Genomic DNA, 53,015 nt, shown 5'->3' on the forward strand with positions numbered 1-53,015 from the left:
CCGGAGGGCGCCACCCGCACCGCACCACTAAGAGGATCACCATGAAGACCGCATCAGGACTCACCGTCGCAGCCGGGCTCGTCGCTGTGACACTGCTGCTTGCTCTGCTGGGCGGCTTCGTCGCCCTGGTGGCGATGACACCGGGTGGCGTCTCGCAGGAACAGACCGCCTCGACAGTCGGCAGCGGGGCGACTAGCTGTCTCGACCCCGAGCTCGTCGGCTCCGAACAGATCCCCTCCGAGTACCAGGACAACCTGGCCAGTGCCGCGGAGTCTTCCGGAGTCGACGTCAACATCCTCGCCGCTCAGATCGAAGCGGAATCAAACTGGAACCCCGACGCGAAATCCCACGTCGGAGCCCAAGGGCTGACGCAGTTCATGCCCAGCACCTGGGACGAGTGGGGCGAAGGCGACCCCTATAACCCTGACGACGCCATCGCCGCCCAGGGGCGCTACATGGGCCACCTGCGCAGCCAGATCGCCGACATCGCCTCCGGTCACGACGAAGAGATCCGCCTGATGCTGGCCGCATACAATGCCGGACCCGGCGCAGTCCAGGACGCCGACGGCATCCCGCCGTACCAGGAAACCCAGAACTACGTCCGAGACATCACCCGGCTGGCCGAGAAATACGCCACAGCAAGCTCCGGCGACTCGGAAGACCAGATCCAACGAGCGGCGTACGTCGAGCCTGCTGCTCAGACCACCGATGCGTCCCCGAGCAACTGCGGCGATGTGCAGACCGTGATGGCCGGCCTGACTGACGGAGAATGGGCACATCCATTGCCTGGTGGTGAGCGCACTTCCGGCTTCGGCTCACGGCCTTGCCCGTCCGGGACCGACTGTAACGACTTCGTCACCAATCATCAGGGAGTGGATTTCTCCGCCGGAGGCGGGGCCTCAGTCGTCGCGCCGACGAAGATGAAGGTCACCGCCACCGGATCGAACCAGTACCAGGGCACCTACGTCGTCGCCCAGCAGGTCAAAGACGACGCTGACACCGACTCACTGCCGATCTTCGAGTTCCACCACTGCCAGGCAGGCAGCGCGGCAGAGGACGGCGATACCCTCGACACCGGAGACCAGGTCTGCCTCGAAGGCAGCACCGGTAACTCCTCCGGTGCTCATCTGCATTTCCAGATCAACGCCCCCGGCGCGGATCCCAGCAAGCCGACCTACACCCACGCCGTCGATCCTGAACCGATCCTGAAGAAGATGGGAGCCCTCTGATGCCCGCGACGAATCCCGAGCTGCGCCGCTTCCGGGTCATCTTCATCATCGTCGGTGTGTTGGCGCTGCTGATCCTCATCGGCGGCATCTTCGCCGCCTGCCAGACCTCCAGCGGGCCAGAGCCCACGTCAGCCGGAGCACCCGAGTCCACGGCCACGCCGTCACCTGATGAGTCCACGTCGAGCCCTTCCCCGTCGGAATCGGCCACCGATCCTGAGACCTCGGCGTCGCCGTCTGACGATGAGACCGGCGGCCCCTTCGAATCGGTCGCCTACAACGTCGACCCCAGCGACGACAGCCGCCCATTGGGCGCGACGAAGCCCAAGGATCATTGCTGGACCGATGAACAGGCCCTCGCCGAAGAAGCCGCCCGTGTCATGACCACCTGGAACGCGGCCGACGACTGGAATACCGCAGATGCCGAGGTCCGCGCGAAGTACCTGATGCACCCCGACCGGGCGGAGAACGTCGGCGTGCCGCAGCGTCCGGCCGGCACAGCATGGAACCAGCCCGCCGAGCACGAAGCGATCACCCTGACGGAGACCGAGCCCTCCACCCACCACGACGCTAGCTCCATCGAGATGGAGGTCACCTGGCGCTGGGTCAGCCAAGACGGTTGGAAGGGAAGCGCAGGCTCACGCTTCTGGGCGATCACCACAGCCGAAGACCCCGACGACGCCGACTGCCTCGTCGTCAACGACTACACCTGGTCCGGCACCTAGAAGACCATCCTCCCGCCCCTCGATCGTGTGGCCCCGCAGAGCACCCTGCGGGGCCACACCTGTATCTAAGCCATGTGCTGCCGCGAACCGGAGTGCTCCCCACAGTGCCCCAGTCCTGGAAATGCTGCCGCGGGGTCCTCGTTCCTCGGACCCCTTGCCATCGAATTCACGGGCGAACCTGGACTGCCAGGACCGGACCATGCTCATCTCTGTATGAGCCGTCGCCCCGGTGCCAGCAACCGGGCCCGGTCCCCACATTCAGCACCACGACGAGGGATCCAGTCAGCTGCTCTCTGCGCGCCAGTGACCAAAGGCGTGAGGTTCGCTCGTCCACGTGCCCGGTTTGTTCACTCGGCGAGCCACGCGTCGAGCCGGTCGTGGAAGTCGGCGTGCACGACCAAGTGCCGCTCTTCGATGAGAAGCCGGCATCTCAGGCATCGGAAGGCCCGCCAGGGCTTCCACCGGGAGTAGCCGGCCTCATCCATTGCCGGGGCTGGGACCTCCACCGAGGGCCCCCACGCGGCGCGCAGCGCAGCGTCCTGGGCGTTGTAGTCGCTCAGGCTTCGTCGTCGGTGCTGGGTTATCGGGCGGTCTCGATCCATTCACCGGTGCGAGTCCAGAACCCGTGCACCGAGGTCGGCTCCTCCAGGTCGGGATCGACAGTGGTGTGCCACCGCAGGTGGGTCAGCGTGTCCGCGCTGGCGACGAGCGCACCGCAGTAGCGGCAGGGCTGCGACCGGTCATCGGTCATGGCCACAGCGTAGCCGCGTGGCCCGACACCGCCGGCGTCCGGCCGGCCACCATGGTGCTGGCCGCGGCTGAGGCACCGGGGGTGCTGTGGTCACCTTGGAATCGACCGGCCACCTGAGCACCATCGAGCTGCCCGGCCATGCTGTCCGATCCCGGCGTGCGCGGCCGCCGGCCGCGCCTCTACCCGGCCACCTTGCCGGTGGCCAGCTGCTCCACCCGCCGGCCACGCGGAGCCGGCCCTGTGGCCGGCCCTCCCGGACTGACCGGCCAACTGGCCGCCCACTCATGTGTCCGCTGCCGTGGCCGGGTGGCCGGCCACAGCCCCTTGCGTGGCCGGACACCGGGACCCGCCGTCCGGCCGGTCACCTGCCGTGTCCACCTGTGGGTGTGGGTGTCCGGACACCCACACCCACCTGACCGGCCACGCTCACCAAGAAAGCTGCCGCGGATGCTCCTCCGTCGCATCCTTGCCCTCGAAACTCCAGGGCCACTCGCCTGCGCCCTCACCCAGCACCTGACCCAGGTGCCCACGCGCACCGGCCCAGCCCCAGTCACGACACCGCCGGCACCCAGCCACCCGCATCAGCAGGACTGCCCGAAGACCCAGCGGTCCACCGCAGTCTCCGCCGCCATCTGCCCACCCTCGCCACACCTGCCACATCGCCGCGCCGCGCCACCAGCTCGCTCCAGACACCCAGATGCCGCCCAGCGCGCACACCAGCGCCGCAGCATCAGCACCGCCCAGAACCACCCGAATCGCACGCCAGTAGGAGAGGCCCACAGGCCCCACCTACCGACGAGCAAACCAGAGAATCTACGTTCACACCTCTGGCACCAAGGTGCACCCTGGGGACATCTGTCCCCGGTACCTGACACATGCCTCACCCGAGTCACGGCGAACCAGGAACATGACCGCCCCGCATAATCACCGGATGCAGCGGCAGTGTCCGAACTGCTTGCAGGGCCTCGACGCAGATGCGCCGGCCCAGCAGATCTACTGCGCGCCGCGGTGCCGGGAAGCGGCGAAGAAGCGTCGGCTCCGTGGGAATTCCGCCCCCGACGCGCGCGACGCGCTCGACACCAGCACCCGCCAGATCCAGCAGCTCACCACCCAGGTCGGGCAGATGCGGCAACGACTGTCGGAGCGCGACGAGACGATCCGTCAGCTGCGCAGCGACCTGCGCAGCGAGCGTCGGCGCATCGATCGCATCGCCCAGCGCGAGGGCGAGCGGACACGCACCGTCCAGCAACAGTTGACCGCGGCCAAAGCCGAGCTGGCCGCGGCCACCGCCGACGCTGACCGGTCAGCCGCGCCGGCCACCGGCCGACCCTCTGGTCGGACACGTGGCCGCGGCAGTGACCGGACAGAGGAGCTGGCCGAGGAACTGGCCGCGGTCAAGGACAGGCTGGCCGCCGGCCAGGCGGCCTACCGGCAACTGGCCGCCGAGCGCGCCGACCTGGCCGAGATGCTCATCGAGGCCGACCGCCGGCACACAGTCATGGCCACCGTCATCACCCACTGGGACCAACTGGCCGGCCGGCTGCAGCAGGCGGTGTCCGGCCAGCCGGACACCAGGATCAGCCGGGACGACGCTGCGATCCTGTCCTACTGGTCTCGCGCCCGAGACCGACTGCTCGACCACGCCAGCCGGCCACACCGGACACGGCCACGACCGGACACCACTGGCCAGGCCGCTGGTCAGCAGTCGGCCGACTCCGCGCCGGATAGAGCCCCGGCCACCGGCCACTGACCGGCCACACCCGTGACCGGCCACATGGCCGCCCAGCCGACCAGCATCATCAACAGACGAGGAGCACCGTGACCGTCTCGATCTCGAAGATGTCCATCGACTACTACCTGAACTCCGCCGCCGTCGGCGACGGCGACGGAGCCGGCCGGGACATGACCAGCTACTACACCGAGACCCAGACGCCGCCTGGTCGGTGGATCGGCCGCGGGCTGGCCGGACTGAACCTGGCCGCCGGCCAGACAGTCAGCCGCGAGGCGGCCAAGTCGCTCTACGAGGACATGGCCGACCCGACCACCGGCCGGCCACTGGGCCGAGTGATGACCAGCTCGAAGCGCGAAGCCCCCGAAGGAGCGAAGACCCCCACCGGTGCGGCCGCGAAGTCGACCCGCGAACAGGTCGCCGGCTTCGACCTGACCTTCTCCGCGCCGAAGTCGGTCTCGGTCGCCTGGGCCGTCGCCGGCCCCGAGCTGCAGAAGCGCATCCAACACGCCCACCACAAAGCCATGGAGCAGACCCTGGAATGGGCCGAGCAGAACGTACTCCAGACCCGGGCCGGCCACGGCGGCGTCGCCCACGTGCCCATCGAGGGCATGATCGCCTCAGTCTTCGACCACTGGGACTCCCGCGCCGGCGACCCTCAGCTGCATTCCCACTGCGTCGTCTCCAACCGAGCCCAGCGCAGCAGCGACGGCCAGTGGGTCAGCATCGACTCCTACACGCTGCACCGCCACGTCGTCGCGATCTCCGAGCAGTACAACAACCTCCTCTTCGACGCCCTTCACCAGGACATCGGTGCCCTTCCAGAAACTCGCAATCTCGGGGACGATCCAGCCGTCGAGGCGGTCAAGGACGCGCTGCGGAAAAAGCCCGATGGCACTCCAAACGACCAGGAGGCTGACCCTCCCCAGAGAGTGGAGCTGGCCGGCATCCCCGACGAGCTGATCACCGAGTTCTCCGAGCGCAGTCTGGCCATCGAAGAACGCACAGACGAGCTCATCGCCGAGCATCAGCAGAGGACCGGTCGCTCCCCCTCAGCAGCTCAGGTCCTGAAGCTGCGTCAACGCGCCACCTTGGAGACCCGGACGCCGAAGGACGACTGCGACACCACGCTGGACCAGAAGATGATCGGCTGGCGGCGTCGCACTGAGCTGTCCGGATACGACCCAGACCGATTGATCACCGAGGCCACCGGACATCCCGATCAATCCATCACCCCGGACATGCTGACCGACGAGGTCTACGACAAGCTCGCCCGTTGGGCGCTGGATGACACCGCCCAGCGTCGCGCGACCTTCACCCGTGCGAACCTCATCGCCTCATCCGAGCGTGTGCTGCGGCTGGTCCGGTGCCGCGATCTCCAGCAACGGCACCGGCTGACCGAAACTCTGGTTGCCCGTGCCGAGAGCCAGGCCGTCTCGCTGACCTCGGCCCGCTCCGTCGTCCCCGAGACCCACGACCCGGCAGTCGCTCACCGTGGTCGTTCGGTCTTCGATCACCGCCACACCGCCGGCGTCTTCACCACCCGCCAACGTCTCGACGACGAGGAGTACCTGCTCTCCCGGCGAGCTGCCACAGACGCGCCCCGCCTGGATCCCGAGCCCCTCGCCGAACGGGTCGCCCACGTCGAGACCAAGGACGGCCACAGCCTCAGCAGCGACCAGGCCGAGGCCAGCCGTCAGGTGCTCTCCTCGGCCGCGGGGATCGAGGCGATCATCGGTCCCGCCGGCTCCGGGAAGACCACCACCATGGCTGCGGTTAGCCAGCTCTGGTCCGAGGACTATGGCGAGTCCTCCGTCATCGGACTGGCCCCCAGCGCGGTATCCGCGGAGGTACTGTCCCAAGACCTTGGAGCCATAGCGGAGAACACCGCCAAATGGATCTACGAATCGGTCGGTCGGGGTGCGGCCGAACGTGCCGATCGCATCAAGTTCTACGAGACCAAGATCGAGCAGATCGCTGTCTCCAACGATGCGCCGGCACTGGCCACTGCGCGCGCCGAAGGGCTTCGGGCCAAGCTCGCCCAGGAGTATGCCGCCCAAGCTCGATACGTGATGCGTCCCGGGCAGCTGGTCATCATGGACGAGGCCTCGATGGTCTCCACCGAGCAGATGGCTGAAATCGCCCAGCAGGCTGACGCCGCGGACGCGAAGCTGTTGCTGGTCGGTGACCCCGCGCAGCTCGACGCCGTCGACGCCGGAGGCTTCCTCGGCCTCATCGACCGCACTCAGAACCCCTCGTACCTGGATCAGCTCTGGCGCTTCAAGAACCCCTGGGAGCAGTCGGCTTCTCTTCGACTGCGCTCCGGAGACCCTGAGGTGCTGGAGACCTATGACGAGGCCGGCAGGCTGCACGGCACCCCTGATGAGGACCCATCCGAGTCCGCCTACCAGGCCTGGATGGCCGACCGGAAGGCCGGGTACAAGTCGATCCTCATCGCCTCCGACAACCAGACCGTCATCGACCTCGACCGTCGAGCCCAAGCAGACCTGGTCGCCGCCGGCGACGTCGATATCACCCAGACCGTGACCTTGAAAGACGACTCCTTCGCCGGCATCGGTGACACCATCCTCGCCCGCCGCAACGACCGGCGGGCGGTGGACTCGACCGATACCTTCATCGCCAACGGCAGCCGGCTGACGATCACCGGCATCCACGACGACGGATCCGCCACGGCGACGAACCACGCCACCGGCGGCACCATCACCATCCACGAGGACTACCTGGCCAAATCCGTCGAGCTCGGATACGCCACCACTGCCCACAGGTCGCAGGGCGTCACTGTCGACACAGCCCATTGCATCGCCACCTCCGGCCTCAGCCGCGAGCTCTTCTACGTCTCGATGACCCGTGGAAAATACGCCAACCACGCCTACGTCGACCTGCGTGAGGACGACGCCGCCGACAGCCCAGACCCCTGGAAGATGATGTACCAGACAGCCGGCCCTCAGACTCCCTCCGAAGCTCTGCAGACCGTGCTGAAGCGCTCCACCGCAGAACGCACCGCCCACGAGATCCAGGACGCCGAATACGGCTGGGCCCACGACCTGGGGCGGATGATGCACGAACACGACTACCTCGCCTTCGCCGCCCGCACCGCCCGGACCCAAACCTGGGCGATCAGCCACTACGGCGAGCAGGGCCTTCAGACCCTGCAGCAGGACCCGGAGTGGCCACGGCTGGTCTCAGCCGACCCGGCCAACACCCACCCAGCTCCACCACCGCAGACCCCAGCCGAACTCGCCACCGGCGACGATGCCGACCCCTCCGAGGTCGCCGACGAGCCCGCCGGCGACCAGCCCGAGGGATTGAGCGTCGAGAGCATCGTCACCGACTGCGCACCAGTGCAGCCTGCTCGCACCGGGCCGGCCGACATCTTGGAGTCGATCGACACCACCGGCACCGATCAGTCCCGTGCGCTGACCCAGCTTCAGAGCGACATCACCGATGAACTCGACCAGCGCCGGCAGCAGGTCGAATCGGATCTGCCGAACTGGTGGACCGAGCTGGCCGCACACAGCACCCAGGACCGTCAGCGCGAGACGCTGGAAGCAGTGCTGATGTGGCGCGCGGTCTCGGATCAGACTGATGCCGACACCCCACTGGGCACCGAGCCCTCGGGCAACGACTACCTCGCGCCCTACTACCGCACTGCGGCCAAAGCCATCACCGACGCCCGAGTGCCGGTCTCCGATGACCCCTGGGATAGTCATCGCTCAGTCGCCGCCACAACGGTCCAGTCCACCGCCGAGACGGCTGAAGAACAGGCCCATTTCGACACGATCATCGAGGACTACAGCACCGACCTGACACCGCCGGACCTGTTGGAGGACCCACACCACCAGATCGCCGACAAGGCCCCCACAGACAACGCCGCATCAGACCCGAAACGGATCGATCACCACGCAGCTGGCTGGGACTCCGCCCCCACCGCCACACCAGAAACCGAGACACCACCTCCAGCTCCCAATTGGAATGATGCCGAGCTGGCTGCCCTCACCGCCGAGAACCAGCCGAACGCCGGAGCCGGTACACCGGACAGGTCCTGACCCAATCCGTCACCCAGCAAAGTCGCCAGGGCCGGGTCAAGTCCGGCGGACTGCCGATGAGCATCATCCTCACCGCTCGCCAGGCCCGCCACGGACTCGACTGGAATAGGTCATTGCGGACAAGGCCTACTCGCATCCCCCGGAGGGCGATGCGGGCCCGCCGGATCCGGTTCACCAGCCCCAGGGCAGCCACCAAGATACTTACAGGCGATTCACCCTAGATCACGCGGAGGAATCACCATCTTCGCGGACGATTTCCCGGATCTTGCCATATCCAGATGTCAGGTATGTGATCACCGGCGCACCGATGGCCAGGAGCATGACGCTCTCTCCCAGGCTAGTAAGGGAACTGCCGATATCCAGCCCTATCCCGTTTCCTATGCCCTGACTGAGGAATGCCAGCAGCAATACCCCGAACACATAGACAGCAACCCGTTCAGCGTTAGTCGCTTCATTAAAGCGCTGGATGGTCCGCGCGTTGAAAAGCTGGTGCCGCCGCCAGAAGACATAGCCGCCTCTGAACAAGAAGACCAACGCATTTACCACCACAACCGCTAGCGCCACAGCGCTCAGGCCTTCAGCACCCGAACCTTCAGTATCCGAACCTTCAGCACCAGAACCTTCAGCACCAGAACCTTCAGCACCCGGGCATTCACATTCAGCATTCGAGGCCTCAGTGCTCGAGGCCTCGGAGTAGAACTCCATTGCCGCCACAATATTTATAAGAATGATTACTGCTACGCCAATAAAATACAGAGACTTGGTCCATTTTGGAGGCTTGTCGCTCATTAACTTCTCCAATTATTGTTTGGCGACGCTTCTTTACTGAGACCACCACGTGACGCCTTGACCGGGGTAGGGGTCAATGCCGGCACCCCCTAGAAGCTGACGGGGCGACCAAACCGCCAGTAGCCCCCTTTTAGGGCTTAGAGGCAAGTGAACCGGATATTGGTTTCCCGATTTGATCACCAAGCAACCGACGGCCCGTCGTCGAGGTCGAGTATTGGCAGGTCCCGCACGATTCTCCTCGTCTCCACCGACACCGTGGTGACCCGCTTGATCAGATCGACGATGTAGCGCGGGTCGCCGTGCTCCTGTGCCCGGTCGTTGGGGTCGTTGACGATGCCGGAGGCCTTGTCCGTCTTGACCTGATACCGGTCGATCACCCACTCCAGGGCGCTGCGAGAACCCAACACATACTCATGGGCCTCATCGGGGATGCCACTCAGGGTGACGTTGGTGTTGTAGACCAGCCGGGACTTGTCCGCGCTGCGGGCCTTGCCGCCCCACCGCATCTTCTGCACTCGGTAGAACTCAGGATCGGCCTCCTCACCGACGGCATGCTCTTCATGCAGGGGATACGGATCGGCGTTCTCGTAGTCGATATGCAAGTCGATCAGCTTCTGACCAGCCTCCGCGAAGGCGGCGAAGTCCTCGGCCGATGCTGGCAGCGGGATCCGTGGAAGCTGACGTGTCAGTTCCGCGCTGAACTGGCTTCGGTACTGGTCAGAATGGAGCAACGCATAGATGCTGGCGAAGATCTCGTCCTTGGTGACGTGATCGCCGAACGCACTCCGATAACGGGCCAGCGCATCGGCGCTGACGTTGTCGATGCGCCGGTACCCATCGACGACGTCGCCGTCGACACCGATGCCGAGTTGCCCCTCTGGCTCCGGCTGATACGTGAAGCGAGCGAAGAACTGACCGCCGCCGCTCCCCCAGAACGCCAAATCGGGGACCTGATCCATGGCCAGCAGGGTCGCTTCATGACCAGAACCAGGAGCCGTGAGGTAGAACCCGTAGTTAGGGAGCTCCGGCGTCGGGAACACCGATGGCAGTTGGCTTCGTTCGTGGTTGTACGCGGCGCCGAAGTAGACGTTCTGCTTGGCGAACGGCCGATAGACGCCCTCACGGTACCCGGACTCCTGGGGTGCGAGGTCTCGGTTGCGGGCAACGCAGTTGCGGAGAGAGCGAGCCCAGGAGATGCGCGTCGGGTCGGAGAATGCTGGCTGGTCCTTCAGCCACTCTGCGACGTCCTTCTCATTCCGTTTCGAACGTTCCGCGGCCTGGTATGCGCGTCGGGCCTCCGTATAGGTGGCGGTCATAGCTTCGACGTTCGCCTGCAACGCCTCACGGGAGTAGTTGTAGACCCACGCGTCACGGTTCGTCCCGAGGCCCAACGTGTAGGTATTGAAGATGGGAGGCATGCCGGTCGCCCCCTTCTTGTCGCCCAGCGGGGGCAGGGTGTCGAAGACGTCGCTGGACTGGTTGATCCATTCGCCCTTGCTGTTCGGCGCGATCATCTCCCACTCCACATCGCCGACCGCGCCGGCCTCGAGAGTGGCGAGCTTCTCCTCGCGAGTGAGGTAGTCGCCGATGTCGCGGTAGTACAGCTGGCAGTCACCGGTGTGGGCGGGGTCTTTGACCCCGATCATGATCGCGACCGTCGCCCGGCTCCCCTGCTCGAAGACGTTGTCCTTCTCCTTGCGGCGCAACTCGCCCGAAGTCCGTGCATTTCCGCGGAGGTTGTAGATGTAGAGGTGGTCGAAGTCCTCGACGAAGCTCTTGCGCAACCCGTCGGCGGAGTTCGAGTCGATGTAGCCACCGTTGGAGACATAGGCCAGCACACCCTTGTCGCCAATGCGGTCGGTGCCCCACCGGATTGCGCGGACGTAGGAGTCATAGAGCGTTCGCGCAGAAACTGCATGGGACGCCCTCGAGTAAGTATCCCGAATCCTTTTATCCAGGCTGGGATACTCAGCGTTGGCGTTGTTGTCATTCGCGCTCGTCTGCCCCGCTGAGTAGGGAGGGTTGCCGATGATCACTCGGATGTCGGTGTCGAGTTGGCGCTGGGCGCGAGCGTTGTTCGAGGTGAACATCTCCAGATCGATCTGGTCATCGACCTCGCTCATCTGGAAGGTATCCCCCAGTACGATGCCCTCGAACGGCACGTACTCGGCTTCGGGATCTTGCTCGGCCATCAGCCCGTGGTAAGTGGCCTCGATGTTGACCGCGGCCACGTAGTAGGCCAGCAGCATCAGCTCGGTGGCATGCAGCTCCCCGGCGTACTTGCGCGCCAAATCATGCGGACTGATCACCCCCGACTGCAGCAGCCGGACGATGAAGGTACCGGTGCCGGTGAACGGGTCGAGCACGTGCACGCCCTCGTCCGAGAGCCCGGCGCCGAAGTGCTCTCTGGAGAGCTCGTCGACCGAGCGGATGATGAAGTCGACGACCTCAACCGGGGTATAGACCACCCCGAGCGAGTCGGCCTGTTTGGGGAAGGCCTGTTTGAAGAAGTTCTCGTACAGCTCGGTGATGATCCGCTGCTTGCCCTCAGCGTTGTCGATGCCCTCCGCCCGGCGGGCCACTGAGGCGTAGAAGGATTCCAGCTCGGAGGTCTCGGCTTCGAGGTTGTTACCGGCCAGTGCGTCGATCATCTCGTCCATGACTTGCGAGACCGGGTTACGGGTGGCGAAGTCATAGCCGGCGAACAGCGCGTCGAAGACCGGCTTGGTGATCAGATGCTGCGAGAGCATCGAGATCGCATCGTCCTCGCTGACCCCTTCATTGAGGTTTCGCTGCAGCGCGGTGACGAAGGCCTCGAAGTGCTCGTTGACCTGCTGGATCGGAGTGTGCTGACCGGTGCCCTTGACCAGGGCGGTGATCCGCTCGGTGTGCCGGGCTGCGACATCGGCGATGGTCGCCGCCCAGTTCTCCCAGTACTCGCGGTCGCCGACCTTCTGCACGATCTTCGCGTAGATCGCGTCCTTCCACTCCTCCAGTCCGGGGAAGTCCGCCAGGATCGGTTGCACGCTGGTGGTCACCGAGCTGTCGTCGTCATCACCACCACCGGTGCCGACGCCGATGACGTCGATGGTCCCGCCGCGGTCCTGGTTCAAATCGATCTTGTTGACCGTGGCCTCGAACCGGTCGTCGTGGGAGCGCAGCGCGTTGAGCACGCTCCAGATGACCTTGTATTTCTTCGAATCCTTCAGCGCCGTCGCCGGGTCCTGGCCGACCGGCACCCCGACCGGCAAGATGATGTAGCCATAGTCCTTCCCCGGAGCCCGGCGCATCACCCGGCCGACGGACTGGACGACATCGACCTGGGAGTTGCGCGGGTTCAGGAACATCACCGCATCCAAGCTGGGGACATCCACACCCTCGGACAGGCACCGGGCGTTGGACAGGATCCGGCACTCATCCTCATCAGGCTCGGCCTCGAGCCAGTTGAGCTTGCCGGTCCGCTCAGCGACGTTCATCCCACCGTCGACATGCTCAGCACTGCAGACCAGCGAGTTCTCCGAGGTGGCGGCCAGTTCCGCGGTGATGGTCTCGAACATCGAGGACACCCGCTTGGACTCCTTGATGTTCGAAGCGAAGGCCACCGCCCGCTGCATCGCCCGCCGCGCCGGCGCCGGCCCAGCCCCGGTCTCGTCGGTCTGGTTCGGGAAGTGTTCGCCGCGGTGGGCCAGCCCGTTCCAGCAGCCCACCACCTTGGCGACATCATCGATCCCCAGCTCGCCGTGGGCATCGGTGAGCAGCCGCTGCAGCTGATCATTGACCGCACTCTCGTCGACCGCAAGCACCAGGACCTTGTAGTCGGTCAGCAGGTTCTTCTCGACGGCCTCGCCGAAGCCCAATCGGTAGAACTGCGGGCCGAAGAGCTCCTCGTCGTCCATCGAGGCGACCACCACCGAGTTCTCCTCAGCCTTGGCCTTGGTGTTCTCCTCGAAGACCCGCGGCGTCGCGGTCATGTACAGCCGCTTGGCCGCACGCAGGAAGCTGTTGTTGTGAACCTTGGTGAACGCCGACTCGTCCTGGCCGGCGATCGTCGCCCCCGTCGTCCGGTGAGCCTCATCGCAGATGACCAGATCGAACTCCGGGAAGCCCTGCCGCTGAGCCTCGGCGATCGCCTCGATCGACTGATACGTGGAGAACACCACCGTGCGACCGTTGAACCGCCGGGCCAGCCGACGCTGATCGATCAGCTTCTGCGCATCCGTGGTCGCCGGCACGACCAGCTCCGTGGTCGAGATGTCCTCATTGTTCGAGTTCTTCCCGACCTTGGCATCCGAGCAGACCGCCAGCGCACGGAACTCCTCAGAGGCGTCGGCCTTCCACTCGCGCAGCGTCTGATCCAACAGCGCGATCGAGGGCACCAGGAACAGCACATACCCGTCCGAGGGGATCTGCTCCTCGACGATCTGCAGCGCGGTATAGGTCTTGCCCGTCCCGCAGGCCATGATCATCTTGCCCCGATCCGAGGCCTCGAACCCGGCGGCGACATCGTTCATCGCCTGCCGCTGATACGGGAACGGCGTCTTCTTCGCACTCGAATGACGGACCAACCGGTCCGGAGTCTCGACGGCGAACTGCGACCAGTCGATGTCCGAACGATCCATCTGCGGCAGATCCAGCACCCGCACGTTGTTGCGCTCCAACGCGTCCTGGGCCGTCGGCCCCAGCTTCTGCGCAGTATGAGCCAGCAGACGGTCGGAGAACTCCGGCGGAGCAGCCTCGGAGATGAACGAATCGATCCCCTTCTTGCTGATCGTCGAGTCCGGATCGATGAACTTGCACTGGATCGCCGTCAGCTCCCCGGTGAAGCGAGACTTCGCCACCAGGTCGACCCCGTTGTCACGCCGATTACCCCGGTCCGGGTACTCCGACCACAGCCAGACCTCGGAGAACTCATCCGACCACACCGGATCGGTGGTCAGGTACGAACGGATCAGCCGCTCGAACTTGTCTCCACGGTCCCGGGTATCGGTCGAGTGGTAGTAGTACGTCTCGAGCACATCGCCGAGCGTCTTCTCCGCAGGTGAAGCCATACCCGCGATTATCGCTGACCATCACTCCGGGGCCGGCGTTGTGACGCGCGCCTGGGTGGTCTCTTCAACAACCCGACCGTGGTTGGGTGGCGGCGCCATTGGCCAGCAGTGTCCCAATAGAGTGAATGCTCATTTCCCCGCCAAGCGGGGGCTTGACCGTGCCCGCCGCATTGCGGCGCAGTTCTCCACAGGGCATGGAACGCCCCCTCGAAGTGATGGGGCGGGTCCGGGCCGGCTCTGAGGATCACGGACAGCTCATGGACCGGGTCACTGGGCAGAACGCGGGATCATACGGTGGGAGGAAGTCTCTCGTGCGTTCCAGCCAGGTGCAAGTTTCCGAATAGGAGGGGTTCAAGAAGCGGGCCAGGCACAGGACACTGACATTACTGGCCCCCGCTTTCTTGAGCGCTGCTGCGACGCTGCGAACCTGTGTCCCGCTGACCCATGTGTCTTCGACGATGAGGGCATGGCGACCGCTAACGTCGGCGTCGACAGCGTATCGGTCGGGACTTATCCCCTTGTCTCGTGAACTCGCGTGGTGCGGATCGCTAGTTCTGCGCACTCCTACGTGTTCGAGCGGTGGCGTGAAGTACTGGAGTATGTCCGTTTCCAGGGGGTGCGAGGATCGACCTTTGCCAGAGGGGACTGTGCAGACACTGGTGATTCCTTGCCCCAAGTGCTTGCCGAGACAAGCGGAGTGGTACTTCACGAAGAAATAGGCCAGGAGCTTCATCCGGTCGAGACTCCCCGCTGACTGTGGATGCCCTTCATTGCCCTTGTAGCTGTGGGCGATCTTTCCGGATTGTTCACCCGCGATGGCGAACATGAGGAAGATCTCACTGTCTGCCCGGAGCCACTGCGTGGCCTGGTTATATGCGTGGCCACATGCGTAGCACGTCGGGTATGTGGGCTTCTTCGGGGCGGTACACCGGTGGCATAGATCCTCCGCTACGGGGAGGGAAGGGCTGGTCTGCCCATGGGCCTCGTCCGCATCGCGCCCGGCGTTGTGCACTAGATGAGCGATCTGACGAAGGTAGTCCTGGTCCTCAGCCTCGATCGGCACCATCAGAAGGCGAGGATCTGAGTCGGTGCAGGTGGTGCGGACCTGTCGATGACCCCTCGTGCAAGCTGCACTGCGTGCTCTGGGGTATGGGCCACGTGTGCATCCACAGAGCTGTCGTCCGCCAGACGCGCGCCCCAGGTCGTCTTACGTGCAACCGGTTCTGCAAGGATCACAGGACGTCCGTGCTTTACCGCGTGCTGTGCCTGATGCTTCGTCCCGGACTGTTCTGAAGCTTCAACGATGATTGTCGCGCGACCGTACGCCGACATGACTGCGTTGCGCATCGGGAACGACGCGCGAGTCGGTGACGCACCGGGACCGAACTGTGAGAGGACCATGCCGTGGCCGTTCTCCATGGCTTCCTGGTACGGCCTCGACGTGGTCGGATAGTAGCGGTCGATCCCGGTACCGATGACACCGACCGTCCGTGCCCCGGTCTCCAGCGCGGCTTGGTGAGCTGCGCGGTCGACGCCTTCAGCCAATCCGGAGATGATCGTGATGCCCAGCTGAGCTAGTTGGCGAGAGATGAAGTCTGCGGCGGCGTGGCCCTGCTGAGTGGGCTTCCGCGATCCGACGACGCATACCCCGACGTCTCCTTGAAGACGCCGCAACGGGGTCTCGTCTCCGCGGATGAATACGAACGGAGGGAAGTCCCACACGTCGCGCAACTGGGCGGGGTACCCTTCGTCGAGGCACGTGTAGAAGTTCGCGCCACCGACGCGGTGGTGCCACTCGGCGATGACGTGCTGGCCGGTCTGGATGTGCTCTTCAGTGGCTCCGAGCTCGGTCGGATACTGGCCCATAGAGATCGCGTTGCGATACTTGGCCCATTCCATTTTCGGCCCACTGCTCAGCAGTCCGATGAGGGCCGCGCGCTCGACTGCGAGATCCAACACGTGGCGACACCTCCGATCTGTCTTGTCCCCTACCTTACTCGTGACCCCCGTCAGGAAACGAGTAAACGAGGGCGGGCGCTTCGAGGGGCTACCGAGCGAGTAGGTGACAGTGGTCTCGTCAAGCAGCGGGGGCCGCGGGCGGGTTCATATTGGCTTCGAACTCGACCCGGGTCAGGACAGGACCGGCCCCGACGTCGCCGGGCTTCCGGCAGGGGACTGAGCGGCCATCGCCAACGCGGCGTCTTCCTCCATCCGTGCGTGCGGCGGTTCCTCGTCCTCCGGGCCGGCCACCGGATCCGTGCCCGGCCCGTCGGTGTAGAGGTCCTGCACACGCAGTCCCTCCCGCAACGAGACCACCTGAGTCTCGCCGCGGTCGCAGGACCACATCTGTCCGTCGTCCGCCCGGATGACCGGAGCGTCCTCTCCCGGACCGGGCGACCACCTGGCCTCGACAGTGCCAGGGACCGCAAGGTCGGTTTCCGGCAGCACGACCACGCGCTGTCCGTCCATCTCGGAGGTCAGCTCGGCTGCGGGTTTCTGCTCGGCCTCGGGCCAGTAGAGCTGGGCGCGTTCCTGAGCGGTCAGTGCTCCGGTGGTGCGGGCGTAGACATGCACCGGTGAGCCGGCCTTCTTCCTGCCCTCCTCGGTAGCCCCGGAACCGGCGTTGACGCCCAGGGTGCGGTAGGTGATGTCGATGCGGGCGTCGTCGCCGTAGGAGAAGGGCGTGCGCTGCACGATCTGGGCCTTCTTACCCTGCTGACCGCGGGTGTCGATCGCGGAGACGTCGACGACATCCCCGCGGCGCAGCTCGTCGACGCGTACCGCGCCCGGCTCCTTGTCTCCATAGAGCCGCCGCGATTCCTCCACCGACAGCATCGCCGGGTTGATCGTCTGGTACTCGCCAGGGGTTGCCATGCCGCGCATCTCCCGCACTTGTCCGGTCTCGGGGTCGAGTGCCTGCGCGCGCAGGTTCCGCGGGTGCGAGATGACCACATCGCCGGCCGATCCGAAGTGCTCGATGTCCTCCTCCAGCACTTCACCGGGCAGGAAGTGGTACGGGCTGCGTTCCCGAGCTCGGCGTTCGGCCAGCTCGGCCGCGCGCTGACGCTCCTCGGCGATCATCTCGCCGATGTCGTGGACCACGATCCTCGAGGGGGTGAAGTCGTTCATCCGCTGCAGCTCCGTGCCGTCCTCGGCGATGAAGGCGCGGCTGCCGCCGCGCTGCTCGCCCAGCGTCGCGCGGACCACGCCCCCGGTGTCGCGAGCACGCAGACTCACCGGTGTGCCCTGGGGATACTTGGCCACCTTGTGGATCGACTCGACGCGCTCGGTGTCCTCATCGACCTCGGCCAACAGCTGCTCGTGCTCGTTGAGCTGCCCCCACTGGCGGGAGACCAGCTCGGCCCGCGTGTAGGGCGCCGGCCGGACCACCTCGTCGCTGTCGCGCAGCACATCATCGGTGGGCCGCTGGCCGAACTCGTCGCCGTCGTAGAGGAACACCGTCGACTCGCCGTCAGTACCCTCGGCCACCGCGACGGAGAAGAAGTCGGTCCCGTGTTTGATCACGTCGCCTTCGCGGAGACTGTTCGCCGGCATCTCCTGGTCCGGGTAGACCCGGGCCAGTTGGTCGCCGGCCACCGGTGCCGAGGCCTCTTCGGTGTCGCTGTCAGTGCCGTTGATCTCGGCATCCAGCCGGGCGAACTCCTCCTCCATCTCGGCCAGCTCTTCGGCATGCTCGAAGCCATCAGACTGCTGGCCGGCAAGCTGCTCCAGCCGCTCGCGGCAGTGCTGGCGTTCGGTGTCCCAGTCATGGACGCGCTCTTCCAGTCCTGCCACGAGGTTCTCAGCGCGGGTGATCAACCCGCGTCCCGGGGCCTTGTTCTGCTGGACCTGGTCCACACCGACCTCTGCCTGCACGCCGGGTATTCCTGTGCCGATGATGACCTTGTTCAGGTGCCTGTGCACGCTCAGGTCGATGCCGCCGAGACGGCCGGCAGACACTGGCTCAGTCGGTGCCATGAAGTCAGCCTGATCCCGGCGGGTCGCCTCCTGGCGCACCAGCCGTTCCAGATACTCGCCGGCCTCGCCCCGGTCAGTGGTCCGGGCACCGTCGGCGGCCGTGAGGGCGAACGCCTCGCCGGCTGTCGGACGCACGCGACCGGCCATCTCCTCCAGGTTGGGAAGCTCGCGGTCGAGGAACTCGGCGCGACGCTGCATCTGACGCATCTCAGTCCGCAGCATCGACTGCGACTGCTGCCAGGACTGCTCCAGAGTCTTCAGCTCGCGGATCTTCAGGTCCAGATCCTCGCGCTGCTGGATCCGCGGGTCACCGGTGAGCACCGCGGCGGCCTCGGCCGCGCTGAACTCCAGCGCCGGGATCGGATCATCCATCTCGCGGTCGGTGACCATCCCCGACTTCCACTGGCTGATGAACTTCGCCTTGTGCGCGACGATGTCCCAGCTACGCACATCGAAGGTCCGCTCGGTGCCGTAGGCGTAGAGCTGGACCGACTCGTTCTGGTTGCCCTGCCGCAGGATCCGACCCTCGCGCTGCTCCAGGTCCGCCGGTCGCCAGGGCACGTCCATGTGGTGCAGGGCCACCGCCCGAGTCTGGATGTTCGCCCCGGTGCCCATCTTCTGCGTCGAGCCGACGATCACGTTGACCCGGCCGTCGCGGCACTGTTGGAACAGCTCGGCGCGGGCGGCGTCGCCGTCGGCGTCGTGGATGAAGGCCACCTGCCCGGCGTCCATCCCGCGGGAGACCAGCTCCTCGCGCAGCGCGGCATAGACATCGACCGCCGAGCTGCCTGGGGTGCCCTGGTCGCAGAAGACGATCTGCAGCCCACTGGGCCGCGGACTCGTCGTGCCGTCGGGCAGCCGATAGGTCCGATCCTGCGTCTGCTGCTGCACTGCGGTGATCGTGTCAGCGACCACCCCCAGCTTCCCGCCGTCGGACTCCGGGGCGAGTCCGACCATGCGCGGGTCCAGCGCGACCCCGCGGGCGTCGCTGGAGAGCTTGAGCATGTTGTCCTCGCTGGGATCGACCGCTCCGTTCCGGATGTCCTCGACCCGCTGGATCAGCTCATCGGTGTAGGCCGCCACATCCTCCGACGGATCCCGGGTGAGCAGTTGCCGTTGCCCGGACTCGATATCGGGGATGCCGACCTCGAGGTCGGCTGAGGTCACTCGGTCGGTGAACACGCGGTTCATCTCGGCCAGCTCGGGGGTGTTGACGTACTTCGACACCCTGGTCTTGGGCTCATAGCCGGACCCGGTGACCGAGAGCTGCATCTTGGTCTCGACCTCGGTGAACTGCCCGGCCCAGGCGTCGACGCTGTCCAGATGCATCTCGGAGAGCATGTCAGGCCGTAGATACCGCTGCATCACCCACAGCTCCGACATCGAGTTCGCCACCGGGGTGCCGGTGGCGAACGTCGCCACCGCCGGCACATACCCGTCGGTGTTCACCCCGCGCCGCTCGGCGTCCTCGACCTTGAACTCGCGCAGTGCCCGCAGCTTGTGCTCCAGGTCGCGGGCACGGTTCGAGCCGCTGTGCGATAGCTCCGACAGTTCCGCAGTTCGGGCGAGGTTCTTGTAGTGGTGGGCCTCGTCGACAAAGAGGTAGTCGATGCCGGTCTGCTCGAAGGTGATGCCGGTGAACTTCCTCGACTCATCTTCCTTGTACTGGGCCTGCAGCTTCTGCACCGCCTTCTGGGCCTGCTTCACATGCGCGCTGCCCCGGCCCTTCTCCTCGGCCAGCTCGCGCGCGTGGGCCTCGGCAGTCTGGATCTCCTCGCTCAACCAGGACCGCCGACGCTCGGGATCCAGTGGGATCGCCTCGAACGTCGTCTGCGGGATCACCACGCAGTCCCAGTCGCCGGCTGAGGCCCGGGCGACCCAGGCAGCCTTCTCTCCGGCGCCGATCCCGGCCGGGATCGCCATCACCTGCGCGTCGGGGTACCACTGGCGGAACTCGGTGGCGATCTGGTCCACCAGATGATTCGGCACGACCATCGCCGGCTTGGCCGCCTGGCCGGTGCGCCGCAGCTCCATCGCGCCCATGACCATTGTGCCGGTCTTGCCGGCCCCGACGACGTGATCCAGCAATGTGGTCGGCTCGTTGACGATCCGCGCCACCGCAGAGGCCTGGTAGGTGTAGGGCTTGCGGTCCTCGGCAAGTCCGGGAAGCTGCAGCGCGGCCCCGGCCTTGCGGTAGTCAGCCGGCACCACCGAGTTGAACAGCTCGTTGTAGCGTTGCTCCAGCTGCGCCTTGCGCACCGGGTCGGAGACGACCCACTCCTGGAACCGCTGGCGGACGCGGGCGACCTTCTCGCGGCCGGCCTGGGTCGCGGCTTCGTTGACCACGCGCTTGCCTTCGTCGTTCTCGGTGGTGAACCGCACCGGCCGGCCGTTCATCGCCAGCTCCAGGATCTGGTGCGGCGTCTTGCGGTGCTTCGGCACCCCGTACTCGTAGCGGATGTGATCGGCCAGCCCGGCCTGCGGTGAGCGCACCGACCACTGGTCCTGTCCGGCGACGGCATGATCCCGGGACGCCAGCGATCCGCGGTAGACCTCGACGCCGTCGGATTCCAGCAGCTCGCGGGCGAACTGCTGGTGGTACTCCGCCGGGATCCACCGCGCCCCGGGGGCGACGCGGACGTCCTGCAGGTCGATCGTGCCGGGCAGAACCTGCCGCAGGGCGGTGACGTTCTCCCCGTAGGTCTCCGGATCCTCGCCGGCGGCCTCCTCGGCGACCGCGAGCTTCCGGCGGACGTTGCCGGCCAGGTACTGCGGCGCGCTGGTCATCCGCCCGGTCTCCGGGTCGGTGAACACGTGGCCGCGCATCTGTGCCTGGGCGTCCTCGGCCGAGACGTCCAGCAGCTCGGCGACCCGGTCGACATCGACCTGCCGACGTTCGTCCATGCTGATCGCCACCGCGTCCTCGACGCTCTCGGCGCGCACCGCGCGACTGCCGGCGGCGACGACATCATGCTGCTGGAACCGACTCGGGGCGGCCGTGCCGGTCTCAGGGTCGTAGGTCTCGACGCTCAGCAGCAGTCCCAGGTCAGGGTCGCTGCGCAGGAAGTCCAGGTGCTTCTGCTCGGTTCGCACCAGCCGCGGCCGCGCCGCCTCCTCAGCGAAGCCCTCCATCACCTCGGCAGGGATCTCGGTATCAGGTTCGACGGCCTGATCCTGACGCCACTGGGCGGCCATCTCCCGCACCAGCTCCTGCTGATCGCTCTGCTTCAGCGAGGAGTATTTGGGCTGTCGACGGTTGATGCCCCGGACCGAGGCCCCGTCCTCGACACGATCAGCGAAGGTCTCGTAGTGGCTCTGCCAGGCCTGGTGCAGCGCCCGCCGGCGCTCCTCGGCCCGCTCGGTCTCGCCGGCGGACTGTGCATCCAGACTCTCGCGTGCGAGGTCGCGCATCTGCAGCAGCGCCGCGGCCTCTTCCATCCGGGTCTTCGGATGCTTGACCGGCTCCCAGGTCAGGTCCGGGGTGTAGCGCTGCAGCTGTGCGGTCTTCCCCGTCCCGACCATGCGGATGTGGCCGACCCGGGCTTCCTCGACCTGAGCCTCGTGCAACCCCGGCGCGTGCTCCGGCACGCTCACACCCTGCTCGACCTGCGGCTGGAAGCCCAGCCCCGCAGCTTCTGCGTCGGTGACGATCGTCGTCAACCGGTCGTTGAGCTGCGCGGCGATGCCATCGACGTCCAGCCCATCGCGGACTGTGCGCGCGATCGGATTGCCGTACTGATCGGTGCCGGCTGTCACCTCGCCGATGACGTTCTCCGGATGGGCTTCGAAGTACGCCGGCCAGCTCACCTCGTGGGTGTATCCCTCGAGGGTGACCTGCTTCGTCGCCGGCGACACCCAGGTATCGACCTGGTCCTGTGTCACCGTCTTGCCGGGCTCGCGGCGGCGCAGGATCAGCACGTCGGTAGCCACTGAGGTGCCGGCCGCCTGAGAGAAGGTGCCCTCCGGCAGGCGCACCGCGCCGACCAGATCACCGTGACGGGCTATCTCGTCCCGTGCCTTGGAGGTCTTCGCGCCCAACGTGTGGGACGAGGTCACCACCGCGACGTAGCCGCCCGGGGCCGTCTGGCGCAGCGCCTTGATGATGAAGTGATTGTGGATCGAGTGCCGGTTGGCGTTGTGCCGCGGATCGTGCAGCCGGAAGTCGCCGAACGGGACATTGCCTACCGTCGCGTCGAAGGAGCCGTCGGGGAAGCGGGTCTCCTCAAAGCCCTGGGCATGAATCTGGGCCTGCGGATACAGCCGTGCCGAGATCCGCGCAGTGGTCTCGTCCAACTCGACACCGACCATCTCCGCGCCGGCCGGGGCCCGGTCGATGAACGCGCCGGCACCGGAGCCGGGCTCCAGCACGCGACCGGAGTCGAAGCCGGCCCCGCGCAGCGACTGCCACACCGCCGCGGTGATCCGCGGATCGGTGTAGTGGGCATTCAGCGTGGTCGCCTTCGCCGACTCCCACTCGCTGTCGCTGAGCAGCGCCCGCAGACGCTGACGCTCATCGGCCAGCGTCTCGTCCTGCTCATCGAAGATCTTCGGCACCGCGCCCCAGGACGTCCAGCCGGCCAGCACCTGCTGCTCCTCAGTCGTGGCGTGGCGCTGCTCGTCCTCGACGCGCCGCAGCACCTCCAACGCGGCGATGTTCAGCCGCGCCCGCTCCTCGGCCGACGACGGTGTCTCAGGCGGGTCCTGCTGCCGGTTATAGGTGACCGGCGTGCCGCTCAGCTCTGCGGGGCCGGCTCCTGCGTCTGCGACGTCTCCGGGATCCGGCCGGCCTTCCGATACTCGTTCATCTGCTGCTCGATCGTCAGCTCCAGCAGATCCGGCAGCACCTGATCCTCGGTCTTCTCCAGCGGGGCCATCCCCTGCTGGATCATCCAGTCGAAGACCTCCCGAAGCATCGTGAACTGCTCGGCCAGGTGCCTCTCCTGGGTGGCCCGGTCCTTGCCCTGGAACCACCGGAACTCCAGCTCCTGGCCGTCGCGCTCCGGGTACACCAGATTCAGGAACGTGATCCACCGGGCCTTGCTGTACCGGATGAAGGCCGGGCTCATTGGCGTCCCCCGAGCGGTCAGCAGCGCCTGGGTCCAGTCGATGATCGTATAGATCTGATCCTGTTCCGGCGTCAGCGCCGGCGGGTGACCCTCCGGGATCACCTGGAACAGCTGGTCGTACTCCTCGTCCATCGGCAGTGTCCCCAGCAGACTCGGCACCTCGCTCGGCCGCTGCCAGCTCGTCGGGTCGTTCTCCCAGTCGACCTGCTCCAGATACTCCTCGATCTGGCTCGCCGCGCTGCGCAGCAGCCCCTCGTCGTGCGGGACGAACTGCTGAGGTTCCTTCTGCGTCGGAACCATCATTCGCGTCCGAGAGTTCTGCAGCCAGAACGCTCCCTGCCGGAGCTCGGTCACTGTTGTGCGTGCCATCCTCGTCACCTCCGCGCCCGGTGCTCTCGGGCTCTACGGCTGGCCTGCCGCCCTGGATATCGAACAGGGCCAGCTGATTCTCAACTTTGTTCCGTCCGCGCTGCGCCACATGCGCTCCTTTACATAACTCCACATCGCGAGCGGCCACGTCAACCCGCGCGCGATGTCTCGCCTCCGATCCCGCTCAATCGCTCAAGCCATCGCCTGGCCCTTCAGCCGCCACTCGGGCCGGGCTGGCCCGGCTGCTGGGCCTGCTGTTGCTGCGCCACTGCCCAGGACTCCTCAGCTTCACGCTGCAGCTGCTGCGCCTCCGAGGTGACCCCGACCTGCTGCTCACGTGCCGGCTGCTGGGCCTCTACTCCGACGTCCGGGCCGCGCTCGTGCTCCGGAGCACCGATCTCGACCGCATCGAAGCGCAGACTTGCCGCCACGTCGTTGGCCCAGATGCGACGGTTCAGCCCCGGTTCGCCCTCGTTGGTCACATAGGGCTCGACCGAGTAGTTGCCATCGACTCTCACGTGGTCGCCCTTGTGCAGGCTCGACTCGACGTTGTTGCCCAGCCGTTCGTTGTCGATCGCGACGTCGTAGAAGCTGGCGCCGGCGTCCTCCCACTCGCGGGCTTCACGGTTGAACCGGCGCTGGTTCTCCGCCAGTCGCAGTGTGACCAGCTCCCGACCTGCAGGAGTGGTGATCCGACGCGGATCCTCCACCAGATTCCCCGCGACCGACTTCTCGCCCATGCGTTCCTGCGCCATGGTCCTCTCCTCCTTCGCTCCTCGGGGGCGCTGCCCCGACTCCACTCACCGATGCGGACGCATCGACTTCAGGTCGCAGGAGATTCGGTCTGTGGTGACACACATCGGCCTGACACACATTCACTCGTCTTCTCGAGAGGGGGCCCTACTTTGTGGCTCGAGACGTCAAGCTGACCCAGCAACGCCCGGCAGTGACATGCAGAGAGGAATAGCACTATGACCGATGTAAGTAGCGTCCGCCAGAGTGGTTTACGGAACCCGGTGAGCGCGTCGAAGACATCGACGTGGCGGCCACCGTGTAATCCTTCGAGATAGCTCTCTACTTCCCTCACGGAGAAAGGCATCACGATGACCGCCGCGCCGTCGGCGTATCGACCTCACCCGCCTGCTCGAGGAACAGGTCCACCAGGCGAGCCCGGACCTGCTGCGCGACCTGCTGCAGACCTTCATCAACAGTCTGCTCTCTGCCGAGGCCGACGCGGTCTGCGGCGCTGACTACGGGGTCGCCAGCGAGACAAGGACCACTAGGCGCAACGGCTACCGCCACCCCGATTTCGACACCCGTGCCGGCACCCTGGATGTGGCTGTGCCCAAGCTCCGTGAAGGTTCCTACTTCCCTTCACTGGCTGCTCGAACGCCGCAAGCGCGCCGAACGTGCCCTGACCTCGGTGGTCGCGACCTGCTACATCCTCGGGGTCTCCACCCGGCGGATGGATAAGCTCGTGGGTTCCCTGGGCATCGAGAGCCTCTCCAAATCCCAGGTCTCGACCATGGCGAGCGAGCTCGATGAGCAGGTAGCCGCCTTCCGTGCCCGCCCGCTGGATGCTGGCCCGTAGACGTTCGTCGCCGCCGACGCGCTGGTGCTCAAAGTCCGCGAAGCCGGCCGGGTGGTGCCGGTCCATGCGCTGGTCGCCACCGGGATAAACGCCGACGGCCACCGCGAGATCCTGGGACTGCAGGTCACCTCCAGTGAGGATGGTGCCGGCTGGCTGGCGTTCTTCCGGGATCTGGGCGCCCGCGGGATGACCGGGGTCAAACGGGTCGCCTCCGATGTCCATCCGGGGTTGAAGGCCGCGATCGCCGCGACTCTGCCCGGCGCGTCGTGGCAACGGTGCCGGAGCCACTATACGGCGAATCTGATGAGCCAGCCGCCGAAGGCCTCGTGGCCGTGGGTGGAGACGCTGCTGCACAGCATCTATGACCAGCCCGAGGCTGAGGAGGTCCATGCCCAGTTCGGCCGGGTCGTCGAGGCTCTGGAGGCCAAGCTGCCGAAGGTCGCTGATCATCTCGGACAGGCTCGGGAGGAGATCTTGGCCAACACCTGCTTCCCGAAGCAACTGTGGGCCAAGATCTGGTCGAACAACCCCAACGAGCGGCTGAACAGTCAGATCCGCTTACTACACCGACGTGGTCGGGATCTTCCCCGACCGGGATGCGATCATCCGCCTGGTCGGGGCGGTACTGGCCGAGCAGCACGACGAGTGGGCTGAGGGGCGTAGGTATATGAATCTCGACGCCCTCGAACAGGCTCGGCTCGCCAGTGACGCTGATGCCGATGCTGAGGCCCGTGGAATCCTCAACGAAGAGGTGGGCTCCCGCACGATCGATCCGCTGGCGGCCTGATCCCAAGGCCGTAGCCGAGAAGGATCACGGCTCATACACCACTCCACCGGACTTGACCAATGTCATCTACCGCACGATTCTCAAGGACCTCAGCCCAGGTGCATCGGCCGACTCTTGACACAGAGGCCCTATCAGCGCTCCACGATCCACCCGTGACCGGCCCCTGGGTGACCCCCCCCCGGATCATTGATGACTGGAGGCAGACGATCATGCCCAGAGACCGGACCGGCCAACACTGCTCATCCTGCCGGAGAAGCAGCACACTTAGAAGCAAACGGGGGGATCGATGAGGGCCCCGTCGCGACGGCGGCCACCTGAGGGACAACGGTGCTGAACCTGGCCCTGTTTCCGTCCAGCGTCCGGGACCTCTCGCCGCTCGCTCGCCGCACGGCACCGCGCCGCCGACGGGGCCGCCGTCATCCTCCCGGGGATCCGCCCGACTGATCCGACTCGCCCGACTGATCGGACGGCGCCAGCAGGTACCCGTACGTCGAGCGGACTACTCCGGTGCCACGCACTGAGATGTGCCGCGGGACCGCGATGGTTCCCTCTTCCTCGGCGTCGTAGGCGGATCCGACGGCGCCGGTGGTGACATTGTGGATCTGCAGACGATCCTGATCACTCCGCAGGTAGACCAGCACGCCGCCGATGCCTGCGATCTCCAGGCCGGAGGCGTCGGCATGGGTGAAGAGCCGACGGCCCGAGGAGTCGTAGCCGGCGAGATCCTCGCCCAGAGTGATCCATGTCCCACTGGTGGGATCCTCTGCGGCGTCACGCAGGTCGTCGGCGATCACGTCGCCGGAGTCGAGATCGATGAGAGCCGCGTCGTCGGAGGCGACGCCGATCAGCGCCGCCGTCTGCGCGTCCGGCGTCGCGCTGCGCCGTCCGTCGACGGTTCCGGCCTCCCACCCGAGTTCGCTCAGTTCGACGTTCCACAGCGTGCCGCTCTCTGCGGCGCGGCGAGCCTGCAGTCGGCCGTCCTCTGCGGTCAGGACCGTTCCACGGTATTCCCCCACGATTCGCGGGGCCGCGTCCCCACGCTCGTCGACGATGACTTCGCCGGTGGAGGGATCGAGCACGACGCCGGGGCCCGACTCGCCCATCGCGCCCTCCGGCGGCGGAGCGAAGACCGTGCCCGGGCCCTGATGCGGTCCCGGAACCTCCACCGGCCCCCACACCTTCTCGCCGCTGAGCAGGTCATAGGCCGTGGCCGTGGTCGCGCCGAATCCTTCGCCGTCGGCCCGGTCCGTCAGCACCGCAAGCGGACGGTCCCCGGTGCTGGTAATCGTGAATCCGGTGCAGCTGACCGGGCGCTCGGCCTGCCAGAGGATCGTCCCGGAGGCGTCGACGGCGGAGAAGGTCAGCACGCCGTCGGTCTCGCCTGGCGCCAGGAACACCCCGTCGGCGGTCCGAGGCGGACTGTCCCAGCCGGGATCGCGCAGCCCCAGACCCTGCAGCTGCCGCGGCAGTCGGAGACGGCCCTGTTCCGCCTGCGGAGCCGCCTCGTCGATCTGCACGGGTTCGGGCTCGTAGGGCGGGGTCTCCTCCGCGGCGCCGTCCTGTCCCCCGGGGACACAGGCGGCGACGGCAAGCGTGACCACAGCCAGCCCGGCCAGGGCACGGCACCGGCGCGCGGAACGCAGTTCTGCCCTCATCGAGGGTCCTCCGCGGCATACTCGGCGCGAGCTCCTCCACGGACGGAGGCGCGCCGACGCATGCGCCACCAGATCAGCAGGACGACGACGGCGGCCAGGGCAACCAGCCCCGCATCCGCGCCGGAGGAGGCGAGCTCTCCCACTGCGGACTGGACTCTGCGCTGCACGGCGGTGGGCAGCAACGAGGGCACCGACACCAGGCCGTTGGTGGCCCAGAAGAGGACGCCCACTCCCATGATGAGCAGGCCGGTGAGCACCGAGGTGGTGTGCAGCTCGCGCCCCAGGACGCGGAACCCGCGGCCCCGCAGCAGCGACATAGTCCGTGGACTAAGCCTGGTCCAGGCGGCGGCCAGCACGAGCAGCGGCAGGGTCATGCCCAGTCCGTAGACCGCCAGCATCAGTCCCGCACGGAGGGCGCTGCCCTGCCCCACCGCCAGGGTCAGGATGGCCCCGAGGATGGGGCCTGCGCAGAAGCCGGCGACGCCGCTGGCCGCGCCGAGGAGCAGCGTCCGCAGCATCCCGGTGCGCCGGTGGGCGTGCTGCTGGAGACGATCGGCGCCGGGGAGGCGCCGAGACAGGTCGAAGCCGAAGCCAAGCGTCTGGGCCACTCCAAGGACGATCAGCAGCACCGCGGTCCCGACCACCAGCACTCCACGGGAGGAGGACAGCAGGTCGCCCATGGCCCCCAGACCCATCCCCAGCGGCACCAGGGTGACCACGAGACCGCCGTAGAAGACACCGGCGTGGAGCAGAAGCCGGCCGCGGCCGCCCAAGGTGGAGGCGAAGAACGCCGGCAGCAGCAGGGCTCCGCACGGGCTGAGCAGAGCGAGCACTCCGCCCAGCAGGGCGGTCAGCAAACTGATCTCCATCGTCGGCTCACGCCCCTGCGTCGACGAGCGCCTGGTCCACCCGCTGGGTAAACTGCTCGGTGGGCTGGGCCCCGACCATGGGCTCGCCGTCGATCACGAAGCCCGGCGTGGAGTACAGGCCGAGGTCCGTGCCCAGCGAACTGTTGGTCTCGATCTGATCGGCGGTCTTCTGGGAGGTCATGTCCTCGCGGAACGTCTCGACGTCCAGGCCGAGGTCTCCGGCGAGGCCGACCAGCGCCTCCCGGGTGAGCTGGTCCTCCGCCAGGTGCTCGCCTTCGGGAAAGAGTTCGTGGTGGTACTCCATGAAGCTGTCCTGCACTCCTGCGGCGTAGGCCGCCTTGGACGCGCGGACCGAGGGAGGGCCGTAGACGTTCAGGTCGCGCCATTCGATCCGCAGGTCGCCGGCCTCCACGTAGTCCATCATCGCCGGAAGGGTGTCCTGGCTCCAGGACGCACAGTACGGACACTGATAGTCGGAGAAGACCACCATGGTCACAGGAGCGTCGACCGGCCCGAGCGCCAGGGGGTCCTCCTCCTCGTGGGTCTCGACGAAGCTGAAGTCCTGCGTCTGGGAGTCCTGCGTACCGTCCTCCTGCTCTCCGGGGGTGACCACGTCGGTGGGCGCGGACTCGGCGCGGTTCGGCTCCGAACCTGCCGATCCGGCTCGGGAGGAGTCCTCGTCGCCGCCCGGCCACAGCAGCAGGGCGATCACGACGGCGGCCACGGCCACCACGACGACCGGGATCACCCAGCTGCGTCCGGTCAGTGCAGAATGTCTCGACATCAGGTCCCCTCTCGGGAGTCGGGTCGGGGGGGCGGATAATGAGTACTACCGACCATAGTAACTACTTCGGATAGTAACTATGCAAGATCGTCGACGATGCGGCATAGTGGCAGTCGATGAGCTTTCTCGGACGCACCGCGCAGCAGATCAGGACCGCCCTCGGGCAAGCTCGGGACGCGCTGCGGCTGTGGACCCCGCGCCAGATCATCGCCGCGGTGATCGCCTCCGGCGCGACGGCGGTGCTCATCGGGATCGTCACCGTGCTGATCCCCAACCCCCTCTTCTCCCGGGACGTCGCGCCGGTCGCCTGGAACTACCCGGTCTGGCTGCTCCTGTCAGGGCTGAGCGGCATGCTCTTCGCCACATACGTCCGGCCGCATCGCTCCGCACCGTCGGCCGCGGCCCGTCTCGGGGGTGCGGACCACAGCACGAGCAGCGACGGCGGCGCGGACCGGGAGGCCGACGACGGCCGCGGCGGCGGCATGGGCCTCGCCGGAGGGGTGCTGGCCTGGTTCGCCGTAGGTTGCCCGGTCTGCAACAAGCTGGTGATCCTCGCTCTGGGCTATTCGGGCGCGATGACCTGGTTCCACCCCGTCCAGCCCGTGCTCGGTGTCACCGCGACGGTGCTCAGCGCCGTCGCGCTGGTGATCCGACTCAAGGGGCAGATCGCCTGCCCCGTGCCCGTCCGACCGGCCCGGAATGCCTCCGAGGCGGCGAAGACGGTGCTGCGATGACGACGACCGATGCGCAGCACCCGAACGCGCCGTCGCCACAGCTGGGGCCCTTGGAGACCCGAGTCATGGAGCTGCTCTGGGAGACCAGCCCCCGCAGCATCCGCGACGTCATGGACGCGCTGCCGCAGCGGCCGGCCTACACCACGATCGCCACCGTCATGCAGAACCTGCAGCGCAAGGACCTGGTGCAGCCGCGGCGTGAGGGCCGCGCCGTGTTCTATCTGCCCACCGTCGACCGGGAGGCCCATACCGCCCGGATGATGCGCCATGTCCTGGAGTCCAGCCGCGACCGCTCGGCCTCCATCCTGCACTTCGTCCAGGACATGCCCGAGGAGGAGCTGACGATGCTCCGCCGGTATCTAAAGCAGACTTCCGGCGACGCGCACGCGGAGACCCCGGAGCCCGACGAGGACACCGCCCGTCGTCGGCGCGGGAGCCGACCATGACCCTGGTCCTCGCAGCGATCCTGCTGGTCGCCCTGCTGCTGCTCGCCGGCCTGTTCGGTCCGCGGGTCGTCCGCGCCGCAGCCCCGACACTGCGGCGCACTCCCCGTCTGGCCGTCCTCGCCATGCTCGGCACCCTGGCCGCGTGGCTGGCCGGCGTCGCGGCGATCGGCCCGATGCTGGCCTGGCGGGCCATGGGCCACGATGTCGCGCTCTCGGGACCGAGCGGGGCGGTCTGCCGCCGATGCCTGGCCGCCGCCGACCCATGGGCCCTCGGAGGAGGCTTCGACGCCGTCGGGCCGACCGTTCTGCTGGCGCTGCCGGTGCTGCTGCTCGGCGCCGTCGTCGCAGTCTCGATGCTGGTGAGCAGCCGCGGCCGCGCGCCGGCGTTGCACGAAGCCGGCAGCGCGCTGCGACGCGCCGGTCGAGCCCGCACCGTGCTCGGGTTCCGGGTCACCGTGGTCGGGGACTCTCATCCGGTCGCCTACAGCCTGCCTGCTCGCCACTGCGGCATCGTGATCTCCCAGCGTCTGATCGACGAATTCTCCGACGACGAGCTGCTCGCCGTACTGACCCACGAGAACGCACATCTGCGCCAGAAGCACCACCTGGTCCTCGCGCTGACCGGCGGGATCGGCCGCCGACTGCGGTGGGTCCCGCTGATCACTGCGATCGCCGAGGCGGTGCCGCACTACCTGGAGATCGCCGCCGACGACGCGGCACGACGCCGCACTGGCACCCCGGCCCTGGCGCGCGCACTGCTGAAGCTGGGCGAGAGCGGCCGGACGCCGGCCCCCGCGGCGCCCGCGCCTCACGCCGCACCGCTGGCGCTGCATGCCGCCGGCGTGGACAGGATCCGGCATCTCACCGCGCGCCGCGGATCGCCCGGCGGCACGGCTGCCGCGCTGGCGCTCACCGGCACCGCGCTGCTGCTGGTGGGCGGCGCCGCCGTGGTGCACCTGCCCTACGCCCTGGCGGTGATCGCGGGCTGCGCTCAGACCTGAGGCGGCGCGTCGAGACGGAGACCGCTGATCCGGTCCCCGCCAACCGCTGCGAGATCACTCGGGTGGATCCGCCCTGGCGCATGGAGACGCCGTAGAGCGCGTCGGCGACCTCCATGGTGTACTTCTGGTGGGTGACGACGATCAGCTGCGAGGACTCGCGCAGCTCCTCGAATATGACCAGCAGCCGCGAGAGGTTCCCCTTACTGGATTCCACGCCAAATGATTCTGCCCTGGCAGCTGCCGGAGGGGATGAGGGCCGAGTGTGAGGATGCGATCACAGTGGGCGACCGGCATTCTCGTACCAGCTATCGGCAGGTTCCGACTCTTCGGGCTCAGGAGAGCGAGAGGAAGAGCTTCTCCAGCTCCTCGACCGTCAGCCCGTCCTCGGCCTCCTTCGCGCCCTCGGGGTCGGTCACGCAGTACTGCATCGCCGAGGAGACCACGCTGAATCCGGCGCGATCCAGCGCCGTCGAGACCGCGGCGAGCTGGGTGACCACATTCCGACAGCTGTCACCCTCCTCCACGGCGTCGATCACCGAGTCGAGCTGCCCTCGGGCCCGCTTGAGGCGGTTCACAATCCTGCGCTGGACTTCCGGGTCTGCTTCCCTCATCATCGTCTCCTCGTTCTGATCCTGTGTTGCTCCATGATCCCAGTGCCACGCCGGCGACGGATACCAGGAATCCGGCGCCCAGGCCCCAGAGGCCCGGCAGCTCGACGGCCAGCACCACCAGGCTCATCGCGAGCACCAGGACGCCGAAGGAGCGTGTGAGAGCCGATGCCGGCACGCGCCGGGCGATGCTGGAGCCGATCAAGGACCCGGCCACCATCGCCGCGGTCACCAGCAGCGTCGTCGTCCAGTCGATCGACACGGTGGTGAGGTAACCCGCCATTCCGGTCAGCGATTTCATCGCGATGACCAGCAGCGAGGTGCTCACCGCGATCGGCATTGACAATCCTCCGAGCATGACCAGCGCCGGCACGATCAGGAACCCGCCGCCGGCGCCCACCATTCCCGTCAGCAGTCCGACGCCGAGGCCCTGGGCGAGGACGGCGACGGTCCCGGGGGCCGGTCGGGTGCGCTGGGTGGAGCGTCGGCGCAGCATGGCCAGTCCCGCGGCGGCCATCAGCACCGCGAAGAGCACCATGAGCAAGGTGTCCGGCAGGCGGGCACCCAGCGCTCCGCCGCCGAAGGCGCCGGTCATGGTCGCCGCCCCGAACAGCGCGCCCGTACGCCAGGCCACGGTGCCGCGCCGCGACGGCGCCGCGAGGGTGACCGCCGCGGTCACGCCGACGATCACCGTGGATGCGGCCATCGCCTCCTTGGTCGGCATTCCGGCGACATAGGTCAGCAGTGGCACCGCCAGGATGGTCCCGCCGCCCCCGAGCAGCCCCAGTAGGACTCCGACGACGGCGGCGAGGGCCAGCACCAGCGGCGGCAGGCTCACCGCTCGGTCCCGTCGCGCCGGGCCGTCGTCGGCATGGCGGCGAAGACGTCGTCGAGACTCGGGGCGGGGACATCCCGGTTCCACGGCATCTTGTCCAGTGCCTTGGCCATGGCGCAGGAATCGGACAGCGCAGAGTACGTCAGCCCCGCCCCCACTGCTCCGGCCAGATAGCCGATGGCCGGGGAGACGAGCTTTCCGCCGAGGAAGCCGGTCAGCACCAGCGATCCGGCGGCCATCCGGACCTGTCGGTCCATCGCCCATCGGTCGCCGGCGCGGCGGGTCAGCCGGTCGTGCTGCTGGCCCATCGCGGAGACGCCGCCGTCGAGCACGGTCGCCTCGCGCCCGACGGCGGCCAGCTCCTGCGCGGCCTGGCCGGCCCGCCGGCCGCTCTGGCAGAGCAGCACGACGTCGTCGCTCCGGTCGGCGAGGCGCGCGGCGAGCCGCTCACGGTGCTGCTGGAGCATGTCCAGCGGCACGTTGATCGAACCCGGCACGTGGATCGTGGCGTGTTCGGCCGGGGTGCGGACGTCGAGCATCAGCGGCGCACGGTCGGCGTCGATCGCGGCGGCCAGTTGGTCGGGAGACATGGTCGTGGTGGTCTCAGACATGAGAATCCTTTGTCGTCGATGATGGGTGCTGGATTCTGGTTCGATCAGGCTCCGGAGTTCTTCCACTCCGACCAGCCGGCATAGCTGCCGACGAGCTCGCGCACGTCATGGCCCTGGCTGCGCAGAGCGCTCGCGGCGACGGAGTTGCGCCGCCCGGACTGGCAGTAGGTGACGATCGGGCCCTCCGCCGGCAGCTGGTCCTGGTGCCAGAGGACCCTGCCTCCACTGAGCTGGTGGGATCCGGGGATGTGGCCGGCAGCGTGCTCGTTCGCGGTGCGCACGTCCAGCAGCATCGCCGGCTCGACGTCCTGCAACCCCGCCGGAGAGATCTGCGGCGGCCGCACCTCCTGCAGCCCCTCACGACTGGTGACATAACCGGCCACCTGGTCGATGCCCACACGCAGCAGGTGGGCACGCTGGCGCTCGGCGTCGTCGGCGTCGGTGGCGAGCAGGATCAGCGGCCGCGTGTTGCGCTCCGGGTCATAGGCCCAGGCGCCGAAGCTCGCGGTCTTGCCGTCTCCCGGAATGTTCAGCGAGCCCACGACAGTGCCTTCGGCGACCTGGGTGTGACGCCGGCTGTCGACGAAGAGCGCGCGGTCCTCCTCGAGTGCGCTGCGCACGGTGGCGGCGTCGAGCTCCGGCAGAGGCTGCCGGGGGCCGAGGATCTCGGGACCGCGCGTGTTCTGCCGTTTCATGCGGCTGAAGTAGGAGTGGGCGTCGGGCTGGCCGGAGAGCAGCTCGTCGACGAAGCTCTGCTCATCGTCGTTCGCCAGGTGGGGCGCCCACCAGGCGTGGTGCCGCTCGTAGCCGACCGTGGTCGCCGGCAGCGCGCCCAGGGCCTTGCCGCAGGCGCTTCCGGCACCGTGGCCCGGGTGGACCATCACGTGGTCGGGCAGGGTGAGGAACTCGCGCTTGAGGCTCTCGAAGAGCTGGTGCGCGGCCTCGAAGCGGGTGTCCTCGCCGCCGGCGGCCTCGTCGAGCAGGTCCGGGCGGCCGGTGTCTCCGGCGAAGACGAAGTCCCCGGAGATCATGTATCCCGGCTCATCGGCGGCGGCGCCATCGGTGATCAGGAAGACCAGGTGCTCAGGCGTGTGGCCGGGCGTGTGGCGGGCCTCGATGCGCACGTTGCCGAGGGAGATGACGTCTCCGTGGTGCAGCCGCTCGGCGTCGAACCCGTACTGCCAGTCCTCGCCGCCCTCGGCCGAGACGTGGGCCGTCGCGTCCGCGGCCGCGGCGAGTTCGCGAGTGCCGGAGAGATAGTCGGCGTGGATGTGGGTCTCGGCGACATGCGCGATCCGCATCCCGTGACGCGCGGCGAGATCGAAGTACTCGCCGACGTCGCGGCGCGGGTCGATGACGATCGCCTCCCCGGTCGCCTGGCAGCCGATGACGTAGCTGGCCTGAGCCAGATCCTCGTCGTAGATCCGTTCCAGAAGCATGGTGAGCTCCTTCCCTTCATCGTCTTGAGTACCCCAGGGGGTATATACCCAATCCTCACATATACCCCCTGGGGTATCAAGGGGGCGAATCCGTTGAAACGTGGCGCGAATTACTAGAGACCCCCTCGTCAACCCGTAAACGATCGTCACTGAGACGTTGCCGCGGAGTATTGTCGCCATTTACCCTTCGACAACCAATGAGTACTGATCTCGTGACTCCTGCCGCACACAGCAAGGCGGGGACACCCGCTTCCCATCGCCCGAGTAGTGACCACAGGCATTAGCTATGGATGTCTGGACAGCCTCGCCCGGCGGGACCCTCCGCCCCCCCCCCCCGGCTGATTGTGGCAAGGGCCTGGAGAGGCAGTCCCTCTCCATAGGCTGAACTCGGGGGAGCCTGACAGCCTGAAACGTGAAGCCAATCCGGAGGAGTCACCATGACCTACACCCACACCGTCACCGTTCCCCTGCCCTACGACCAGGCCGTGGAACGCACCCGCGCCGCTCTAGCCGACCAAGGCTTCGGCATCCTCACCGAGATCGACGTCAAGGCGACATTCGCCGCCAAGCTGGACGAAGAGGCCGCCGAAGCCGTCGGCGACTACGTGATCCTGGGCGCGTGCAACCCTGGTCTGGCCAGCAGGGCCCTAGCTGCCGAGCCGGAGCTCGGCGCCCTGTTGCCCTGCAACGTCGTGGTTCGTCGCGGCGATGACGACGAACGGGCCATCGTGGAGGCCATTGACCCTCAGACCATGGTTCAGCTCAGCGGCAGCCCCCGAGTGCGCGAGGTCGCCGATGACGCCGACACGCGACTGCGAGCAGCCCTGTCCGCGCTCAGCGAAGCCGGCCTTACAGCCAGCTGACCCCCACCTCGATCGCATGACAGTGATGCAAACCACAGGAGGGATGCTCCACAGAGCGTGGAGCGCCCCTCCTCTGATTGATAGACCGCATAACGCAAGTAGTCCAGCGATGTTTCGCGTCGAATGGTCCAGCATCAGGCACGGGGTCAATGCGTGCTCGCGTTCGGCGAACCTCCCCACGGGTTGACGCGCAGAGCGCTACGGCACACACTCCGTCGCCCGATTCTCGCCCCGTTCGGCGTGGCAGACCCTGCTTGGAACGTTCACCAATCCGCCAACCAGTTCCAACGAAATACCGCCACTCATCTCCGGTAGCCACACTCAGTCACTTCGTTACCTTTCTGCGCACACTCACTAACCACCGTTACTGATGTCGCTTTTGAAGGTGAGTGGCGGTGTTCTATCGGTGCTCTATGGCGGACACCGATGGTGGTCTCCGACAAGGCGAGCAAGGCTGAACAGCCGCGCTCAGGGCCGCATATCGCCCTCAACCCAACGCCGCCGAGGTGATGCCAGCAGCCCAAGCACATCTCTGGCGCATCTCCGAGTCTCGCCGCATCCTCGCCCGACGGTCCCCAGAAGGCCAGAAGCGGTTCTGCTTTCGGGGGTTGCAACGTGGCCGGTGTGAAGGTCCTATGAAGATGCTCCCGGACACGTGCCAGGTGAGAACACCTCCAGTTCGGCAGAGGACAGACTGGAGGCATGAACTCTGGCTATGACTCCCCGATCCTGGCGGGACGGGTGCTGGTGGTCGATGATGAAGAACCCTTGGCGCGCATGGTCACCACCTACCTCACCCGCGCCGGATGCGCCGCAGAGGCTACTTATGCAGGGCCTGAGGCCCTCGACCTCGCCCGTTCACGAGATCCCGACGTGGTGGTCCTGGATCTGGGGCTGCCCGGGTTGGACGGGATCGAGGTGTGCCGCCGGCTACGGACGTTCTCGGAGTGCTACGTACTGATGCTCACTGCTAGAGGATCCGAGGAGGACAAGCTGGCTGGGCTGGCCGCCGGCGCCGACGACTACATCACCAAACCCTTCAGCATCCGTGAGCTCGTCGCCCGCATCGCCGCAGTGCTCCGCCGTCCGCGCCACGTCGTCGACTCCACTGAGCCAGTCCGGGTGTACGGGAAACTAACCCTCGACCTTGCTGCTCACGAGGTGCGGGTCGAGGGAAGCCCGGTCCCGCTGACGAGAACGGAGTTCGACCTGCTGACGGCGCTATCGACGCATCAGCCCCAGGTCATGACCCGCCGTCGACTCATCGACATCGTCTGGGGACCGGCCTGGGTGGGCGACGAACGCCTGGTGGATGTTCATATCGGGAATCTGCGCCGCAAGCTCGATGATGACTCTGGACGCTATATCGACACTGTCCGCGGCCTCGGATACCGGATGGTCGACCAGTGAGCGCCAGACGAAGCCTGACCTTCCGATTTCTCGCCGCGCAGCTTCTGGTGGTCGCCGCGAGTCTCTCGGCGGCTGTGGTGGTGGCCTGGGTGGCTGGGCCGCCGATCTTTCATGAACACCTGGTGATGGCCGGGCACCGTGAAGGATCAGCGGAGCTACTCCACGCTGAACAGGCCTACCGTGACACGACGCTGCTCGTCCTCGGTGTGGCCCTGGGATCTGCCGTGGTGTGTGCGCTGGCGGTCAGTGCATTCTGCGCCCGACGTATCCGTCGGTCTCTGGGCCAGTTGACCGCTGCAGCCCGGAGCATGGCCTCTGGGCGCTATGACACCCGGGTGCCGGAACTGGCAGGCGGCCCGGAGGTGGGGACTCTGACCGGGGCGTTCAACACGATGGCCTCCCGGCTGGAGGGCACCGAGGCGACTCGTCAGCGGATGCTCTCGGATCTGGCCCATGAGCTGCGCACTCCGGTCTCGGTACTGTCTGTCTACCTCGATGCCCTCCAGGACGGGGTCGCTTCCTGGGACGGCCCCACGAAAGAGTTGATGGCCGGGCAGCTGGGACGTCTGGAGCGGCTGGTCGAGGACATCCATGACGTCTCCCGCGCCCAGGAGGCACGCATCGTCCTCGAGCGCGACGATCATCCCGTCGAGGCGCTGCTCCAGGAGGCGGCAGAGGCACACAGCGAGGCCTTCGCCACAAAGGACGTCACACTGTCGCTAGAGATCGAAGCGCGTACCGGAACCGTGGAGGTCGACCGGCAGCGCATCGGGCAGGTGCTGGCCAACCTGCTCAGCAACGCCCTGCGTCACACTCCCTCTGACGGCCATGTCACTCTTCGTGCTGTCACTTCTGGGGAAGATCACCTGACCCTGCTGGTGTCCGACACCGGTGAGGGCATCGACGCCGAGCATCTGCCCCATCTCTTCGAACGCTTCTACCGCGCCGACGCCGCCCGAGACCGTGACCACGGTGGTTCCGGGATCGGGCTGGCCATCTCTCGGGCCCTGGTCGAGGCCCACGGCGGCACGCTCCGTGCCACCTCCGAGGGCCCAGGCCAGGGTGCCACCTTCGTCGTCGAGCTACCTCGCCGATCCCGCCAGGGTTGGACAGTGCCGGCCGATGACTGAGTATCGCTCTCTGCTCACCCCTGGAACGACCTGATATGACAACGGAAGGACACATGATGACACGCACGTTCCCCCTGGCGACCCTGGCGCTGGCCTCGACCCTGGCCCTGACGGCCTGCGCTGCCGAGACCACCGAGGAGGAACCCGGCACCGACACCAGCTCCTCGGCCACCGGTTCTGCCGAGCAGATCTCGTCCGAACACAACGAGGCGGACGTGACGTTTGCACAGATGATGATCCCGCACCATCAGCAAGCTGTGGAGATGAGCGAGATGCTGCTGGCCAAGCAGGACGTCTCACGTGAGGTCGCCGACTTCACTCACGGGGTCATCGATGCCCAGGGTCCGGAGATCGAGCGGATGAACGCGATGCTCGAGGCATGGGGTGAGGAAACCATGGACACGGGCAGCATGGACAGGGAAGACATGGACGGCTCGGGCCATGGTGGGATGAGCGGGATGATGAGTCAGGAAGACCTGACTGCCCTGGAGGAGGCCCAGGGTGCTGAGGCCTCCCGGCTCTACCTGGAGCAGATGATCACACACCACGAGGGCGCGGTCGAGATGGCTCAGAGCCAGGTCGACGAGGGGCAGAATCCGCAGGCGCTTCGCCTGGCCGAACAAGTCATCGATGCGCAGGAAGCCGAGATCACTGAGATGGAACAGATGATCGAAGACCTCTGACGAAGCTCTACGAGAGCGGCACCTGACCCTGTCGTTCACAACAACGTGGGTCAGGTGCCGCTCGCGTCTGCCGAGAACCGTCCAGAGCAGTTCCCCAGAAGACTCCGGTTGCTAGGGATCAGCCCAGCGTGGAGATAAGTTCAGCGCAGGCCTGCTCACAGCGTCGGCAGGCCTCGGCGCACACGTTGCAGTGCTCGTGCATCTGTCCATGCCGGGCACATTCGTCGGCGCATACCTGGCAAGCTGCCTGACAGGCCTGCAGGACCGCGCGGATCAGATCGACGTTGTATCCGGTCTGCCGGGATAGCACATTGCCGGTCGTCGCGCAGATATCGGCACAGTCCAAGTTCGTGCGGATGCAGGTCGTCAGATCAGAGACATGCTCCTCTGCCAGGCATGCATCCGCGCACGCTGTGCAGGTCTGGGCGCACTCGAAACAGGCCTGGATGCACTCGGGGTCTGCTGAAGGTTCGGTTGACTTCCTGACTGCTCGAGCGAGCAGAGAGGATAGTCACTATGCCGAAGATCTACTCCGAGGAGTTCAAGGCCACCGCACTGGAGCTCCTCGATTCCGGGATGACTCAGCAACAGGTCTGCGAAGATCTGGGACTGTCGAAGTCGACCCTGCAGCTATGGGTGAAGAACCGCAGGATGACCCAGCACGGTTTCGAACCGTCCGAGACGGTCGCAGATCGCGCTGAGCAGACCAGGATGCTGCATATCCGCGAGCTCGAGCAGGAGAACAAGGTCCTGCGTGAAGCCGCGGCCTATCTCTCGCAGGCGAACCTGAAGATCGGCCACACTCGCCCAAATGATGCACCCGCTGTGTCGGTGACCTTGCCGCCGCCGGTGTCCCGGTGACGGTGACCTGTCGGGTGCTGGGCTTCTCCAAACAGGCCTTCTACAAATGGAACGCCGCCACGGTCGCGGCACGGGACCTGGAAGAGGCGCATCTGCTCAACGCGGCCTATGACGTCCACGCCGACGACCCGGAGTTTGGCCACCGGTTCATCGCCGACGAGGTCACCGCCGCTGGCTATCTGGTCTCGGAACGACGAGTCTGGCGGCTGAGTTCGCAGGAGAGGATCTTCTCGTCCACCCAGCGCAGGTCCCGGTCCACGACGAAGAAGGCTGGCCCTGCGGTCACCGACGATCTGGTCCACCGCGAGTTCACCGCCGAAGCTCCGAATCGGCTGTGGCTGACCGACATCACCGAGCACCGCACTGCTGAAGGCACGCTGTATCTCTGCGCGGTCAAGGATGTCTTCTCCAACCGGATCGTCGGCTATGCGCTTGATCGGAGGATGAAGTCCGCGCTGGCGGTGGCCGCGATCGAGGATGCCGTTACTCGCCGCGGTCGCAACGCGGTCATCGGCTGTGTGGTCCATTCGGATCGAGGCAGTCAGTTCAGATCACGGAAGTACCAGCGCACGCTGGCGGCCCATCGGCTGGCCGGGTCGATGGGCCGAGTCGGTGCTGCCGGGGACAACGCGGCGATGGAGAGCTTCTTCTCCACGTTGGTCAAGAACGTGCTGAACACGCGGTCCTGGGATTCTCGGGATCAGCTGCGCAGGCGGATCATCCACTGGATCGAGCGGACCTATCACCGGCGTCGTCGTCAGCGCCGGCTTGGGAAACTGACTCCGATCGAATACGAGACCGTCTACACTCAAGACGTCGCGTTGGCGGCGTGAACTACGGAGTCAACCGAACCCTCAGCAGACCCCATATACACCCTGCCGAAGGCAGCTATAGCCCATCATGGTGCCAGAGCCGCCACTGTGAACCGGCAGTAGGCCCCGTCCACCCGCTAAAGCCGGGGTTGATAGTTCACTGTCATCGGAACCACGGTAGCTCCGTTACCCCCTCAGGGCGCTGCTTCTCCGGCAGGATGTGAACCGTCCGGGGCTCTCCGTTCTTGATGGGGCGAACCCCGGGCGGTTCACATCTGGGGCCCTGAGTCACACTGGCTCTTCGTCATGCGCGGACGGCATGACGAGTTCGGGCCCATAGCAGCACTGGGATCAGGGCGAGGGCCAGTACGCCCCCGCCCAGAGACAGGGCCTGGTAGCTGGAGGCGGAGACGACGACTCCGGACATCGCGCCGCCGCCTGCACCGGCCAGGGCGATGAGGACATCGATCGTGCCCTGTGTGCGCGGCCGGTTCTGCGGCACAGTGGCATCCACGACCAGTGCGGTGCCTGCGATCAGGCCGATGTTCCAACCGACGCCGAGGAGCATGAGGGCAAGAATCAGCAGGCCGAGGGAATCGCCCGGTGCTGTCGCTGCGAGCCCGGCTGCCAGCAGCAGGATCACGCCTGAAGCGATGACCATCGGAGTACGACCGACCCGGTCGACCAGAGCCCCGGTGAACAGGGACGGCAGCCACATGGACCCGACGTGCAGGCCGATGACCAGGCCCACTGCGGCCATGTCGTGGTGGTGGGCGCGCATGTGGATCGGGGTCATGGTCATGATCGCGACCATGACCACCTGGGTGAGCACCATGACCGTCGCCCCCACGTACGCGCCGATCCCGACCCTGGGCGCCTCTCCGTCGGGAGTCGAGTCAGTTCCGCTTTCGGCGGCGGAGACGATCCTCCGTGCCAGCAGGAAGGGATCCGGACGGAGGAAGGCGAACAGCACCAGCGCAGCGGCAGAGTATGCCGCGGCCGCCAGGAGGAATGGGCCGGCGAGCGTGGGCACGCCCACGATCTCAGCTAGAGCACCGAGCGGTTCGATGAGGTTCGGTCCTGCCACGGCTCCGACAGTGGTGGCGACCATGGCCATGCTGGTGCCGAAGCCGCGTCTGTGGGGCTGGGCCAGGTCGGTTCCGGCATAGCGGGCCTGCAGGTTCGTGGCAGTTCCGGAGCCGTAGACGAACAGGGAGATGAAGAGTAGGACCACGCTGCCGCTGACGGCTGCGATCACCACGCCGAAAGCTCCGAGGCCGCCGGCGAGGAAGCCCGAGGCCAGGCCTAGGCGACGACCGAGCCGCTGGGTCGATCGGCCGACCAGGAACGCGGCCAGAGCGGATCCGAGGGTGAACAGGCCGGTCGGCAGCCCGGAGAGAGAGGCTGTGCCCAGCATGTCCTGGGCCAGCAACGCACCCACGGAGATGCCCGCGGCCAGGCCCGCGCCGCCGAGAACCTGACTGAGCACCACCACGGTGAGTGTTCGCCGGTGGATGCGGGCCTGCTCGGAGGCAGGGAGGAGAGCTGGTTCGGCCGCACGGATCTCAGGCGACACCGAGGTCGACCTCCTTGCTGGCGCGCCATTCCATGACTCCTTCGTCCATGGCCTTCGCGTCGATGTGGTGGGCGCGCAGCAGCACGGCGGCCTCGCGTGCCAGTCGGCACAGCTCACCGCGGCAGTAGACAACGACTTCCGCACCGGCGGGGATCTCGTCGAGTCGGCCTTCGAGCTCGGCCAGGGGAAGACAGATCGCGCCGGGGAAGTGCCCGGCCTCGTACTCCTCGACGGGACGCACATCGATGATGAACATCTCGGAGGTGACAGCGGCCGGGTCGATGACCGGCCCCTGGGCCTGCGGCTCGCCCATATAGGAGTTCAGGGCATCCTTCAGCCGCGGATACCGATTGAGCGCGACGCGTTTGGCCGCGGTGTAGAGCTCGATCGCATCGTCTCCGCTGAGCTGGTAATAGATCGTCGTCCGCTCGCGACGCCTGCTCACCAGCCCTGCACGATTCAGCGTCTGCAAGTGAGCTGAGGTCGTCGTCGTAGCCATCTCGGTCAGCCGGGACAGTTCCTCGACGGAGTGCTCGCCCTGGGCCATGAGCTCCATCAGTTCGAGCCGGCGGGCATTGGCGATGGCTTTGACCGCTTCGGCGAAGGCCTCGAACACGGCGACCTTGCCCGCTTCCCCGTTATTCCACGAAATCATGGAAAACAATAGTAGGTGCAGGGCCTGGGCTCGTCCAGGACTACGTCCACCGTGCAGCGCTCCGGGCCTCGCGAAGCGTCGCCGCACATCGAGGCGTCCCGCGCCGAACGTCCCGAAAGAGGGATCCCGACGGTAAGACCATCAGGCGGTCTCCTCGGGGTGGCACACGATCCCACCGCCGCATCAGCCGGCGCCGACGTCGCCCCGGGCGCTCGTCACCGACTGCCGCCCGATGGGCCTCGGGATTCCCCGACATCTCGCCATGCTCTACGATTTTAGGCATGGCTAAATCATCGATGGCGCAGATGCCTGCCGACACTGGACTGCGGCGGCAGGCCGGACGCGGTCTCTGGCTCCTCGGGCCGGCGCTGGTCGCCGGCGTGGCGTATCTGGATCCTGGGAACGTGGCGGCGAACATGACTGCCGGCGCCCGATTCGGGTATCTGCTGGTCTGGGTGGTGGTTCTGGCCAATGTGATGGCCTGGCTGATCCAGTATCTCTCGGCCAAACTCGGCCTGGTGACTGGGATGAGCCTTCCCGAGATCCTCGGAGCTCGGTTATCTCACCCGTGGGCGCGTCGGGCGTACTGGTTGCAGGCGGAGCTGGTGGCCATGGCCACTGACGTCGCCGAGGTCATCGGTGGGGCGGTGGCGCTGAACCTGCTCTTCGGGGTGCCTCTGGTCTGGGGCGGTGTACTGACCGGGGTGGTCTCGATGGGACTGTTGGTCGTTCAGACTCGACATGGCGCCCGCTCTTTCGAAACGCTGATCGTCGCGCTGATGGTGCTGATCACTGCTGGGTTCACCGCCGGGGTCATCGTAGCCCCGCCTTCGGTCGGTGGGGTGGCGAGGGGATTGGTGCCGCGTTTCGAGGGAACTGATTCAGTGCTGCTGGCGGCCTCGATCCTGGGAGCCACTGTTATGCCGCATGCGATCTATTCTCATGGGGCGTTGGCCCGCGACCGATTCCCTCACACAGCGCGCGGTCTCGACGGCGGTCCATCAACGCTGACTCTGGTGCGTGTGGCCCGATGGGACGTCTCCGTCGCGATGTTGGTCGCCGGCACCGTGAATCTGGCGATGCTGGTGCTAGCTGCTGCGAACCTGACCGGAGTGGCCGGCACCGACTCGCTGCACGGCGCCCATGCTGCACTGCGCGAGGGTCTGGGCCCGATGGTCGCAGCGCTCTTCGCCGTGGGACTGCTGGCCAGCGGGCTGGCCAGCACCTCAGTGGGCGCCTACGCCGGTGCCGAGATCATGTCCGGACTGCTGCGCCTGCGACTGCCGATCGTGATGCGCCGCCTGATCACTCTGGCTCCGGCGCTGGTCGTGCTGGCAGCCGGCATCGATCCGACGACTGCGTTGGTACTCAGTCAGGTGGTGCTCTCCTTCGGCATTCCCTTCGCCCTGGTGCCGCTGATCATCCTGACTGCACGACGTGGAGTGATGGGTAAGTACATCAATCGCCTCGCCACGACGTGGCTCGGCGGCATCAGCGCAGGACTGCTGGTTGCCCTGAACGTGGCGCTGCTCTGGCTGACCTTCGCCCCCGACATGACATCAACCTGATCCTTAGGCCCTACAGATCAGTCGACCTGTGGCCACCCCTCAACAACCATGCGATGGCTAATGATGGCGTAGCGGATCCTGCCCTTCGTTGGGGCAAGAATGTTGCGCCCCGACCGTCTCTGCACCCTCTCGTAGATCGGAAGTCAATCGGACCTCCAACAGACCCCCGCACCCCTTCGTGACGACATAGTCGACAGACACGGATCACAATGTCGGTGAGGGGCTCGGCATAAGTCCGGGAGAGGTCCATGCTACGTTCGGTCAGGGTCCCGACAACGATCGGGCGGATCTCAGAATGCCTCAGAGTTCCTGCAGACGGACCTTCTACCGCGTAACCGAAGCGGTGTGCCAGCAAGGCTGCCGCGATCTGGGACGCCGCCATAAACCGGCGATATGTGCCCGCCACTAAGCCCCCATAGCCACAGTGTGTCGTGGCCGACGGCGGCCACTGGCCGGAACCGTCCGATTCTGGCTACCTACCACCCCTGGGTGCTCGCACCACCTTTCCATACCATCCCTTCAGCGCTGGCTCATCCTCTGCGTAACAGATATACTTGTTACATGACGACGCTGAGAGCGATCACTGATAGCCAACTCGAGGAGCAACGCTCTCTGCTTAGGGAGGAGCACCTGCGCCGTACGGGGCGGTCGCACTTATGCTCTCGTTGCGGAACCGTGTTCCACGCACGCCGAGGCGCGATCTATTGCTCCGGCGCCTGCAGAGTGGCCGCACACCGGGCTCGTCATTCGCCTAAGCAGAAGCAGGAGGATGCGTCATGAGCACCGCACCCACCACAGAGGCTCCGCTGCTGACGGTCACGCCCTCCGGGCGCAACACCGCGGCCAGCCCCCTGCGTTACCCCGGCGGGAAAGCCGCACTTGCCCGACTCTTCGGGCAGATCATCGACCGTCTCGGCCTCACGTCCCCAAAGTACGTCGAGCCCTTCGCCGGTGGCGCGGGAGCCGGCATCGCCCTATTGCAGCGCGATCAGATCGATGAACTCGTCATCAATGACGTGGACCCAGCAGTGCACGCCTTTTGGCGCTCTGTCGCTGACAACGCAGATGAGCTCGCCACCCTCGTCGCTGAAACGCCCCTGACTGTCGACGAGTGGCGCGCTCAGAAGGAGGCCTACAGGAATCCCGACCACAGCGCCCCCCTCACCCTGGGGTTCGCGTTCTTCTACCTCAATCGGACCAACCGGTCAGGAATCCTCAACGCCGGCCCCATCGGGGGTATGAATCAGTCCGGCAACTACAAGATCGACGCTCGTTTCAACCGAGAGAAGCTCGCAGAACGAATCCGAGCCATCGGAGAGCTCTCGGACAGGATCACCGTCCTGAGCAACGACGGGGTGGCCGTGACGCGCAAGTACGTGAAGGACCCATCAGCGTTCCTCTACGTCGACCCGCCCTACGTCGACATGGGGGGAAGTCTCTACATGAACGCATTTACCCACCGAGACCACTCTGATCTGGCAGGCGCCCTCGACGCCGCTCCTGAGAGCACTTGGCTGCTCACCTACGATCCCTCGAACTTCATCCGGTACCTATACCGCAGGCACGACATTCGGGAGTACCAACTAAGCTACAGCGCCCACCGCGCCGGCAAAACCAATGAGCTTATGATCGCCTCCAGACCAGTCGCAAAAACTCTGGAAACTTACGAACCCTAACGCCCAGCGGCTGGGGACTCCTGCCCCACGATCTCCCTCAGAATCGGCTTCAAATGGTCCCAGGCCGCATGCACTTCTTGAGGGGTCATAAAGAAGTCTGGTTCGTGATTCGTGAAGTTCAGCGAATCCGAGGATTCCAGAAGTTGACCAGAGTTCATTTTCCCGGTCTTCTTTAGGCGAGTGACCAGTCCAACCATTCGACCGTTCTTCTCATCCTGGTAGTGCTGTAGCAGCCAGTCGATCAGCGGCCCCAAGGTCGGGACCCGACGCTGCTCTACGACCCCTTCTTCACGTCGCATCTCCTTAATGGAACACTCAAGGATCGTTCTCAAAAGGTCATGTGTTGCGTTCGGATAGTCACTCACGTTGATTTTTCGCAACTCTTCATAGCGGCGTCCGAGCCCTCGTGACGTTCCTGCGTAGACGAACCCATCCATGTTCAGCCGAACCCGAGTGTCTCCGCGGTTCGGACCACGCTCAGTCGGCCTACTATCGCCGGTAGTGGACGGCCCCGGAGTTGCTTCAGATCCATCACCAGCACTGGGGCTGGCGCTAGGCTCGTTCGACCTGCTACCAGCTGGGTTGTTAGAGGCCAATTCTGGGATCCAACCTGATTTCTCTCCCCCGGAGGGGCCTTGTGGATCACCGTGTTCCGTCACGACAAGTGTACCTGCGACCAACGCGGCTACTTTTTCGGCAAGCTCCTCGCAAGCAGCGTTCTTGGCCTTCAGCTCATCAGAGCGTGTAGTAAGTGATCTGTCTCGGAGTCGCCCGATCAGATAGAGCAACGCAGCTTGCTGCCCCTTCGATATGGTGCGATCTTCCAGGAACCCGTCTCTGGTGAAGGAAAGGCCAAGTGCGGCCGCCAACTTCTTGTTCCGGTACACGTACTCGAAGCTCGACATCCGCAGCTTGCTGTCCAAGACGAACTCGCGAACAGCTTCGTCGCCACCAAAGTCTAGGCTGCGGATGACTTCACGCATCTCGGCCATCTGCATGAACCGGGGGATGTTCTTAGCCGTGGGATACCGGACTTTCAGCTCTTCCACGCTGGCGCCATCTGAAACCTGTGCGTGATAAAAAATTGCCTGTTGCTCTCGCAACCAGGACTTCTTCGGCGTGGTGGTGTGGAGTCGAGCGAGCAAGGGCTGGGCGTCGTCCCGGGAAGGCGCGAACATCACACGAATCGACCTCGGGGTGTCGTGCTCCGGGTACCGGTCGATCCATCGTTCTACCTGCGAAGACTCCGTGCCAAGCAGTGATGGATCCGCAATCACCTTCAGCGCGGTAAGGCGCCTGTTTCCTTCCAGCACCACGACGTCGTCACCCTCACATACCACCACCGGGATTTCATTGTCCAGGTAGCCATCACGAAGAATGTCTTGAACCAGTGACAACAGATCCTCTGCCGCGAGCATGTACTTCGCGATCACTTCTTCGCTAACCGCGTGCACAGTGCCTGGGAGTTCATCACCTCGGCCGTCACGGACCCGGACGTTATTCGGATCAAGGACGATCTGATCAACCGAGTGCGTTTCAATCGGCCACTGTGCCCCCATCATCCCCTGCCTTCTGCTCGCTCTCAGGAAGTCACCAGCCAAGGTACCACCGACCTTAGATCGGTGAGCCGTCTGCTCGACGCTCACACTGCGTCACCATCGCTGCGGCGCAGTCCGGTCAGAAGAGCTGGCACGTACTGCGGCCAGTACTGCATCGGCGGGGCAATGACGACTGCCACCAGGACCGATGGCAAGACGGAGCCTGCTTCGACGGACCACTCCCACCACCCGGTCAGCACCGCGAAGGCAAAGAAGCCGATCATCAACATCAGAATCGGCCGGTCTATATGCCGCAAGGCCATCGGCCCCGACCCCCGAGCGGTATTCTCAGCCCACCAGAGGAGCCAACGCACCCCAGCGGCGACGACGCCGACCAGTGACATCAACCCCGCCAAGACAACGGCGGGCGAGATCACAACACCATCACACTCTGTGGCTATGTCATACGACATTTTCCCCAAAAGAAACGCCGCAGAGACGAAGGCCATAACTACCACCAGGTCCCAGTATGGCTTCTCACGGCTGACGGCCACGATCAGCTGCACCCCGATCACCACGAGGACGACGATGACGGTCAAGAGTCCGATGCCGTATATCGCAACCTCGGTCATTGGGCGACCTCGCTATCCACCATCATCGCCTCATTCACCGTGCGCCTCCGTCTGCCCACATCGCCGCTTCACACTCGCAGTCGTTCCACGGTCAGTCAGTCGCAGCTGTCCATCTGCGACCTCCTCCGCCAGCCCCCGCGGCAACGGTCCGCCCTCCTCGAACTCGACGTCAAGTAGAGCGTCCACGACCATCTGGCGCTCAGTCTCGCTGAGCATTCGCTCCCCCTCAAACCCTACGGGGGGCGATCATGTGATCTGCGGTCATCATTTCTCCGTTCCTCGCTGGTCTTTTGCGGGGAGTGATGGCCCTTATTGGCCGGCCGTCGTGAGGTCGAGGCGCTCGTACCACCAGTGCGGCTTCCGCCGGGCGGCGATCATCTCGGCACCGTCTTTGACCCCGACGCTCAGCACCACCAGCGCTGCGGCCATCACCCCGGTTCCCGGGCTGACCTCTTCGCCCTGCAGTCCCGAACTGGCTGCGCCGCCGGCGACGACGATCAACAGCGCGATCACCAGCAACCGAGTCGCGTCCAGGTAGAGCCGGACGACGTCGATCACTCGCCGGTAGGAGCCGACCATCTGCACGCCGACCGCGAAGATCACCTTGACCACCGCGATGAACCCCAGCCCACCGACGACGCTGGCCATCAGCAGCGCCAGCGTCGTCAGAACTGTCTCGACGTCCGGGTCACCGACCATCGTGATCACCCCCGAGCGGATGCCGGTGAGCAGCGCCCGGCGCGCGCCGCACCGCTGGGGTACGTCCACGAGCAGAGAGCAGCATGCATGCTGCGACGCCCAGCACCACCAGTCCGGCGCAGAGGGCGAGAAGCATGGGAGTCAGCTGGGCCCACTGCTCGTTCTGGAACACCATGTGCTCCAGGCCCCCGCCGGTGATACCCGTCTCCGGCGGATTGATCTGCTGTGCGTCAGCCATCGCGCTCCTTCTTCATCGTGCCCCGGGCGGATCCGGGCGCTCTCTGCCCGGGTTTCGGTGAGCGCGGTCATAGTGTGTGTCATCGCCCCGCCGCCGGCCACGATGGACGCGGGCACGACAGTGCCCCGGGCGATCACTGATCGCCCGGGGCACTGTCTCGGCAGTCACGTCGCCGACGAATCACGTCCCTCACCTGCGTGAGCCGGCCCGGCTACATAGAGGGGGCGTCCATGCCGGGTGTCTGGCGCTGCTGCTGCAGCGCCAGATCGGCATCGACTCCGGCCTCGTGCTCGGGCTGCTTCCCCTCGCCGACCGCCGGTGTCGCGGCACGCCGTTGCATGACCGCCTGATGCTGCAGCTCAGGTGCCGGGACATTCGTTCCCCGGAACTCCTCCGGATAGACGTCGGACTTCGGGTCGAAACCGCCGACCCACCGGTTCGGGTTCTCGATGATCCGTTCCTCGTCGACCTTTGTCATCGCCGGCAGGGCCTTGACCTGCTCGGCGAAGTGGGACCGCATCTGCTGCCACGCCTGCGGATCGTTCAGCTCCTCGCCGCTGATTTCCCGGTTCTCGAACTCGGAGGTGGTCACGATGTCGCGCTCAGGCTGCCAGTCACGCCAGTCGAACCCCTCGACCCGCCCGGAGGTTGTCGAGATCTTCTCGATGACGCTGTCGTTCTGCGAGGTGTGCACAGTCAGTCGCGCCGTCACCGGCTCGACGGCGTTGTCAGCGACGACAGACCACTGCTGCTGCGCCCCCGGTTCGCCGGCAGTCGCCTTCGCCCCGTCCTCGGCGATGGTGACCGGTTCCGGTTCGACGTAGACGTCCAGGTCCGGGCGCGCGATCCGCGTCTGGTAGTAGACCTCATCGACCACCTCGGGAATCTGCCGCCGGCCGCTGCGCAGCTCCGTGTCCAGGTCGAGGATGTCCCCACCCTGGACGTCCCAGGCGAGACTGCGATCCACCTGCCGCGCTTCCGGTTCGATGGCGCTGATCTCGTCTTCGGCCTCGAGTCCCCGCTGTTCGCAGGCGTCGGCGAGGTCCTCTGCGTCCCAGGAACGCTGGGACTCAGAGAATCCTTCGTAGGGGTCCTGGTACCAGCCGCGCTTGATGAGCGTCGGGTGGTGCCGATCCGAATCAGTCGCCGGAGCATCCCCTATCTCTTGCTCCAGAAGCGGCTTCGGCAGCGGATTGCCGCCGTAGTCTGCCCCCTGCAGTGCCACTGGCTGCTCCTCGGGCTGCTGGTTCTGGGTCACCATGTCTTCCTCCTTCCCCCTCGGGACTGTCGCTTACAGCGACGGTCCATCTGCACCGGCAACATCGCGCTGCTGCTGCAACGCCACATCGGCCTGGACCCCCGCGTCGTGGTCTGGCTCGTCGTCGTAGTCAACCGGCTTATCCGGGTCGATCCCGCACCGCGGCCCTTCAGTGTCTGCGACCAGCGCGCCGGTCTGCGGGTCGCGGATCTCCGGGATGGAAGCCACCAGGTCTTCGACGTAGTGGCGGCGAAGCTCGGGCCATCCTTCTTCGACGTCCTCGCCCAACAGCTGTCGCGGCGGATTCTCGGCATCCACCGAGATGTCCCGCCACGGCTGGTAGTCGCGCCAGTTGAACTGCTCGACCTCGCCGGCGTGAGCCTGGACCGCGGTCAGCAGAGTGTCGTTCCGCTGGGTGTGGAACTCCAGTCGCGCAGTCTGGTCAGTCTCGGGGTGCTCAGCGACCACAGCCCACTGCTGCCACTGAGACGGGGTCGAGCCCTCACCCTGCTGGGCGATCTCGGAATCGGGCTGATGAACCGTCAGCGGCTCCGGCTCGATGTAGACGTCCAGGTCCGGACGAGCCTGGCGGACCTGCTGGTAGACGTCGACGGCCATCGCCGGGATATTCCGGGACCCGCCACGGACCTCGGTGTCCAGCTCCAGGGCGCTGCCGCCCTGATGACGCCAGGCCTCCGACGACTCGGACAGGCCCAACTCGGCGTCCTCGATCGAGCGCTCCTCGCACGCGGCGGCCATCGCCTCCGCATCTCCCTGCACGATGGGCTCCTCAGTCTGATCGGGGTCTCGGAACCACCGACGCTTGACGATGATCGGCTCCTGCTCAGCCATGGGTGCTGCTCCCTCCTCGATGCCGACGCGCCTCTCGCGCCGCAGACACCCTGACTTCGCTCCCCCGCTGACATACGCGTGTCGCCATACGCCGCACCGTGCCTGCATCGAAACCCCTGCGACCCACTGCCCCGAGCCGAGGCACGGGGCCCCACACAGAAAGAAGGAGAGCGGCCCGCATGCGCCTGGACCAACTGCCCGCAGCAGTCATCATCGAAGATCACGCCGACCCAGCGAGCCCGACTCAAGCCGAACAGCAGCTGCAGAACATGCTCGACGAGCGTGGTTACCTGGTCCTGGAGGATCGGCGCCTTCACGAAGCCCTCGCCCAGTCCGGAGCCCGCTGGGTCGTCGCCGACCTCAACGTCACCCACGGATCCGGAGATACCCCCGCCGCCCTGATCGCCGTCGGCGGCCCCGAGATGGGCCAGGTCGATATCGAGGTCGACATGGCTGACCTCACCGATCGGCAGACTGGGGACCTGGACCTGGACGAAATCGCCGAGTCCTGCCACCAGCTCTCCCGGTACTACGACAACACCGTCGCCAGCCGCCAGCGAGACCTGGACAACCATGCAGGAGCCACCACTGGTGCACCCTTGCCCAGCCGCGAGCTCGATGCTGACCATGGCCACGGCCCGGCCCCGACGGCTGAGGACTTCATCGAGCGCTCCGAGGACCTCTTCTCAGAAGCCGAACAACTCGGGCTCCGCACCGAGACGATCCCGGGAGAACCCGAGCCAGCTTACGATGCCAGTCTCGGCCACACCCGTCAGCGCCTGCAGCAGACTGCGGCCAACGCCAGCTCTGAGGCTGATCGGCTCGCGGCGCAGTGGGACTCGGCCCCGACACCAGAGCGGCGTCAACGGTGGGACTACGTCAACCGGCTGAACGACTTCTCCTCCCGGGCCGCGTTGCTGGCAGAGACCCCGACCGCTGACCCCTTCGATGACCACTCGGCCCAGGTGCGCGAGACCGTCGCCGCGCTGCGCGGCCGGCTGGAGAACCACACCGTCGAGCATGTCCACACCGGCGGCGACCATGAGGCCATCGCGATCTACCCTGCCGACGATGAGCCGCAGGACTATCGGGTCATGGTCTCCTCCGCCGACGGCGGCCCCCTCGACAACACCGGTTGGCACGTCGGCGTCGAGTACTTCGACCCTGCAGAGCACGGAGCCGCCACCGGGTTGGTCGTGGACCAGAACTGGGAGGTCTTCACCTCCTACGACGACGCCGACGCTGCACAGGTTCCCAGTCAGGTTGTCCGTGGCATCGACCAGGTCCGCGACCTGGCCGACGCCCCCGACCAGAGCCTCGACGTCGACCTCGATCAGCACGCCCACCAGCAGGCGGTGGAGTCCCAGACCCGGCTGAACCAGCAGCCCTCGTCCGGTCCCAGCTTCTGATCCCGCCGCCGCTGGCCCAGGCGAGCCGGCATAGTTGGGGCCCCACA

General features: G+C 66.2%; 37 protein-coding genes and 3 pseudogenes. 16 read left to right on the plus strand and 24 right to left on the minus strand.

Translation table 11 applies throughout. The annotated features are described in order from the left end of the window. Positions 1-41: 41 nt before the first annotated feature. Positions 42-1,229 (plus strand): transglycosylase SLT domain-containing protein, encoded by a 1,188-nt coding sequence (locus tag ABD652_RS00055; RefSeq protein ID WP_344717143.1) that lies wholly within the window; start codon positions 42-44, stop codon positions 1,227-1,229. After that, positions 1,229-1,951 carry a flagellar basal body-associated FliL family protein gene (locus ABD652_RS00060; RefSeq protein WP_344717144.1) on the plus strand — a complete coding sequence of 241 codons (723 nt, stop codon included), beginning with the start codon at positions 1,229-1,231 and terminating at the stop codon, positions 1,949-1,951. The genes ABD652_RS00055 and ABD652_RS00060 overlap by 1 nt, the downstream gene beginning before the upstream one ends. A gap of 580 nt (positions 1,952-2,531) precedes the next feature. Here the strand turns inward: ABD652_RS00060 and ABD652_RS00065 are convergent. Further along, positions 2,532-2,702 (minus strand): hypothetical protein, encoded by a 171-nt coding sequence (locus ABD652_RS00065; protein WP_344717146.1) that lies wholly within the window; start codon positions 2,700-2,702, stop codon positions 2,532-2,534. Between the two features lie 931 nt (positions 2,703-3,633). On the opposite strand from ABD652_RS00065, the gene ABD652_RS00070 reads away from it, so the two are divergent. After that, positions 3,634-4,452, plus strand: a complete 819-nt coding sequence (locus tag ABD652_RS00070) for a hypothetical protein (protein ID WP_344717147.1) — start codon at positions 3,634-3,636, stop codon at positions 4,450-4,452. Positions 4,453-4,520: 68 nt separating this feature from the next. Beyond that, positions 4,521-8,498, plus strand: a complete 3,978-nt coding sequence (gene mobF / locus ABD652_RS00075) for a MobF family relaxase (protein WP_344717148.1) — start codon at positions 4,521-4,523, stop codon at positions 8,496-8,498. 222 nt (positions 8,499-8,720) lie between these two features. On the opposite strand, the gene ABD652_RS00080 is transcribed toward mobF, so the two are convergent. The 6 genes from ABD652_RS00080 to ABD652_RS00105 form a co-directional block, all read right to left on the minus strand. Then, positions 8,721-9,287, minus strand: coding sequence for a hypothetical protein (locus ABD652_RS00080; RefSeq protein ID WP_344717149.1), 567 nt, complete (start codon positions 9,285-9,287; stop codon positions 8,721-8,723). Between the two features lie 176 nt (positions 9,288-9,463). Then, positions 9,464-14,335: a DEAD/DEAH box helicase gene (locus ABD652_RS00085; RefSeq protein WP_344717151.1), complete on the minus strand. Its 4,872-nt coding sequence runs from the start codon at positions 14,333-14,335 to the stop codon at positions 9,464-9,466. A gap of 1,065 nt (positions 14,336-15,400) precedes the next feature. Further along, positions 15,401-16,294, minus strand: coding sequence for a DNA-processing protein DprA (locus tag ABD652_RS00090; protein WP_344717152.1), 894 nt, complete (start codon positions 16,292-16,294; stop codon positions 15,401-15,403). A gap of 171 nt (positions 16,295-16,465) precedes the next feature. Continuing rightward, a complete protein-coding gene (locus ABD652_RS00095; protein ID WP_344717288.1) occupies positions 16,466-22,951 on the minus strand; it encodes a DEAD/DEAH box helicase family protein in 6,486 nt (2,161 codons plus the stop codon). A gap of 95 nt (positions 22,952-23,046) precedes the next feature. After that, complete coding sequence (locus tag ABD652_RS00100) at positions 23,047-23,748, minus strand: hypothetical protein (RefSeq protein WP_344717153.1); 702 nt, start codon at positions 23,746-23,748, stop codon at positions 23,047-23,049. A 212-nt stretch (positions 23,749-23,960) separates the two neighbouring features. Continuing rightward, positions 23,961-24,503, minus strand: a complete 543-nt coding sequence (locus tag ABD652_RS00105; RefSeq protein WP_344717154.1) for a single-stranded DNA-binding protein — start codon at positions 24,501-24,503, stop codon at positions 23,961-23,963. Positions 24,504-24,851: 348 nt separating this feature from the next. Between ABD652_RS00105 and ABD652_RS00110 the strand changes: the two are divergent. Then, positions 24,852-26,126, plus strand: a pseudogene (locus ABD652_RS00110) (IS256 family transposase). A 416-nt stretch (positions 26,127-26,542) separates the two neighbouring features. On the opposite strand, the gene ABD652_RS00115 reads toward ABD652_RS00110, so the two are convergent. The 3 genes from ABD652_RS00115 to ABD652_RS00125 are packed head-to-tail and all read right to left on the minus strand — an operon-like array spanning position 26,543 to position 29,434. Then, positions 26,543-27,781, minus strand: a complete 1,239-nt coding sequence (locus tag ABD652_RS00115; protein WP_344717155.1) for a hypothetical protein — start codon at positions 27,779-27,781, stop codon at positions 26,543-26,545. Next, positions 27,778-28,650, minus strand: a complete 873-nt coding sequence (locus tag ABD652_RS00120; RefSeq protein WP_344717156.1) for a cytochrome c biogenesis CcdA family protein — start codon at positions 28,648-28,650, stop codon at positions 27,778-27,780. Before ABD652_RS00120 ends, ABD652_RS00115 begins: the two co-directional genes overlap by 4 nt. A gap of 7 nt (positions 28,651-28,657) precedes the next feature. Then, positions 28,658-29,434: a DsbA family protein gene (locus ABD652_RS00125; protein ID WP_344717157.1), complete on the minus strand. Its 777-nt coding sequence runs from the start codon at positions 29,432-29,434 to the stop codon at positions 28,658-28,660. 116 nt (positions 29,435-29,550) lie between these two features. Between ABD652_RS00125 and ABD652_RS00130 the strand changes: the two genes are divergently transcribed. Genes ABD652_RS00130 through ABD652_RS00140 form a run of 3 tightly spaced genes read left to right on the plus strand, consistent with a single transcriptional unit; the run spans position 29,551 to position 31,615 of the window. Continuing rightward, a complete protein-coding gene (locus ABD652_RS00130; RefSeq protein ID WP_344717158.1) occupies positions 29,551-30,168 on the plus strand; it encodes a hypothetical protein in 618 nt (205 codons plus the stop codon). After that, positions 30,165-30,614, plus strand: coding sequence for a BlaI/MecI/CopY family transcriptional regulator (locus tag ABD652_RS00135; RefSeq protein ID WP_344717159.1), 450 nt, complete (start codon positions 30,165-30,167; stop codon positions 30,612-30,614). Before ABD652_RS00130 ends, ABD652_RS00135 begins: the two co-directional genes overlap by 4 nt. Beyond that, positions 30,611-31,615: a M56 family metallopeptidase gene (locus ABD652_RS00140; RefSeq protein WP_344717160.1), complete on the plus strand. Its 1,005-nt coding sequence runs from the start codon at positions 30,611-30,613 to the stop codon at positions 31,613-31,615. Before ABD652_RS00135 ends, ABD652_RS00140 begins: the two co-directional genes overlap by 4 nt. On the opposite strand, the pseudogene ABD652_RS13935 reads toward ABD652_RS00140, so the two are convergent. The 5 genes and pseudogenes from ABD652_RS13935 to ABD652_RS00160 form a co-directional block, all read right to left on the minus strand. Further along, a pseudogene (locus ABD652_RS13935) lies at positions 31,524-31,811 on the minus strand (hypothetical protein); the annotation flags it as partial. The gene ABD652_RS00140 and the pseudogene ABD652_RS13935 overlap by 92 nt on opposite strands. 136 nt (positions 31,812-31,947) lie before the next feature. Continuing rightward, positions 31,948-32,226 carry a metal-sensitive transcriptional regulator gene (locus tag ABD652_RS00145; RefSeq protein ID WP_344717161.1) on the minus strand — a complete coding sequence of 93 codons (279 nt, stop codon included), beginning with the start codon at positions 32,224-32,226 and terminating at the stop codon, positions 31,948-31,950. After that, a complete protein-coding gene (locus ABD652_RS00150) occupies positions 32,126-33,061 on the minus strand; it encodes a sulfite exporter TauE/SafE family protein (protein WP_344717162.1) in 936 nt (311 codons plus the stop codon). Before ABD652_RS00150 ends, ABD652_RS00145 begins: the two co-directional genes overlap by 101 nt. Continuing rightward, positions 33,058-33,669, minus strand: a complete 612-nt coding sequence (locus ABD652_RS00155) for a rhodanese-like domain-containing protein (RefSeq protein WP_344717163.1) — start codon at positions 33,667-33,669, stop codon at positions 33,058-33,060. Before ABD652_RS00155 ends, ABD652_RS00150 begins: the two co-directional genes overlap by 4 nt. Before the next feature lie 44 nt (positions 33,670-33,713). Then, on the minus strand, positions 33,714-35,108 hold the full coding sequence (locus ABD652_RS00160; RefSeq protein ID WP_344717164.1) for an MBL fold metallo-hydrolase: 1,395 nt from the start codon (positions 35,106-35,108) through the stop codon (positions 33,714-33,716). Between the two features lie 437 nt (positions 35,109-35,545). On the opposite strand from ABD652_RS00160, the gene ABD652_RS00165 reads away from it, so the two are divergent. The 4 genes from ABD652_RS00165 (at position 35,546) to ABD652_RS00180 (ending at position 39,194) form a co-directional block, all read left to right on the plus strand. Further along, positions 35,546-35,971 carry a DUF302 domain-containing protein gene (locus ABD652_RS00165; protein ID WP_344717165.1) on the plus strand — a complete coding sequence of 142 codons (426 nt, stop codon included), beginning with the start codon at positions 35,546-35,548 and terminating at the stop codon, positions 35,969-35,971. A gap of 702 nt (positions 35,972-36,673) precedes the next feature. Then, a complete protein-coding gene (locus ABD652_RS00170; protein WP_344717166.1) occupies positions 36,674-37,381 on the plus strand; it encodes a response regulator transcription factor in 708 nt (235 codons plus the stop codon). Further along, positions 37,378-38,511 (plus strand): sensor histidine kinase, encoded by a 1,134-nt coding sequence (locus tag ABD652_RS00175; RefSeq protein ID WP_344717167.1) that lies wholly within the window; start codon positions 37,378-37,380, stop codon positions 38,509-38,511. Before ABD652_RS00170 ends, ABD652_RS00175 begins: the two co-directional genes overlap by 4 nt. 56 nt (positions 38,512-38,567) lie before the next feature. Beyond that, complete coding sequence (locus tag ABD652_RS00180) at positions 38,568-39,194, plus strand: DUF305 domain-containing protein (RefSeq protein WP_344717289.1); 627 nt, start codon at positions 38,568-38,570, stop codon at positions 39,192-39,194. 118 nt (positions 39,195-39,312) lie between these two features. On the opposite strand, the gene ABD652_RS00185 is transcribed toward ABD652_RS00180, so the two are convergent. Further along, positions 39,313-39,696, minus strand: a complete 384-nt coding sequence (locus ABD652_RS00185; protein WP_344717290.1) for a four-helix bundle copper-binding protein — start codon at positions 39,694-39,696, stop codon at positions 39,313-39,315. A 14-nt stretch (positions 39,697-39,710) separates the two neighbouring features. Here ABD652_RS00185 and ABD652_RS00190 point away from each other — a divergent pair. Further along, positions 39,711-40,888, plus strand: a pseudogene (locus ABD652_RS00190) (IS3 family transposase). A gap of 283 nt (positions 40,889-41,171) precedes the next feature. On the opposite strand, the gene ABD652_RS00195 reads toward ABD652_RS00190, so the two are convergent. Beyond that, a complete protein-coding gene (locus ABD652_RS00195) occupies positions 41,172-42,443 on the minus strand; it encodes an MFS transporter (RefSeq protein WP_344717168.1) in 1,272 nt (423 codons plus the stop codon). Beyond that, positions 42,433-43,098: a metalloregulator ArsR/SmtB family transcription factor gene (locus tag ABD652_RS00200; RefSeq protein WP_344717169.1), complete on the minus strand. Its 666-nt coding sequence runs from the start codon at positions 43,096-43,098 to the stop codon at positions 42,433-42,435. Before ABD652_RS00200 ends, ABD652_RS00195 begins: the two co-directional genes overlap by 11 nt. A 305-nt stretch (positions 43,099-43,403) precedes the next feature. Between ABD652_RS00200 and ABD652_RS00205 the strand changes: the two genes are divergently transcribed. Then, positions 43,404-44,666: an Nramp family divalent metal transporter gene (locus tag ABD652_RS00205; RefSeq protein ID WP_344717291.1), complete on the plus strand. Its 1,263-nt coding sequence runs from the start codon at positions 43,404-43,406 to the stop codon at positions 44,664-44,666. Between the two features lie 776 nt (positions 44,667-45,442). Further along, a complete protein-coding gene (locus tag ABD652_RS00210; RefSeq protein WP_344717170.1) occupies positions 45,443-46,342 on the plus strand; it encodes a DNA adenine methylase in 900 nt (299 codons plus the stop codon). Here ABD652_RS00210 and ABD652_RS00215 read toward each other — a convergent pair. From ABD652_RS00215 to ABD652_RS00240, 6 genes are all read right to left on the minus strand, one after another. Next, entirely contained in the window at positions 46,339-47,988 is a 1,650-nt protein-coding gene (locus ABD652_RS00215; RefSeq protein ID WP_344717171.1) for a hypothetical protein, read from the minus strand. The two genes, ABD652_RS00210 and ABD652_RS00215, sit on opposite strands and share 4 nt — an antisense overlap. Then, a complete protein-coding gene (locus tag ABD652_RS00220; protein WP_344717172.1) occupies positions 47,985-48,512 on the minus strand; it encodes a hypothetical protein in 528 nt (175 codons plus the stop codon). The genes ABD652_RS00215 and ABD652_RS00220 overlap by 4 nt, the downstream gene beginning before the upstream one ends. Before the next feature lie 309 nt (positions 48,513-48,821). Next, positions 48,822-49,220 carry a hypothetical protein gene (locus tag ABD652_RS00225; protein ID WP_344717174.1) on the minus strand — a complete coding sequence of 133 codons (399 nt, stop codon included), beginning with the start codon at positions 49,218-49,220 and terminating at the stop codon, positions 48,822-48,824. Continuing rightward, on the minus strand, positions 49,201-49,449 hold the full coding sequence (locus ABD652_RS00230; RefSeq protein WP_344717175.1) for a hypothetical protein: 249 nt from the start codon (positions 49,447-49,449) through the stop codon (positions 49,201-49,203). The genes ABD652_RS00225 and ABD652_RS00230 overlap by 20 nt, the downstream gene beginning before the upstream one ends. Before the next feature lie 211 nt (positions 49,450-49,660). Then, complete coding sequence (locus ABD652_RS00235; RefSeq protein WP_344717176.1) at positions 49,661-50,710, minus strand: hypothetical protein; 1,050 nt, start codon at positions 50,708-50,710, stop codon at positions 49,661-49,663. A 30-nt stretch (positions 50,711-50,740) separates the two neighbouring features. Then, positions 50,741-51,559, minus strand: coding sequence for a hypothetical protein (locus tag ABD652_RS00240; protein WP_344717177.1), 819 nt, complete (start codon positions 51,557-51,559; stop codon positions 50,741-50,743). Positions 51,560-51,738: 179 nt separating this feature from the next. On the opposite strand from ABD652_RS00240, the gene ABD652_RS00245 reads away from it, so the two are divergent. Next, positions 51,739-52,968 (plus strand): hypothetical protein, encoded by a 1,230-nt coding sequence (locus ABD652_RS00245; protein WP_344717178.1) that lies wholly within the window; start codon positions 51,739-51,741, stop codon positions 52,966-52,968. The last annotated feature ends 47 nt before the right edge of the window (positions 52,969-53,015 follow it).

It is taken from the genome of Nesterenkonia halobia (genome assembly GCF_039536005.1).
Taxonomy (GTDB): Bacteria; Actinomycetota; Actinomycetes; order Actinomycetales; family Micrococcaceae; genus Nesterenkonia; species Nesterenkonia halobia.

Excerpts from the sequence above, each read along its gene's own strand:
- ABD652_RS00055 (WP_344717143.1), top strand. The coding sequence starts at position 42 with ATGAAGACCGCATCAGGACTCACCGTCGCAGCCGGGCTCGTCGCTGTG.
- ABD652_RS00060 (WP_344717144.1), top strand. The coding sequence starts at position 1,229 with ATGCCCGCGACGAATCCCGAGCTGCGCCGCTTCCGGGTCATCTTCATC.
- ABD652_RS00065 (WP_344717146.1), bottom strand. The coding sequence starts at position 2,702 with ATGACCGATGACCGGTCGCAGCCCTGCCGCTACTGCGGTGCGCTCGTC.
- ABD652_RS00070 (WP_344717147.1), top strand. The coding sequence starts at position 3,634 with ATGCAGCGGCAGTGTCCGAACTGCTTGCAGGGCCTCGACGCAGATGCG.
- ABD652_RS00080 (WP_344717149.1), bottom strand. The coding sequence starts at position 9,287 with ATGAGCGACAAGCCTCCAAAATGGACCAAGTCTCTGTATTTTATTGGC.
- ABD652_RS00085 (WP_344717151.1), bottom strand. The coding sequence starts at position 14,335 with ATGGCTTCACCTGCGGAGAAGACGCTCGGCGATGTGCTCGAGACGTAC.
- ABD652_RS00100 (WP_344717153.1), bottom strand. The coding sequence starts at position 23,748 with ATGGCACGCACAACAGTGACCGAGCTCCGGCAGGGAGCGTTCTGGCTG.
- ABD652_RS00105 (WP_344717154.1), bottom strand. The coding sequence starts at position 24,503 with ATGGCGCAGGAACGCATGGGCGAGAAGTCGGTCGCGGGGAATCTGGTG.
- ABD652_RS00115 (WP_344717155.1), bottom strand. The coding sequence starts at position 27,781 with ATGAGGGCAGAACTGCGTTCCGCGCGCCGGTGCCGTGCCCTGGCCGGG.
- ABD652_RS00120 (WP_344717156.1), bottom strand. The coding sequence starts at position 28,650 with ATGGAGATCAGTTTGCTGACCGCCCTGCTGGGCGGAGTGCTCGCTCTG.
- ABD652_RS00125 (WP_344717157.1), bottom strand. The coding sequence starts at position 29,434 with ATGTCGAGACATTCTGCACTGACCGGACGCAGCTGGGTGATCCCGGTC.
- ABD652_RS00130 (WP_344717158.1), top strand. The coding sequence starts at position 29,551 with ATGAGCTTTCTCGGACGCACCGCGCAGCAGATCAGGACCGCCCTCGGG.
- ABD652_RS00135 (WP_344717159.1), top strand. The coding sequence starts at position 30,165 with ATGACGACGACCGATGCGCAGCACCCGAACGCGCCGTCGCCACAGCTG.
- ABD652_RS00140 (WP_344717160.1), top strand. The coding sequence starts at position 30,611 with ATGACCCTGGTCCTCGCAGCGATCCTGCTGGTCGCCCTGCTGCTGCTC.
- ABD652_RS00145 (WP_344717161.1), bottom strand. The coding sequence starts at position 32,226 with ATGAGGGAAGCAGACCCGGAAGTCCAGCGCAGGATTGTGAACCGCCTC.
- ABD652_RS00155 (WP_344717163.1), bottom strand. The coding sequence starts at position 33,669 with ATGTCTGAGACCACCACGACCATGTCTCCCGACCAACTGGCCGCCGCG.
- ABD652_RS00160 (WP_344717164.1), bottom strand. The coding sequence starts at position 35,108 with ATGCTTCTGGAACGGATCTACGACGAGGATCTGGCTCAGGCCAGCTAC.
- ABD652_RS00165 (WP_344717165.1), top strand. The coding sequence starts at position 35,546 with ATGACCTACACCCACACCGTCACCGTTCCCCTGCCCTACGACCAGGCC.
- ABD652_RS00170 (WP_344717166.1), top strand. The coding sequence starts at position 36,674 with ATGAACTCTGGCTATGACTCCCCGATCCTGGCGGGACGGGTGCTGGTG.
- ABD652_RS00180 (WP_344717289.1), top strand. The coding sequence starts at position 38,568 with ATGACACGCACGTTCCCCCTGGCGACCCTGGCGCTGGCCTCGACCCTG.
- ABD652_RS00200 (WP_344717169.1), bottom strand. The coding sequence starts at position 43,098 with ATGATTTCGTGGAATAACGGGGAAGCGGGCAAGGTCGCCGTGTTCGAG.
- ABD652_RS00205 (WP_344717291.1), top strand. The coding sequence starts at position 43,404 with ATGCCTGCCGACACTGGACTGCGGCGGCAGGCCGGACGCGGTCTCTGG.
- ABD652_RS00210 (WP_344717170.1), top strand. The coding sequence starts at position 45,443 with ATGAGCACCGCACCCACCACAGAGGCTCCGCTGCTGACGGTCACGCCC.
- ABD652_RS00220 (WP_344717172.1), bottom strand. The coding sequence starts at position 48,512 with ATGACCGAGGTTGCGATATACGGCATCGGACTCTTGACCGTCATCGTC.
- ABD652_RS00230 (WP_344717175.1), bottom strand. The coding sequence starts at position 49,449 with ATGGCTGACGCACAGCAGATCAATCCGCCGGAGACGGGTATCACCGGC.
- ABD652_RS00235 (WP_344717176.1), bottom strand. The coding sequence starts at position 50,710 with ATGGTGACCCAGAACCAGCAGCCCGAGGAGCAGCCAGTGGCACTGCAG.
- ABD652_RS00240 (WP_344717177.1), bottom strand. The coding sequence starts at position 51,559 with ATGGCTGAGCAGGAGCCGATCATCGTCAAGCGTCGGTGGTTCCGAGAC.
- ABD652_RS00245 (WP_344717178.1), top strand. The coding sequence starts at position 51,739 with ATGCGCCTGGACCAACTGCCCGCAGCAGTCATCATCGAAGATCACGCC.